The sequence below is a fragment of the Arthrobacter sp. SX1312 genome, from assembly GCF_002929295.1.
Lineage (GTDB): Bacteria > Actinomycetota > Actinomycetes > Actinomycetales > Micrococcaceae > Arthrobacter_D.
The window spans coordinates 342272-398339 of record NZ_PJIM01000003.1; the positions used below are offsets into that span (position 1 = coordinate 342272).

Below are 56068 nucleotides of genomic sequence, written 5' to 3' on the forward strand. Positions count from 1 at the left end.
TGAAGACCATTCACCGGGAGATCTCCGATCTCAGGGACGGCAAGCCCTACAGCACCATCCCCGCGATGGCGAACGTCGACCCCGACAACTTCGGCATCTGCCTGACGACGGTGGACGGCTACATGTACGAGATCGGTGACACCCGCGAGGAGTTCACCATCCAGTCCATCTCGAAGCCCTTCACGTACGGGCTGGCGCTGGCCGACCTCGGCATGGAGGCCGTGGACGCGAAGGTCGACGTCGAGCCGTCCGGGGACACGTTCAACGAGATCTCCCTCGCACCCGGGAGCGGCCGCCCGTCAAACGCGATGATCAACGCGGGCGCACTCACCGCCACGTCCCTCGTCCGGTCGCGGGGCGGCAACACGCGCTTCAAGCGGATCCTCAGCACCTACTCGCAGTTCGCGGGCAGACAGCTGGGCGTCGACGAGGAGATCTTCCGCTCGGAGGTCGAGCACGGCCACCGCAACCGCGCACTCGCCTACCTGCTGCGGTCCTTCGACATCATCGAGTCGGATCCGACGCCGGTGATCGAGGACTACTTCCGGCAGTGCTCGGTGATGGTCAACTGCATGGACCTCTCGGTCATGGCGGCCACGCTCGCGAACTCGGGGCGCAATCCGCTCACGGGCGTGGAGGTGATGGACCTGCTCGCCGTCGAGCGGGTCCTGTCCGTCATGACCACGTGCGGCATGTACGACGACGCCGGGTCCTGGATCAGCACGGTGGGCATGCCCGCCAAGAGCGGCGTGGCCGGCGGCACCATCGCCGTCCTGCCCGGCCAGGTGGGCCTCGCCATCTACTCGCCGCCCCTCGACGAGCACGGCAGCAGCGTCCGCGGCATGGCCACGAGCCAGCGCCTGTCCCGTGACATGGAGCTGCACTTCGTCCGTGCCGCACGGGCCGGGAAGTCCGCCATCCGTGCCACCTACGACATCCTGGCCGCGCCGTCGGGCATCCGGCGGACCGACGAGGCGATGGACGTCCTCCGGGAGCACGGGCACCGGGCCCAGGTGATCGAACTCAACGGCGACCTGCTCTTCGCGGGCACGGAGTCCATGGTGCGCGAACTGAGCGGGCTCGACGACGACGTCGACTTCGTGATCCTCGACCTGCGCCGCGTCGACGAGGTCGCCGACGTCTCGCTGCGCCTGCTCGGCGAGGTGCGGGAGAACCTCACGGCCATGGGGTGCGACCTCGTGCTGATCGACGGCGAGGGCACCCTCGCGGAGACCTTCAAGGACGTGGACCGGCCCGTCCCCACCTTCGACACACGCACCGCCGCCGTCGAGTGGTGCGAGAACGAGCTCATCACGCGGTACGGCGGGGACCTCCTGCTCCCGTCGACGGTGGAGGTGTCCCAGTGCCCGGCCCTGAGCCCGCTCACCGCCGAGGACGTCGAGGCCCTGACCCTGCGGATGGAGGACCGCACTTACGAGAAGGGCCACGTGGTGCGGCGCGTGGGGCAGTCCTTCGGCGGCGTCTACTTCATCCTCTCCGGCAAGATCGTCACCTCGGTGCCCGGCCCCTCCGGCGAGCGCCTCAAGCTGACCACCCTGAGCGCCGGCATGACGTTCGGCGAACTGGCGCTCGGCAGCGACGACCGCCAGGAGACCACCGTCAAGGCACTGGAGGACGTGCACGTGAAGGTACTCACGGCCCAGGCCATCCGGGCCATCGAGAAGGAGGACCCGAACCTCGCCGTCGAGCTCTGGAAGGCGCTGACCCGGGACGCCTACACGCGCGTGGACCTGTACCTGCGCGAGACCGCAGTGCGGATCCGGGACTAGGGGCGCGCGATGACGGTACTGATTGCAGGCTGCGGGGATCTCGGGACCGAGGTGGGGCTGCGCCTGGCCGCCCGGGGCGAGCGCGTGGTCGGCTGGCGCCGATCGGCCGGACGCCTCCCCGCCGCGATCGAGGGCGTGGCCGCCGACCTGACGGGGGACCTGCCGCCCGTCCCGGCGGACACCGACGTGGTGGTCATCGCCACCGCCGCCGGGGACCGCACCGAGGCCGCCTACCGCAGTGCCTACGTCGACGCGACCCGCAACGTCCTGGCCGCACTCCGGCGCGACGGCGTCACGCCCCGGCGGATCATCTTCGTCTCCTCCACGGCGGTGTACGGGGACTTCGACGGCGCTCTCGTCACCGAGGAATCACCGGCGGAGAGCACGGCCCCCACGGCCCGGCTGGTCCGGGAGGCCGAGCAGGTCCTCCTCGGGGGCTCGGCCAACGGGACGGTCCTCCGGCTCTCGGGCATCTACGGCCCCGGCCGCACCCGCCTGATCGACCAGGTGCGGAGCGGGAGCGCGGTGCTGCCCCCCGAGCCGCAGTGGACCAACCGGATCCACCGCGACGACGCCGCGGCCGCGATCGTGCACCTGGTCACCAGGGTCGCGTCCCCCGCGCCGATCTACCTCGGCAGCGACGAGCTGCCGGTGGATCTCAGCGAGGTGCTGAGGTTCCTCGCCGCCGAGCTGGACCTGCCGGAACCGCCGGCGGGTGAGCCGACGTCGGGCCGGGGCGGCGCCCGCCGCGTGGACAGCAGCCTGCTCCGCGCGACCGGCTTCACCTTCGAATACCCGACCTACCGCGAGGGCTACCGGGCGGTGCTCGCCGGCCAGGGCGTCAGGCACCCCTAGGCGAGGCGGCCTCCGCCGCCGAACGCGCCCGCGCCGTGAGGCGCCCCAGCCGCACGAGCGACCACACGAAGATGCTCACCACGAGCAGGTTCCGCAGCGTCAGGAGGACGGCGACGGCGGGGTTCAGGTCGTAGCGCAGGGCGTCGTAGAACACGGGGTAGACGAGCGTGGTCAGTGCGGCCGTCGCGACCATCGCGATCGCCGGGTAGCGCCACTCCGCCGCCCGGTCCAGCACGAGGCCCGCGGCGATCGTCGCCGTGATCCACAGCATGAACTGCGGCGAGCCCACCTTGTTGAACACCACCAGGGTGCTGACGAGGGCCAGCGATCCGGTGGCGAGCAGCGCCCCCGGCTCGGCGCCGCGGTGCAGGGCGATCGCGAGGAACACGGCGACCAGGAGCACCGTGAGGGCGAGCAGCGGGGACATCAGGTCCCCCACCAGTCCGCTCAGGGCCCCCCGGACCTCCATGGTGTTGATGACCTCGTCCTCGAAGAAGTAGGCGCCGGAGGTCCCCGTGATCGCCTGCCACACTCCCGGCGTGCTGAGCGGGGCCTCGAGCTGCATGCCGCGCGCGCCCTGCGCGCTCAGGAAGCCGGTGAGGTTGCGGACGTCGCCGAACACCGCCACCACGACGGCGATGCCCGCGGTGAGCGCGGCGCCCGCCGCGAGGATCCGGAGCCGGCCCTCACGGACGACGACGAGCGCGGCGAGCACCACGGCGGCCGGCCACACCTTCATCCAGGTGGCGGCGCTGAGCAGGAGTGACGCGGCGAACGGGCGCGTGGCGACGATCAGCAGCGCCGTGATGACCAGGGGCGCGGTCAGCCCGTCGATCCTGCCGACGGCCACCGGCCCGAGGAGCGCGGTGGCGGTGAGCCACCAGTAGGCGGCCGTGAACGACGACGGCGTGCCCCGCCGGATCAGCGCGGCGACACCGACGGCGTTGAGGCCCGCGAAGAGCACGAACCAGGCGAACTGGTACAGGTGGGGTCCGAACACCGCGGCCACGAGCATCGGGGCGAGCGCGCCGGCCGGGTAGACCCACGCCGTGTCGATGCCCTGCCACACGCCGTCGCCCAGCGCCTGGTACGCCCACTCCCGGTAGAAACGCACGTCGCTGAGCACTCCCCCGCCGAGGATGAAGGGCAGCAGCCGCGCGAGGAAACCGGCGTGGACGAGGGCGAAGAACAGCCAGACCGAGCGGGCGCTGTTGCGGGTCTCCGGACGGGGCGGGCGGATGCGCACGGATGGCTCCTGATCGGCGGGTGGCGGCAGCGGCCATCGTCTCACCCACCGCGTGGCACGCGCCAATCTACCCGGCGCCCTCGGGACCGCGGGGGCATACCCTTGGGCGATGACACGGCGCGAGGTGTTCCCGATCATCAACTGCAGCGACCTGGCCTCCACGTGCGCGTTCTACGAACGCGTGTTCGCGGCCCGCCGGATCTACCGGTTCCCCGAGGAGGGTGAACCGGTCTACGTCACGCTGCGCATCGGGGACGGGCAGCTCGCCCTGGGGGTCGGCACGTCGCCGGCCCTGTACGGCGCCACGCCCCTGCCGGCCACCGGCCACGCGGTCGACGTCTGCCTCTACGTGGAGGACCTCGCGGCCGTCGTCGACGCCGCGCGCGAGGCGGAGGCGCCGGTGCCGCTGCCTCCGACGCCCATGCCGTGGGGTGAGACGGTGGCCTACGTCCGCGACCCGGAGGGCACCATGCTGCTGGTCATCCAGGCGCCTGCGGAGGCGCGCCCGGAAGGCCGGCGACCCTGACCGGGACTACCCCCTGGAGGGCACGTAGCCGAGCGCCTTGTCGACGACGCCGGGCAGCGGCCGGCCCTCCAGCCACAGCAGGAAGTTCCGCTCGAACTGCGCGGCGAGGTCGTCCAGCCAGGAATCGGCGTTGCTGGCCATGTGCGGCGTGACGAGGACCGTCGGCAGGGACCACAGCGGATGGTCCGGCGGGAGCGGCTCGACGGCGACGGTGTCCAGCACGGCGCCCGCGATCATCCCGCCCGCGAGGGAGCGGACGAGCGCCTCCTCGTCCACGAGCCGGCCCCGGCCCACGTTGATCACCACCGCCGACGCCGGAAGCGCCCCGATGACCTCCGCGCTCACGAGGTTCTCGGTGGCCGGCGTCAAGGGCGCCACGAGGACGAGCCAGTCGACGTCGCCCACCACACCCGCCAGGTCGGCGGAGGCATGGATACGGCCGAAGTCGTCGTCGTGCCCGACGGCGGTGCGGCCCGCCCCCTCGACGCGCACCCCGACCGCCCGGAGGAGCCGTGCCGTGTGGCGGCCGATGCTGCCCGTGCCCACGACGAGCGCACGGGTCCCGGCGATGTTCCGGCCCTCGCGCCACGCCCACTGCCCGGCCCGCTGCTGATCGCGCAGCGGACCGAAGCCCTTCGCGGAGTGGAGCATGGCGCCGAGCACGTACTCGGCCATCGGCTGGTCGAAGACGCCGTGCGCGTTCGTGACGACGACGTCGGAGGCCACGAGCCCGGGGAACAGGAGCTTGTCCACGCCGGCCGCGGCGACGTGCAGCCAGCGCAGCGATCCGGCGGCATGCCAGGCAGCGGGCAGCGCCCCGGAGAAGTAGTCCCACAGGTAGAGCACCTCGGCGCCGTCGAGCGCGCGGTCGAGGTCGGCGGCCTGCGCCACCCTCACCTCGGCGAGCCCGGCGACGCGCTCGAGCCCCCGCACGGGCCGCGACCCCTCGAGCACGGCCACCACCGGTCGGCTGGGCACCGGTCGGCTACGCACCGGGCTGCTCGGGGCTGTGCCCGAGGGGCCCGGCTTCCGTCGTTGTCACCGCGGGGCCCTGCGGCGGTCCGTCCCCGGCCCCGGCACCCCGTTCCGGCTTGTACTCGGTGGACAGGTCACGGAGGTAGCGGAGCACCACGATCGCGACCGCCGTCGTCGGGACCGCGAGGAACGCACCGATGAGCCCGAACAGGGTGCCGCCCACGGTCACGGAGGCGAGGACGACGGCGGGGTGGATCTCGAGCGTGCGGCCCACCAGCAGCGGCTGGATGAAGTTGCTCTCGAGCTGCTGGACCAGCACCACGAGTCCGAGCACCACCAGGGCGCTCACCCAGCCGTACGCGAGGAAGGCGACGAGGGTCGCCACGAGGCCGGACACGATCGCCCCGACCACGGGGATGAAGGCGGAGAAGAACACGAGCACGGCCAGCGGGATGGCGAGCGGGATGTCCAGCAGCACGAGGCCGAGCCCGATGAAGAGGGCATCGACGAGCGCGACGGTGGCCTGGGCGAAGATGTAGGAGGACAGCGTCTTCCAGGTCCCGCTGGCGATCGTCGAGGCGTGGCCGAAGGCGGCGGAGTTCGTCCAGCGGGACGCCCACGGCATGAAGCGGTCGCCGTCCTTCAGGCAGAAGAACGTGAAGACGAGAGCCAGCAGCACGACGACGGTCAGGGACGTCAGCTCGCTCAGCCCTGCCGTGATCCCGGTGACCACGTTCCCGACGTTCGCCTGGAGCTGGGTCAGGGCGGTGTCGACGACGTCGTCGAGGCTGGCCGCGTCGAAGTTCAGCGGTGGCCTGCCGACGAAGTCCACGAGATCGGTGACGTTGTCGCGGGCCAGGCTGGAGAGTTCGGTGACGCCGCTCGCGATCGCGGGGATGGTCGCCGCCCCGATGCCGACGACGACCCCGAGGAAGCCGAGCAGCGTCAGGAGGGCGGCCAGGACCTTCGGCAGGCCCTTGCGCAGGAACCGGTTGACGGGCCAGAGGACCGAGGCGAGGAGCAGCGCGAAGAGGGTGGGCAGCACGATCGACCACAGCGCCCCGGTGACGTACCAGAGGACCACGAGGCCTGCGAGGACGATCAGCGCCCGGGCGGTCCAGACCGCGCTGACCCGCAACCCGTCCGCGAGCGCACGGGGGCGGAAACGACGGGCCACGGTGGACCCGTGCGGTTCGGCTCCCCCGCTGGCTCCGACCCCGGATGGTCCGGTGGCGGAGGGAGTGGGGGTGTCGCTCTGGCCGCTCTGGCTCTCGGGGTACTCGCGTGTCACGTAGCCATCCTGCCCTACCACCCGGCCGTGCTGGAGAATTGCGTCATGAGGCAAGCGACACTCCCCCCGGCCCGGCAGCAGGCGCGCGCACGGTCCACCCGCTCGGCGATCATCCTCGCAGCGGCCGGCGTCTTCGAGGAGTACGGGTACGGCAACACCTCCCTGGCCGCCGTCGCCTCCGCGGCAGGGGTCACCAAGGGGGCCCTGTATTTCCACTTCGCGTCGAAGGACGCGCTCGCGGTGGCGGTGATCGAGGAGCAGCACGCGCTCGCGTCGGCGGACGGAGCGCGCGTCCACGCCCTGAGTCGGTCGGCGCTGGAGACGATGGTGCTGATCTGCCGAGGATTCGCCCTCCAGCTGATCGAGCATTCCGTCATGCGCGCCGGGATCCGCCTGACATTCGAGGCGTCGGCCTTCGGGCACGACGTCCGCCGGCCCTACCTCGACTGGGTGTCGCGTTTCGGCGAGCTGGCCCGGACGGCCCAGCAGGACGGCGACCTGCGCCCGGACCTGGACGCCGATGCCTTCGCGCGGGTGGTCGTCGGTTCCTACACCGGCGTGCAGATGGTGTCCAACGTCCTCACGGGCCGGGCGGACGTGATCGAGCGGCTCGCCGACCTGTGGCGGATGCTGTTGCCGGGCGTCGTCGGGCCGGACCGGCACGAGCGGGTCCAGCAGCTCGTCGCGCTGTTTCGTGACGGTCCGTGACGGACCGATGGAATAAACCGGTCGAACGGTTTGTTTCGGGGCCGATCGCCGCTAGTGTTGCTGCTGGCACTGCAGGGTCTCCGTGGGGGAAGCACCCTGCCCGGTCCCGAGGGATCGTGCCCCGGGCGGCCCGCGGCTGCGCTTCGCAACCGCGGGCTGCCCGAACTAGGCTGGCCGGACCCCCCCCCCCCACGCCAGCAAAGGTGACGTATGCGCTACGTGAAACTCGGTTCGACCGGCCTCGACATCTCCCCGCTCGCCCTCGGCTGCATGAGCTACGGCTCCCCCGACCGCGGCAACCATGCCTGGACCCTGCCGGAAGAGCAGAGCCGCCCCCTGATCCGCGCCGCCGTGGAGGCGGGCATCAACTTCTTCGACACCGCCAACGTATACTCGGACGGCTCCAGCGAGGAGATCGTGGGCCGCGCGCTCGCCGATTTCACACGCCGCGAGGACACCGTGATCGCCACGAAGGTGCACGGCCGCATGCACGAGGGACCCAACGGCGCCGGGCTGTCGCGCAAGGCGATCCTGGCGGAGCTGGACAACAGCCTGCGCCGCCTCGGGACCGACTACGTGGACCTCTACCAGATCCACCGGTTCGACCCGGCGACTCCCCTGGAGGAGACCCTCGAGGTGCTGCACGACGTCGTGAAGGCGGGCAAGGTGCGCTACCTCGGGGCGTCCTCGATGTACGCCTGGCAGTTCTCGAAGGCCCTCTACCTGCAGCGCATCAACGGCTGGAGCCGGTTCGTCACCATGCAGGACCACTACAACCTGATCAACCGCGAGGAGGAGCGCGAGATGTACGGACTGTGCGCGGACCAGGGCATCGGCGTCCTGCCGTGGAGCCCGCTCGCGCGCGGGAAGCTCACCCGCCCGTGGGACGAGACGACGGCGCGCTCGGAATCGGACCAGTTCGGCAGGACGCTCTACGGCACCCTCGACGCCGACCGCCGCGTCTCCGATGCCGTCGGGACGGTGGCGGAGGCCCGCGGCGTTCCCCGCGCCCAGGTGGCCCTCGCCTGGGTGTCCCGCAATCCGGTGGTGTCCGCGCCGATCGTCGGGGTCGGCAAGCCCCGGCACCTCGAGGACGCCCTCGCCTCCCTCGACCTCGACCTGACGGACGCGGAGGTCCTCGCACTGGAGGAGCACTACGTGCCGCACCCCCTCGTCGGGTTCTGATGCCGGTCCTCCCCGGCGGCGGCTGACCCGCATGCCCGCCGACCTCGTCCTCCACAGCGGCCGTGTCTTCGACGGCCTGTCCCTCCACCCCACCGCGACGGCGGTCGCCGTCACGGGCGGGGCCCTCTCCGTCGTCGGGACGGACGCCGAGGCGCTGGCCGCGGCCGGCCCGCGCACCGACGTCGTCGACCTGCGCGGACGCCTCCTCACGCCCGGCTTCACGGACGCCCACGCGCACACCTTCATGGGCGGCATCGAAGCCCTCGCGTGCAACCTCGCGGAGCACCGGGGGGCCGGCGGGGTGCAGCGTGCCGTGGCCGCCCATGCCGACGCGACGGGCGGGCAGGGCTGGATCACCGGGGCCGGCTGGTACAAGGGCGACTACGACGGCGGGTTCCCGGACGCCCGCGTGCTCGACGCCGTCGTGCCGCACCGGCCGGTCTACCTCATCAACCGGGACCACCACAGCGCCTGGGTCAACACGGCGGCCCTCGGGCGGGCCGGCATCGACGGGCGCACCCCCGACCCGCCGGACGGGTGGATCGGCCGCAGGGCCGACGGATCGCCGAGCGGCATCCTGCACGAGGGCGCCATGTCCCTCGTCGCCCGGCTGCTGCCGCCGATCACCCAGGCGACCGTCGAGGCCGGCATCCTGTACGGCCAGCGCCACCTCCACGCCCTCGGCGTGACGGGCTGGCAGGAAGCGATCATCGGCGACTACGCCGGCTACCCCGACGCCGCCCCCGCCTACCGCTCGCTCGCGGCCGCGGGGCGGCTGACGGGCCGGGCGACCGGCGCCCTCTGGGTCCCCCGGGGTCTCACCGTGGAGGACGTCCCGGATCTGGTCAAGGACTTCCGCGAGCGCCGACGCGTGAACGCGGAGGCGGGCTTCCCGACGTCGAGCGCCAAGATCATGGTCGACGGCGTGCCCGAGAACCGGACCGCGGCCCTCCTGGACCCCTACGAGCCCGCCGGCTGCGGCTGTGTCGGTCCTTCCGCGTCCGACGCCGACCGCGGCCCCACCTACCTGCCGCCGGACGTGCTCGACGCCGTCGTCGCCGCGCTGCAGGCCGCGCGGTTCGACCTCCACCTGCACGCCATCGGCGACCGCGCCGTCCGGACGGGCCTCGACGCCGTGGCGCACGCCCGGGCGGTGGTGCCGTCCGACGGCTCCTGGCAGCCGCGGCACACCATGGCCCACGTGCAGCTGGTGCACCCCGACGACGTCCCGCGCTTCGGATCCCTCGGGGTGACCGTCAACGCGCAGGCGCTCTGGGCCTGCAGCGACGAGCAGATGCGGTCCCTCACGGTGCCCCTGATCGGCGAGGACCGGGCGCAGTGGCAGTACCCGTTCGCGTCGATGGTGTCCGGCGGGGCGCCCCTCGCCCTGGGCTCCGACTGGTCCGTCTCCGACGCCGATCCGTGGCAGGCGATCCACGTGGCGGTCAACCGGACGCACCCCGACCACCCGGGCATCCCGCCCCTGGTGCCGGAGGAGGCCCTGACCCTCGAGGCCGCCCTGTCCGCCTACACGGCAGGCTCGGCCCGCGTCACCCGGTCGACGTCGGGCATGGTCCGCGCAGGCCTCCCCGCGGACCTGGCGGTCCTGGCCGTCGATCCGTTCGACGTCGAGGCCGCCGACCTGCACGCGGTGGCCGTGGACCTGACGATCGCGGGAGGGCGTGTGGTCTTCGAACGGTAGCGGGTCACCAGCGGCGGAACCCGCCCTCGGTGCTGAGCACCTGGCCCACCATCCAGCGGCCGTCGTCGCTCAGCAGCCACGCGATGAGCCGCGCCGGGTCGTCCGGCTCGCCGAAGCGCCCGGACGGGCAGTGGGCGAGGACGTCCCGCAGGACCTCCGACGGACGGTCCGCGGTGTCGTCGTCCAGGTACCCGGTGTTCACCGGTCCCGGGTTGACGGTGTTCAGCAGGATGCGCCGGTCCACGAGGTCATCGGCGACCGACGCCGTCAGCCCGGCGAGCGCGGCCTTCGACGCCGCGTAGGCGATCTCCCCGGGCATGGGGCCGGCCACCTGGCCGGAGGTCATCCAGATGACGCGGCCGCCCTCCCGTCCGTCGTGCTGGTCGGCGAAGTGCTTCGTCGCCAGGAGGGTGGACCGCGTGTTGACCTGCCAGTGCGCGTCCAGGTCCTGCCACGAGATCTCCCCGAGCCGCCCGTCACCCCCGCTCCTCGCGTGGTTGCAGACGAGGCCGTCCAGGTGGCCGAGGGAACCCGTCGCCGCCGCGATGAGCCGTTCACCGCCGTCGGGCTCGGCGAGGTCGATCCCCGCGTGCGCGAGGTCCGCGCCGTCCCGCAGCCGACCACGGATGCCCGCGACGACGTCGTCGATGCTGTCGGCACCCCAGGGCTGCTCGTCGTCGTGCGGTGCGAAGTGGTGCAGGAACAGGCTGGCGCCCATCGCGGCGAGGCGGGAGGCGACGGCGTAGCCGATGCCCTTGCGCCGGCTCACCCCGGTGACCACGAACGTGCGCCCCGACAGGGCGGAGGTGGAGTCCATGGCCCCAGCCTAGGTGCGCCCGCTTCGCTAGGCTGGAGGCACCACCGACCGTCCCGCGCGCCGAGGAGATCCATGCGTCCGACCACGAGGACCCGCGTCCTGGCTGCGGGTGCGGGGGCGGTCCTCGGCCTGTCCGGGTGCACGGGCGGGCCCGTGCTCGATGTGCTGGAGCAGGACCAGGCGGAGCAGGACGTCCTGACCATCCAGACGGATCTCGACGGCATCGACCTCGCCACCACGCGGTTCCTCGCCGAACAGGACGGCATCGAGTACTTCGCGGCCCGGCCGACCGCCGGCAGTGCGAGCGAGGACACCGTCTGCCTGCTCGCGGAGGAGGGCATCGGGGTCGGCCTGGAATGCGCACCGCTCGAGCGCGGGACGGCCGGTCCGGTGATGCGCGACAGCAGGGCCACGGTGGTGCTGCTGCCGGACGACATCGACCGCGACGCCCTCACGGACGACGGCTTCGGACTGCTGCACCCCAACCTCGCGATCCGCCCGGCCGACGCAGGATAGTCCGCGCGCCCGGGAGCGGGCCTGCCCGGCAGGAAGTGGTGGACACCCCTGTCCCGGCCGTGCCTAGCATGGGAGCACCATGAACGGACGACGACGGAGGAGCCATGGCGGTTGCAGGGGATGACGGCGGCGAGCTGATCGTCGGAGACGTCACGCACACGGGCGGCCGGGCCCTCGCGGTCGGCCTGGCCTCCTCGGCGGACGGCGAGGGCCGGCCGGTGGTCGGCGTCGGCTGGGTGGAGCAGGGCGAGCGGCTCGAGCTCACCCTGGACGAGGCCGCAGCTCTGCGGGACGAACTCACCCGGATCATCGACGACGCCGCCCGCGCCTGACGCGGCGGGACTAGGCCTGCACCTGGGTGCTCCCCACGGTGATCCTGTGGTCCTGCTCGCACTGGAAGACGGCGACCGTACCGGGCGGGACCGGCCCGCCTGCGGGCCACTGGTCCTCACCGAGTTCGACGAGCGCGGAACCGCAGCTGGGGCATCGTGCATCCATCAGGGTCTCTCCTTTCCATCGGGCTTCACTGGCGGCTTCCTCCAGGGGACCGGGTGCCGTCCCGCGCTGGTGCGGGTGGACGGGTCCTCCCCCGAGCGCATGACGGGCAGCCGTTCGACGGCGTTCGAGGTGCGTTCCAGGACCGAGCCGATCCGGTGCAGCACCGGCGCCATCCTCCCGGGGGCGCCGGGCAGCGCCCGGTCCACGAGGTCGCGGCCGCGGTCCAGGGCCGAGAGCGGCAGGGCCGCGACGACGTTGCCGGGCGGACGCCGCGCCACCACGGGGTGCGCGCGGGTCGGGGCGATCCGGCGGACCAGCTCCCACAGCACGCCGAGGACCTGGAGTTCGCGGCGGGAGATCCGCTCCTGCAGCCGGGGGAACAGGGCGTCCTCCTCGTCACGGACGTCCTCGTCGAGCACCTCGGTGAGCCGTGCGAGGACGCCGGCCCGCCCGGGTGAGCCCGCCGGGAGCCCGTCGAGCGTCTTCACGAGCCCGTTGACCTCCTGGTGTTCCTGCTCCACCTGAAGGGTGAGCGCGTCGCCGTCGGGCAGGACGCGGCGCATCACGGGCCACAGCACCGATTCCTCCGCGAAGGCGTGCGGGAACACGAGGCGGTAGATCTCCAGCAGGATCCGCGCCTGCACCTCGCCGTCGGTGCCCCGCAGCCGCTCCATCAGCGCGGCGAGCTTCACATGGTCCCGCTTCTGCCGGACGAGCACGCTGAGCGGCCCGCCGAGCTGGTCGGTGGCCTGATCTGCGATCGAGGGATGCACGGGTCTCCTGGTACCTGTCGCGGTCGTGGTCCCTCCATCTCTACCCGCAGACCGCGGCACGGGACAGGAGCGATCATCGCTGGAGGGCGTCGGCGCGGGTGCCTATAATCGGGCGTGCTCACAGCCGGCGTGGATCTCGCAGCAGAATCGAAGGGCACTGCCCTGGCGGTGATCGACTGGTCCCGGCCCACGGTCACGGTGGACGTGCACCTCGGGGTCACGGATGCTGGGATCGCCCGGGTGGCTCCCGACGTCGACCGCCTCGGGATCGACTGCGCCTTCGGGTGGCCCGACGACTTCGTCACCTTCATCACGCGCCACGCCGCGGGTCGGCGCGTCGACGGGGGCACCGAGGAGGGCCTGGCCTGGCGGCGTCGCCTGTCCTACCGCGCGACGGACCGCGTGACCCGGGAGATCACGGGCCGATGGCCGCTGAGTGTCGCCACGGACCGGCTCGGCCTCACGGCGATGCACTGCGCCGTGCTGCTGGACGCGATCGGCGATGCCCTCGGCACACCCGTGGACCGCTCGGGTGGTGGGACCGCCGTCGAGGTGTATCCCGCGGCCACGCTACGGGGCTGGGGCTTCGACACGCGCGGGTACAAGAACGACGGCGGCGTGCGTGAGGCCCTGCTGTCCCGGCTCCTCGCGCAGGCGCCGTGGCTGGGCCTCCGGAGCGCCGACCGGCACCTCATGATCTCCTCGGACGACGCGTTCGATGCCGTGATCGCAGCCCTCGCCGCCCGGGCGCACGCCCTCGGCCGGACGCATCCGGTGCCACCCGAGTGCCGGGAGCAGGCGCGCCGGGAGGGCTGGATAGCCCTGCCCGTGGGACGGTTGGAGGAGTTCGCACCGGAGGGTGCGCGGCGGAGCGACCAGGAGTAGGAGGCCGTTGCCATGGACCTGACCGAACGGGCCGGCGCCCTGTACGTCCTGCCGCTCGACCGCTTCACGGCCGCGCGCAACGCCGCCGCGAAGGAGGCCGCGAAGGACGGCGACAGGGACCTCGCCGCTGCGCTCCGCTCACTCCCCAAGCCGTCGTCGGCCGCGTGGCTCGTCAACGTGCTCGTCGACCGTCGTCGCGGCGAGGTGGAGCAGGTACTGGACCTCGCCGCGTCCCTCAGGGAAGCGCAGGCGAGCCCCGATCGTGCACGGCTGCATGCGCTGGGCCAGCAGCGGCAGCGCCTCCTCTCCGCCGTCGCACGTCAGGCGCTGGACGCCGCCGCCGAGGTGGGGCACGACGTCGGTCCCGCCGCACTGCCCGGCGTCGAGCAGACCCTGCGCGCCGCCCTCGCCGACCCCGCGGCGGCAGCAGCCGTCCTGACCGGACGGCTCGTACGCCCCCTCGAGGCGAGCGGTTGGGATCCTGTGGATCTCGACGGCGCCGTCGCGGGCCCCTTCACGCCACCCGCGACGGCGTCCGGTCCGGCGGCAGGAACCGAGGGAACCGGCGGGGACCGCGGCGGCGCAGCCCAGCCCCGGAAGGCCTCCGCACGTCAGCGCAAGGAAGCCGAGGCAGGGCTCGCCGCAGCGCGTGAGGCCCTCGCCGACGCACGGGACCGGCTGGCGGCGGCAGCCAGGGCATCGGAGCGGATCGGCGTGCGGCGGGACGGACTGACAGCCTCGGTCGAGGACCTCGAGGAACGGCTCGGTGCCCTGCGCCGGGAGCTGGCCGACCTCGACGGGGAACGCTCTGCACTGGTGCGCGAGACGGAGGCCGCTGCACGCGCGGTGGAGGAAGCGGAAGCGGCGGAGGAAGCGGCCCGGACGCTCCTGGAGGACTGACGATGCCGGCCGGGCCGGTCGTCGGATCAGAGGCCGTCGACGCGTGGCGCGGCGCCGTCGTGCGGGTACTGCCTGACTTCCCGCTGGGCACGGTTCACGAACCGGTGGAGGATGCGGCGGTCACCGGCGGAGAACCGGTGGGGGCGCTGATCCAGGATGCAGAAGGTCCCGATGCTCCACCCGCCGGGGCCGCGCAGCGGATACGCCGCATAGAACCTCAGGGAGGGCTCCCTGACCACCAGCGGGTGGTGGCGGAAGCGGTCGTCGCCCAGCGTGTCGGGAAGCACGAGGGGGGCGGACGTTCGGATGACCTCGTCGCAGAAGGTCTCCCGCCTGGGCAGGAGCTGGCGCAGGGGCCCGGCTGCCGCCTTGAGGAAGCGGTGGTCCGCGCCGATCAGCGAGACGCTGGCCGAGCCCACAGCGAACGCGTCGCGGGCCTCGACGACGAGGGCATCGAGCGCCGGGGCCGGGCCGGAGGCCAGCAGGCCGCTCGCGGTCAGGGATCGCAGGCGCTCGGCCTCGGCTTCCTCGTCGGTGAGCAACCATGCCGCTGCGGCGCTCATACGCGGGCCGTCGTCGGTCCGGGCGCCGCCCATCGAGTCCAGGACGTAGGGCACGCGGCTGGGCAGGTCCCGGTCCCAGAACATCTCGTTGAGGGTATGCGCGAGGATGTCCCGGTCGAGATCGCTCATGCCCGGGTCCGAGGGGCTCGGCTCGGGCCTGCCCGGTCCGGCCTGCAGGAAGCGCTCCAGCTGCGCCTCGGTCGACCGTCCGCCCATCGCGCAGTAGCGCAGCCATACCTTCTCGAGGGAGAAGCCGCCCGCCGACAACGCGGTGAGCATCAGCTCCAGTTGGACCTGGTGCACGGCTTCTCCTCGAGGTACTGGATCATGCTGTCCCCCAAGAAGATCAGCATGCTTATGGTTCTACGGTAGCGGACGATCGGGCCGAGGGATAGCGCCGCCCCGCGGTCAGCGCAATCCGGCGTCCGGGGCCACCAGCTGCAGGATGTTTCCGAGGAGCGCCGCATTGAAGTCCACGCCGAGCTGGTTCGGGATCGTGACCAGCAGCGTGTCGGCCGCCCGCACAGCGGCATCGGCCGCAAGCTCTGCGGCGATGACGTCGGGTGCCCCGATGTAGCTGCGGCCGAAACGGGACCGGGCGCCGTCGAGGACTCCCACCTGGTCCCGCGATTCCCGCTGGGCACGGACGCCGAAGTAGTACTCATCGGTCTCGCTGACGATCGGGAGGATGCTGCGACTCACCGACACCCTCGGCGTCCGGCTGTGCCCGGCTTCTGCCCAGGCCTTGCGGAAGATGCCGATCTGCTCCGCCTGCAGTTCGTCGAACGGGACGCCCGTGTCCTCGGTGAGAAGGGTCGAGCTCATGAGGTTCATCCCCTGCTCCCCCGCCCATCGCGCCGTCGCCCTGGTGCCCGATCCCCACCAGATGCGCTCGGACAGTCCCGGCGAGAGCGGCTCGATCGCGAGCCTGCCGGTGCTGCCGGACATCCGCGGATCGGGAGCGGCGATCCCCGAGCCCGCGATCGCCTGACGGAAGAGCGACGCCTTGTCGCGCGCCATGTGGGCGTCGTCCGAGCCTTCCGTGGGGGCGTAGCCGAACGTCCGCCAGCCGTCGAGTGCGGTCTCGGGTGAGCCGCGGCTGATGCCGAGCTGCAGGCGTCGATTGCTGACGAGGTCCGTGACCGCAGCCTCCTCCGCCATGTACAGCGGGTTCTCGTAGCGCATGTCGATCACGCCGGTCCCCAGTTCGATGGTCTTCGTCCGGGCGGCCATCGCGGCGAGCAGCGGGAAGGGCGCCGAATACTGCGGGGCGAAGTGGTGCACGCGCACGTAGGCGCCGTCCACACCGAGCTCCTCGGCCGCCACCGCGAGCTCGACGGCCTGGACGAGGGCCTCCTGCGCCGTGGGAACGAGTGAGCCCCGCACATCCTGGTGGTGGCCGAAGGACAGGAACCCGATCTTTGTCATGCCGGGTGCAGCGCTCGGGAGGACCTGCCCATTCCCGCGGGGTGGTCGCAGTGGGCTCCAGGGTCCACTCCCCCGCCAGCCGACCGGGCGGGCAGGACACAGGGGCGGCACTCACTCCCATCCGGCCCCGGCGGAAGATCAGCTCGAGCCGCTCACCTCGAGCTCGGCCTGATCGGCGAGTTTGCGGAGCTGCCGGAGCTCACGGGGGCCCAGATGTCGAGGCTCTGTGTCGAGGATGCACAGGCTGCCCACGAACCAGCCGCCGGGCCCACGCAACGGCACGCCGGCATAGAAACGGATGAACGGCGGGCCCACGACGATGGGGCTGGCCCGAAAGCGCTCGTCCGCCAGCAGGTCGGGCACCACCAGGGTGTCTTCGCCCGCGATGGTCACATTGCAGAACGCGGCCTCTCTCGGGAGGGTACGGGGGAAGGACCCCATCACTGACTTGAGGTACTGCCGGTCCTCGGCGATGAGCGAGATGATCGCGGTCGCGACCGCGAAGTGGCTCCGGGCGTGACGCGTCAGCCGGTCGAAGCGCTCCTCGTCGCCGGAGTCGAGGAGATTCGAACGGTGAAGGGAACGCAGTCTTTGACGTTCGGCTTCGCGGGCCGTGAGCGGCGCCGGGAGGTCCGGCGGAACCGGAGCGGCAAGGGAGGAAAGGATCGGCAAGGAGGAGTCCGCTCGTGTGGGGGTAGGGCGACCATCCGTTCACCTGAGCAACGGATATGTCCATAGTGGCTGAGCAATCTCAAGGCGACGGCCGGGAGGGGTGGTGCAAAGCGAAATCTTTGCCGAACTTTCCCCGAGGACGACGGGGACGCCGAACAGACCCGCATCACACCACGGATAAGCCGTATTCGTTATTGTGTTCTATTTGTGATGCAGTAGAATAGAACACATGTTCCACAGTGTTCATGACGAGGGATTCACGCTCGACCCCTACAGGCCGAGCGTGAGCACTTCGGTGGTGCGCGGGTGGATCATGAGCCTTGCATCCTCGAACAGATCCTCGACGTCGCTGCCCGCTGGCTCATCGCCAGTCGCTCCTGCAGACGGTGGTTCCGCCGTCACCTGCACCTCCTGCGGCAGGCCGCCCGTCGCAGCCACGCCTGATGCCGTCCCCGAGGGCTACGAGGAGTCATTGGTCTCCCACCTGCGAGCGCTTGAGGACCTGAAGAGTGCGCTGGCTGCAGACCAGGCCCGCGCAGCCCTGGCGCTGGATACCGCTCGACGACGGGCCGAGGCAGCTGCCGGGATGCCGGCCGACCAGCGCGGCCGGGGCGTCGGTGCCGAAGTCGCTCTGGCACGGCGTGAATCTCCACACCAGGGCTCACGGTTACTGGGGTTGGCCCGGACACTGCTCAGCGATATGCCGCACACCCTCGCAGCCCTCGAATCCGGTCAGCTCAACGAGTGGCGCGCCACCGTGATCGTCCGCGAGACCATCTGCCTGAGCGCCGAGAACCGTCAGGCCGTGGACAGGGAACTGGCGGCCGATACCGGCGCACTCGAAGGTGTCGGCACCCAGGGGCTGAAGAACCGGACGCGCAAGATCGCCCTGCGTCTCGAGCCCGAGGCCGCTGTGGCGAGGGCCCGAAAAGCCGTCAGCGAGCGCTATGTCAGCTGCCGGCCCGCCCCGGACACCATGGCCTATCTGACCGCCCTGCTTCCCGCCGCCGAGGCCATCAGCGCCTACTCTGCTCTCTCGCGCCATGCCGAGACGCAGGTCAGCGCTGGGGAGAGCCACGGGCGCGGACGTGGGCAGCTGATGGCCGACGCCTTCGTCGAGCGTCTGACCGGCACGCCTGCCGGATCGGTACGAGTCGACGTGCAACTGATCATGACCGACCGCACCCTGCTTCGGGGAGAGAGCGAGCCGGCGTACCTGCCCGGCTACGGGTGCGTCCCGGCGCAGTACGCCCGGGACCTCCTCCGGGGTGGCCCCGGCAGCTGTGGCACCTCACGAGGGACCACCGCCGATACCCGGGACACAGGGGGCGTCTGGGGCCCGTTGGACACTCCGGGCACCGTGGCCGAAGCCGAAGCCGAAGCCGATGACAAGACCAGCGGCAGGAGCCGCCGGAGGTCCAGCATCAACGGTGGCACCAGCAACATCGTCCCTGTCCCTGTCCCTGTCCCTGTCCCTGGCGGTGATGGTGGCGGCGAAGCCGATGATTCCGCCACCCGGGTCTGGTTGGGGCGGCTCTACACCGCCCCGGACACCGGCCGACTGGTGGCGATGGACTCCCGGGCCCGGGTCTTCCCGCCGGGACTGCGTCGCCTGATCGCCGCAAGGGACGCGACCTGCCGTACGCCGTACTGCGACGCGCCGATCCGGCATGCCGATCACATCGTCCCGTGGCGCCTCACCGGCACCACGAGCGCCGATGGTGGGCAGGGATTGTGCGAAAGCTGCAACTACATCAAGGAAGCGCTCGGCTGGTCGTCACAACCGCTGCCCGGACCACGGCACGCGATCGAACGGCGCACCCCCACCGGCCACACGTATGCCTCCACCGCACCGCCCCTCCCCGGAACGTCCCCGCCGCGGAGGACGCCACGGCCTGTGCACTCGGTGATCGACCTCGTCCTCCACCCGGCCGCCGCGTAGCCGTGGACGGGCTACTTCCTACGCCGGAGGGACCTCTGGCCCTGTGCCTCCCCGCCGAACGTGCCTATCGTCCTGCATCGTGAATGAATTGACGTTTCCCCAGCGAGCAGCCCGGTCCGTGGGGGCGAGCCCCCTCTCGGAGAAGGTCGCGAGGGCGCAGGAGATCGTGTACGGCCCGTTGATCGACCGGGTACGGCGCAGCCCTTTCCACACCGACGTCCTCGGCCATTCGATCCATCCGCCACTCACCGACGTGACGCTCGGGTGCTGGCTCAGTGCGTCCGTCCTCGACCTGGGCGGCGGAGTGCAGTCCCGCAGCAGTGCCACGCTGCTGGTCGGAACCGGGGTGGTGGCCGCCGTGCCGACGGCGCTGTCCGGTGCCGCCGACTGGGCAGGCATGGAGGGAGCCGAGCGCCGGATCGCGGCGGTGCACGGACTCGGCGTCGACATCGCCATCTTCCTCTTCCTCGGGTCGCTGATAGCCCGCAGTCGCGGCCGCTTCGCCCTGGGCACACGGCTCGGCCTTGCCGGCAATGCCGTCATGGCGGGCTCCGGATTCCTCGGCGGTCATCTCGCGCTCAACCGTGGGACCGCCCGCCGCACAGGATCGCCGGACGGTAGCACGCCGGAGGGCGGAGGCCCGGCCGGAGCACCCTGACGGCGGGCCTCCCTCAAGGAGACCCGCCGTCGTCGTCATCGGGTCAAGCCGTCAGGGCAGCTTGACCGCCAGGACGTTGCAGCGGGCCGACAGCAGGATGGTCTGCGCCGTCGAGCCCATGATCAGCTTGCCCACCGGCGTTCGGTGCCGCAGTCCGATCACGATCAGCTCGGCACCCAGTTCCTCCGCCGTGTCCACGACCTCCTCGGCCGCCGTGGCTTCGGAGATGCTGTGGCGGACCGAGAACGGCACGCCGGTGGCCCGGAGCAGGGCGTCGAGCTTCGAGACGTCGTCGGCGTCGGCGTAGGCCGGGTTCACGAGGCGGTCGGCGCGCGTGGTGTTGATGACCACGAGCTCGGCCTCCCTGCGCCGGGCCTCCTCGACGGCTTGGGAGACGGCGGCCTCCCCCAGTGCGTTGGGCACGTAGCCCACCACGATCGTGCTCATCGGCCGGTGTCCTCTCGGTTGGGCGGGTCTGCCGGCGTCGCGGTCGTCGCGACCGCGGCGTCGGACCCGGATACGGTTGCGGTTCCCCGCACGACGTCGGACGCGTCGGCATTGGCGGCCACCATCGCCTCGAACTGGCGCTGACGGCGCTTGAGGAGGAGGGACAGCGCGAAGATGATGATCAGGACCACGTAGATCGTCGCTGCGACCGGCGACTGCACGAGCGCCACGGGATCACCCTGCGAGATCGCGAGCGAGCGCCGCAGCTGACTCTCGAAGATGGGCCCGAGGATCAGCCCCACCACCATCGGCGCGATCGGATAGCCGTAGCGGCGCATGAAGAACCCGAGGATGCCCACGATGAGCAGGATGATCACGTCGATCGGCGTGAAGTTCACCGAGAACGCACCCAGCACCGCGAACACCAGGATGCCCGCGTACAGGTAGGGCCGGGGGATCTGGAGGATCTTGACCCAGATGCCCACGAGCGGCAGGTTCAGCACGAGCAGCATCAGGTTGCCGACGTAGAGGCTCGCGATGAGCGCCCACACGAGCGTGCTGTTGGACTCGAAGAGCTGCGGCCCCACGGGGATCTGGTAGCGCTGGAACGCCACGAGCATCATGGCGGCGGTCGCCGTCGTCGGGATGCCCAGTGTCAGCAGCGGCACGAGGACACCGGCGGCCGCCGCGTTGTTCGCCGCTTCCGGACCGGCCACCCCCTCGATGGCGCCCTTGCCGAACTGCTTCTTGTGCTCGCCCTTCGCGAGCTTGCGCTCGGAGGCGTAGGAGAGGAAGGTCGCCACGTCCGCGCCGCCTGCGGGGATGGTGCCCACGGGGAACCCGATCATGGTGCCGCGGAGCCATGGCTTCCAGGAGCGGCGGAGGTCCTCCTTGCGGAGCCAGCTGGTCCAGCCCCCGGTGACCGGGATGACCTTGATGGGTCCGTGACGGAGTCGGGACGCCACGTAGAGGGCCTCGCCGACGGCGAACAGCGCGACGGCGACGAGGACGACGTCGATCCCGTCCGCCAGGAACGGGCTGCCGAACGTGTAGCGCTGCTGGGCGGTGAGCGCGTCGAACCCGACGAGCGCGATGAACAGGCCGAGTCCCAGGGACGCCAGGCCGCGCAGTACCGAGGACCCGAGGAGCGCGCCGACCGTCAGGAACGCCACGATCATGAGGGCCACGTACTCGACGGGGCCGATCTGCACGGCGAACGCGGCCACGTACGGTGCCACGAAGCTCAGCAGCACCGTGGCGATGGTGCCTGCCACGAACGAGCCGACGGCCGCTGTCGCCAGCGCGGCAGCACCCCTGCCGGCCTTGGCCATCTTGTTGCCCTCGAGCGCCGTGACGATCGAGGACGACTCCCCGGGGGTGTTCAGCAGGATCGAGGTCGTGGACCCGCCGTACATGCCGCCGTAGTAGATGCCGGCGAAGACGATGATCGCCGCCGTCGGCTCGAGGCTGTAGGTGATGGGCATGAGCAGCGCGACCGTCATGGCCGGGCCGATGCCCGGCAGGACGCCGACCGCGGTGCCGACGAGCACACCGCCGAGTGCGAAGAGCAGGTACATGGGCTGCATCGCCGTGGCGAAGCCCTCCATCAGCAGCAGGAAGTTATCCACCGAACACACCGAACCCTTCGAGGAAGCCGGGGGGCAGCGAGACGCCGAGGAGCCCGGCGAAGACGAACTGCAGCACCAGGGCCAGGACGACGGCGGTGACCAGGTTGCGCCACCACGGGCGGGCGCCGAGGGACCAGGCGGCGCCGAAGAACAGGATCGCGGCGGCGAGGGGCCACCCGAGCGGGACGATCAGGAAGGCGTGCAGCAGCACGAACCCTGCGAGCTTCCCGACGGTCAGCCAGTCGGTCTTCGCGTCGAGATCCACGTCCTCGCCCTCGTCCGCAGCACCCCGGTGGCCGCGGAGCACCTGGAACACCAGGCCCGCCCCGACCACGAGGAGCAGTCCGGAGACGGCGAACGGGAAGGCCCGAGGCCCGATGTCGCTGGCCGACGGCGGCGTCTGGATGCCGGCCCCCGCCACGAAGCCGAGGACGCCTATGCTCACGATGATGAGCGCGAAGATCAGCTCACCGACCGGCTTTCCGGGAGCGGCGGCGGTACCGCTCCCCGCGTTCTGGACCGAGGTACTCATGGTCTAGAGCAGCCCGATGTCGGTGAGGGTCGTCTTGACGCTCGCGATGTCCTCGTCGAGGAAGGTCTCGAACTCCTCACCGGCGAGGAAGGCATCAGCCCAGTTGTTCTCCTCGAGGGTGGCCTTCCAGGTGTCGGTGGCATGCAGGTCGGTGACGAGCTGCGTGAGGGCTTCCGCCTGGGCGTCGTCGATGCTGCCGGGGGCGACGACGCCGCGCCAGTTGGTCAGCACGAGCTCGATGCCCTCCTCCGTGAGGGTCGGGGTGTCGGGCAGCTGGGGTGCGGCGTCCTCGCCGGACACCGCGAGGGCGCGCAGCTTGCCCGAGTTCACCTGCTCGGCGTACTCGCCCACGCCCGAGATGCCGGCGTTCACCTTGTTGCCGAGCAGGGCGGCGAGTGACTCGCCGCCGCCCGAGTACGGGATGTAGTTCAGGTTCTCGGGCGCGATGCCTGCTTCCTTCAGGACGGAACCGGCGAGGATGTGGTCCGCGCCGCCGGCCGAGCCGCCCGTGATGGAGACGCCCTGCCCCTTGGCCTCGATGTCGTCGAGCAGGTCCTGCACGGTCTGGTAGGGCGAATCGGCGGGCACCACGATCACGAGGGGCTCCTCGGTGAGGCGGGCGATCGGCGTCGTGTCCTCGATGCGGTTGGCGGCGTTGTTGGTCTCGACGGCGCCGACCATCACGTAGCCCATGACCATGAGGGTGTTCGGATCCGTCTCGGTGGCGAGCTTCGCGAGGCCGTTGGTGCCGCCGGCGCCCCCGACGTTGACGACGGACGCGTTGCCCACGAGATCGTTCTCCTTGAGGTCGGTCTCCATGGCCCGGCCCGTCTGGTCCCACCCTCCCCCGGGATCGGCGGGGACCACGATGTTGAGCTTCTCGATGGTTCCTTCCGCCTCCCCGGCGCTGGTGCTCTCCGTCATGGAGCCGCAGGCCGAGAGGGCGAGCGCGGAGGCGAGGGCGAGGGCGGTGAGGCTCGAACGGCGCGCCGTTGTGCGATCGATCGTCATGGTTGTTCTCTTCCTTGAGATGTACTGCGGGATGGACTGCCAGATGTGATGCGGGTCACCACTGCTGATCTCAGGCTAGGAAGCCGTCCGAGCGGCGGTAAAGCATGCGGTCGTAGTGCTCGTAGTGGTCTTTGTGGTCACAGCGGCTCGACGGAACGGACGATTGTGACGCGACGGCGCGTGTCACACTATGAGGATGATCAGGACGATGCCGCTTCGATCACAGTTGTTCCTGCTGCAGCTGGCCATCGTGCTCGTCATCGTCGCCGTCGCCGGGTCCACCGCCGTCGCCATGCAGCGGCTGCAGATCCGCGAGCAGTACCAGGACCGCATGATCGGCGTCGCCCAGTCCGTCGCGCAGCTGCCCTCCGTGATCGAGGCGTTCGGCGAAGCGGATCCCAGCGCGACCATCCAGCCGATCGCCGACCTCATCCGCCAGTCCACGGGGGTGACCTACGTCGTCGTCACCGATGCCGACGGCATCCGGTACTCCCACCCCAATCCGGAGCTGATCGGCGAACGGGTCTCCACCGACCCCTCCGTCCCGCTCTCGGGTGAGATCTTCGTGGGCACGCAGACCGGCACGCTGGGCGAGTCCTGGCGCGTGAAGGTCCCCGTGTACGACGACGGCACCACCACCGGAGACATCATCGGCACGGCGTCGGTGGGCGTCCTCGAATCCGAGCTCGACGCCGATCTCTACGAGGACCTCCCCCGCCTGCTCGCGTGGCTGATCGTCGCCGCACTGGTCGGCTCGGCCGGCGCCATCTGGATCTCGCGGCTCGTCTGGCGGCGCATCTACCGGCTCGAGCCCGAGCAGATCGCGTCCCTCCTCGAGACACGCGACGCCATGATCCACGGCATCAGCGAGGGCATGGTCGCCGTCGACGCCCACCACCGGATCGCGCTCCTCAACGACGAGGCGAAGCGACTGCTCGACCTCGACGACGACGCCACCGGCCGGCCCGCCGCCGACGTCATGGAACCCGCCCTCGCCCGGCTCCTCACGGACCCCGCGGACACCGACGAGACGGTGCTCTCCGGCGAGCGCGTGCTGCTCGCCCGCACCTCGGACGCCCTCGTGGACGGCGTCCGCGTGGGGCGGGTCATGATCCTCCGTGACCGCACCGAGCTCTACCAGCTGCTCACCGACCTCGACGGCGAGCGCGACGCCACGCAGGCCCTCCGCGCGCAGGCGCACGAGTTCGCGAACCGCATGCACACCATCTCCGGCCTGCTGGAGCTCGGCCGCACGGAACAGGCCGTGGACTTCATCCAGCGTTCCGGGCACGGCGGGTCACTGGTCTCCGGTTCGATCGCCCCGGGCATCCGGGACCCGGACGCCGCGAGCCTGCTCATGACCAAGAGCACCATCGCCGCGGAGAAGGGCGTCACGCTGTCCATCGACGAGACCTCCTTGCTGGAGTCCGACGGCACCACCGACGTCGTCACCATCCTCGGCATCCTGATCGATAACGCGCTGGAGGCCGTGGCCGATGCCGCGTCGGGCCGGGTCTCCGTGCACCTCGAGACGAACGACGACGGCGTGCGCATCACGGTCTCCGACGACGGACCCGGCGTCCCGCCCGCGGACGTGGCGGGCATCTTCTCCTCCGGGTACTCGACGAAGGACGGCGGCCGGACCGGCACGCGCGGCTTCGGCCTCGCACTCGTGGACAGGATCGCGCGCCGGCGCTCCGGGCACGTCGTCGTCGACGATGCCGAGCTCGGCGGCGCCGAGTTCACGGTCTGGCTCGCGCCGTCGCTCGCCGACGTGCCTCGACCCACCCTGCAGGTGCCATGAGCGCCGCCGCACCGATCCCCACCCTCGTGGTCGATGACGACCGCGAGGTCGCCGGCATCCACACCGGGTTCCTCCTGGCCCATGGCTCCTTCGACGTCGTCGGGGCCGCGCACACCGGCGCCCGCGCCCTCGACCTCGTGCAGGAGCTGCAGCCCCGGCTCGTGCTGCTGGACATCCACCTCCCGGACATGTCGGGGATCGAGGTGCTCCGGGCGCTGCGGAACCGGCCGGGCGAGCCCCTCGACGTCATGGCGATCACGGCCGCCCGCGAACTCGACACCGTGCGGGCCGCGGTGGCCGGCGGGGTGCTGCACTACCTCGTGAAGCCCTTCGGCGCCGCGGTGCTGAACCAGCGGCTGGACCACTACGTGGCGTATCGGCGGGAGCTCGACGCCCACGCCGGGGACAGCTCGCCGGCCCTGGACCAGCACCGGATCGACCAGCTCCTCGGCACGACGGCGGGCTCGGGCGGCAGGCCGTCGGGGCGGGGGGAGACGACCGGGACCACCGCGCTCGCGCCCCCGAAGGGACTCTCCGCGCCGACGCTCGACGCCGTCGTCCTGGATCTCGCCGGGCAGGGGCGCGGGACGTCGGCGTCCGAGGTCGCGGCCCGGCTCGGCATGGCCCGCGTGAGTGCCCGGCGCTATCTCGAATTCCTCGTCTCCCGCGGGCAGGCGCGGATCGTCCCGCAGTACGGTTCCGCGGGCCGGCCGGAGAAGTTCTACGTGTGGACGGACGGCGCTCCCCGCGGCCGGGGCGCGGCGGCCGAGGAATAACACCGGCTCCGGGAGGTTGATCAGGGCATGACCGACAACGCGACAGACCAGGCAGGCGCCCCGCGCACCACGATCGGCTTCATCGGCAGTGGCAACATCGGCTCGCAGCTCGCCCGCCTCGCCGTCGCCGGCGGCTACCGGGTGATCATGAGCAACTCCCGCGGCCCCGGGACGCTGCAGGACCTCGTCGAGGAGCTCGGTGACGCGGCGCGCGCCGGCACCGCCGAGGACGCGGCGACGGGCGGCGACGTCGTCGTCGTGACCGTCCCGCTCAGGAGCCTCGACGCCGTCCCCGCGGAGCCCCTCGCCGGCAAGCTGGTGATCGACACGTGCAACTACTATCCGCAGCGTGACGGCCGGATCGACGACCTCGAGGACGAGAGCACGACGACGAGCGAGCTCGTCCAGCGCCACCTGCCCGGATCCTCCGTCGTGAAGGTGTTCAACACCATCCACTACGCGCAGCTCACCACGGACGGCACACCGACCGGCACTCCCGACCGCCGTGCACTGCCCATCGCCGGGGACGACCCCGACGCCAAGCAGGCGGTGGAGGAACTCCTCGACGGGTTCGGCTTCGACGCCGTGGATGCGGGCCCCCTCGCGGAGGGCTGGCGCTTCCAGCGCGACACCCCCGCCTATGGCGCCGTGCTCGACGCCGCAGGCATGACGGAGGCACTGGGCCAGGCCAGGCGCTACGCCGACATGTGAGGGACCTGCGCCCGGCCCGGCCGGTCCTCGGGTATTTTTGTCCCAGTGCTTCATGGTCCCCCGCGACCCGGTGAGCGTCTCAGTGCGGCCGGCCCGGCGCACATAAGTCACCGACAGTGCGTCCGCGCACGGAAGCAGAAGTGGAACGTGCTGCCGCATGGGGACAGTGACAACCGATCGGTCCGTGGATCCTTCACGGGGGAACGACTCCTTCGGGGGCCGCACCCTCCTGATCCGTGCCATCGTGCTCGTGACGGCGGTCCTCGGCGTGAACTACATCGCCTGGCGATGGCTCTTCTCGATCAACTGGGACGCCTGGTGGATCGCGATCCCGCTCGTCCTGGCGGAGACCTACTCCCTCATCGACTCCCTGCTGTTCGGCTTCACCGTGTGGAGGCTCAGGAGGCGCGAGCCCCCGGAGGCTCCCGAGGGCCTCACCGTGGACGTCTTCATCACCACGTACAACGAGCCGCTGGACCTCGTCCTGACGACGGCGCGGGCCGCGAAGGCCATCCGCTATCCCCACCAGACCTGGATCCTCGACGACGGCAACCGCGCCGACGTCCGGGCGGCCGCGGAGGCTGAGGGCATCGGGTGGATCACGCGCTCGGCGGACTGGAAGGACATGCCGCGCCACGCCAAGGCCGGCAACCTGAACAACGCGCTCATGTCCACCGACGGCGAGTTCCTCGTCATCCTCGACGCGGACCAGATCCCCGACCCCCTCATCCTGGACAGGACCCTCGGGTACTTCACCAACGAGAAGATGGCCCTGGTCCAGACGCCGCAGGTCTTCGTCAACGTCCCGGACTCGGACCCCCTGGGGAGCCAGGCGCCCCTCTTCTACGGGCCCATCCAGCAGGGCAAGGACGGCTGGAACGCCGCCTTCTTCTGCGGGTCGAACGCGATCATCCGGCGCGAGGCGCTCATGCAGCTCGGGGTCACGCGCTACGTCACGGAGATCGAGCTCGCCCTGCACAAGGCGCTCAAGACCTCCGACAAGGTCATCGCGAAGGCCAAGAAGAACCTCGGCCCGGACAACGAGCGGGTGGCCGAGGCGCTGGACCTCGTGGCGAAGGATCTCCGCCGGGTCCGCCGTCGCCTGCAGAAGGGCCACGGCATCTCCGAGGTGACCTATGAGTTCCAGCAGCGTGTCGTGGCGGTGACCCGCACCCTGGTCGCCGCGGACATCGCCGCGTTCCACGACGACCTGGCCTCCCTGGCCGACCTCGGCATCGACGGCCTGGAGGGCGGGCTGCAGGGTGCATCGGCGAGCACCCCCGCGCTCGCCGTCGTCGACGACACCGCCCTCGACCAGCTGGCCCAGCGCGCCTGGTCGCCGCTGGCGGCGATCGACGCCGTCCGCGTCCTTATCGAGTCGGTCAACGCCGAGCGCACCGGCGAGGCGCAGGCCGTCATGCCGATGGCCACCATCTCCGTCACCGAGGACATGGCCACGTGCATGCGCCTGCACTCCCTGGGCTGGGAGTCCGCCTACCATCACGAGAAGCTCGCCGACGGCCTGGCGCCCGAGGACCTGAACTCGATGCTGACCCAGCGCCTGCGCTGGGCGCAGGGGACCATCCAGGTGATGTTCCGCGAGAACCCGTTCGCGCAGAAGGGCCTGACGTTCGCCCAGAAGCTCATGTACGGGGCCACGATGTGGAGCTACCTCTCCGGGTTCGCCGCGATCATCTACATCGCGGCGCCCATCATCTACCTCCTCTTCGGCATCCTCCCGGTGGACTCCATCAGCACCGAGTTCTTCGTGCGGCTGATCCCGTTCCTGGTGGTCAACCAGCTCCTGTTCGCGGTCGTCGGCAAGGGGGTCAGGACGTGGCGCGGGCAGCAGTACTCGCTCGCCCTGTTCCCGGTCTGGATCCGCTCCATCACCTCGGCGTTCGGCAACGTCTACCTGGGCCGCGACCTGGACTTCGCCGTGACGCCGAAGACCCTGCAGCAGGACGCCGTGCTGCGCTGGGACCTCGTGAAGCCGCAGCTCTGGGCGATGGGCCTGCTGGCCGGGGCGGCCGTCGTCGGCATCATCCGCATGATCCTCGGGCACGGGGACGTCCTCGGGACGTCCGTCAACATCGTGTGGGTGATCTTCGACCTCGTCATCTTCAGCGTCATCATCGAGGCCGTCCGCTACCGCGGGTACGAGCACTACCAGGCGGACATCGCGAAGGCGAAGGCCCGGCAGGACGCGAAGGGGATCCCCGGCTAGCTCCTGCCCCGCCAGAGCCGGCGCCAGAAGGAGGTCCTCGGCGGGGGCGGCGGGGCCTCCGCGTCGGCGGCACGGCGGGCCGCCGCCCGGCGGTCACGCCAGCGCTGCACCTCGGCGTCGACGTCGCGCAGCTTCGTGACGACGGGCGGGCCGCCGAGGAGCTGGCGCCGGGCGTCGACCACCCGGTAGTTGAAGTCCTCGAGGACCTCGCGGACCTGGCGCTCCGTGTACTGGCGGTCGAGCCGGGCGTCGAGTTCGGCGTCCTCGGTGCGCAGCAGGATGGCGCGCGGGCCCAGGCCCGTGATGTTCTCGCGCTGGATCAGGCCCTTGACCCACCAGTCCGGGTCGTGGGCCTCCCCCAGCCCGGGGATCGGCTTGCCCGCGAGGGCCAGGTTGTCGAAGTCGCCGCGCGCCACGGCGCGGTCCACGATGAGGCGCGCCCGCCGGGCCTCGTCCTCGCCCCGGCGCAGCGGCGCCATCTCCCCGTCCGCCTTCCCGCCGTCGTCGTTCTGGCGTTCCAGTTCGGCCATGGCGGCGCCCTCGTCGCCCTGGGCAGCACGGTACTGGGCTGCCTTGCGCAGCCTCTCCTCGTGTTCCTGTGACCTGCCGATGCCGCTGCCCTCCCGTATGCCGTCCCTCCAGTATTCCGAGGCGCCGGATCCTGCCGCAACCGATTTCCCTGCGGACGAACGGCCTGCCGCGGCGGGGTACGACGACGGCGGGCCACCCCCGGGAGGGCGACCCGCCGTCGGCGCGGAGGACGTGCTAGACGAGCCAGGCCGTCGCGTCGCCCGGCAGCCTGCCGTCCTCGAGCGGCGAGCTGCTCAGCAGCACCGTGCCCGCGGGCAGGTCCACCGGCGTCGACCCGAAGTTGGTCACGGAGTGCCAGCCGTTCGGGCGCGTGAAGTGGAGCACGTCCGCGGAGGGCTCGTCGACCCACTCGAAGTCCTCCTCGCCCTGCAGCTCGCGGCGCAGCGCGAGCGCACGGCGGTAGAAGCTGAGGTGGGAGGCGGGGTCCGCCTCCTGCACCTCGACGGCGTACTCGCCGAACCACGCCGGCTGCGGCAGGTGCGCACCCTCGAACCCGAAGCCGAAGGACGCGCCGTCCCGCGTCCAGGGCAGCGGCACGCGGCAGCCGTCACGACCCACGTCGACGCCCTTGTTCCGGAAGAACGTGGGATCCTGCCGGTGCTCGTCCGGGATGTCGGCGACCTCGTGCAGGCCGAGCTCCTCGCCCTGGTACAGGTAGGCGGAGCCGGGCAGGGCGAGCATGAGCTGGGAGACGGCGCGGGCACGGCGCTCGCCGAGCGCCGTGTCCAGCGCGGGCTCCTGGCCCCCGCTCATGAGCCAGGCCGAGCCGTCCTGGCCGTCCTCGCTGCCGGCGCCGGCGGGCGGCAGGCCGTAGCGCGTGGCATGCCGGACGACGTCGTGGTTGGAGAAGACCCAGGTCGACGACGCCCCGGAGGAGGTCGCCTCGACGAGGTTCTTGGTGATGATGTCGCGGAACTGGCCGGGATTCCAGTCGGCCTTGAGGAGGTCGAAGTTGAACGCCTGGCCGAGCCCCTCGGGGCTCGCGTAGCGGGCGCGGCGGTCGGCGTGGACCCACGCCTCGGCGACGGCGGTGCGCGGCGGCGTGTACTCGTTGAACACCCGGCGCCATTCGGCGAAGACCTCGTGGACCTCGTCGCGGTCCCAGAAGGGGTGCTTGCCCTGGTTGTTCCCGCCCTCGGGACCGAGCTCGGCCTTGGAGGGCAGCGGCTCGGTCATGTCCTTGGTGAGGGCATGGGCCACGTCCACCCGGAAGCCGTCGACGCCGCGGTCGGACCAGAAGCGGAGGGTCGTCAGGAAGTCGTCGCGGACCTCCCGGTTGTCCCAGTTCAGGTCCGGCTGCTCCCTGGCGAAGATGTGCATGTACCACTGGCCGTCCTCGGTCCGCTCCCAGGCGGGACCGCCGAACACGGACTCCCAGTCCGACGGCGGCTCCGAGCCGTCGGGGCCCTTGCCGTCGTGGAAGATGTAGCGGGCGCGGGCGGCGGACCCCCTGGGTGACGCCAGTGCCTCCTGGAACCACGCGTGGCGGTTGGAGGTGTGGTTGGGGACGATGTCCGCGACGAGCTTGATGCCCGCCGCGTGCAGGGCGGCGACCATCTCGTCGAAGTCCTCGAGCGTGCCGAGCTTGGGGTCGACGTCGCGATAGTCGTCGACGTCGTACCCGCCGTCGGCGAGCGCGGACGGGTAGAAGGGGCTCAGCCACACGGCGTCCACGCCGAGCGACTTCAGGTACGGGATGCGGGACGTGATGCCCCTGAGGTCACCGATGCCGTCGCCGTTGGAATCGGCGAAGCTCCGGGGATAGATCTGGTAGACGGCGGCCTGGCGCCACCAGTCCGGATCCTGCATGCGCTCCGCGAGCGCCGCGGCGGACGGTTCGGTGGCGGCGTCGACCGCGGAATCGACGTCGGGATTGACGGTGGAAGTCATAGGGTGTGCCTCTCTGGTCCTGAAGTGTGGGCACGGACGTGCCGGCACCGCGATGCGTCGGTCGGTACTCCACTCCCGATTAGTTTTGCGATAGAAAATAAGGGATGTCAAAGGAACGGCGGATGCGGGGAGGTGTTGTGGTGGACGCGGTCTCGTCCCTCGCCCCCTCCAGCCCCGCGCGGGCTCTGGCGCGCGAGGTCCTGATCCGCGGCCCCATCTCCCGCGGGGACCTCGCGACGCGCCTCGGTCTGTCGGTCGCCAGCCTCACCCGCCTGAGCAGGCCGCTGCTCGACGCCGGCGTGCTCCGCGAATCCGAGGAAGCCGGCGCAGCCTCCATCGGACGCCCCGTCCGGCCCCTCGAGGTCAGCCCGGACGCGCACCGGTTCGCAGGCGTCAAGCTCACCGGCGACACCGCCTCGGCGGTCGCCACGAACTTCAGGGCCGACGTCGTCGGGGCCGGCGAACGCACGCTGCCGGGCCATGCCGTGGAGGACGTGGTCGGCGCCATCGTGGACGCCGTCGCCGACCTCGGCGCGATGGACAGGTTCAGCGGCATCGGCATCAGCATCGGCGGCAGGGTCAACGCCGACTCCTCCGTGTTGCGTGCTCCGTTCCTCGGCTGGCGCGACGTCCCCCTCGCCGACCTCGTCCAGCAGCGGACCGGCCTGCCCGTCGTCGTGGAGAACGACGTCGTCGCCCTCACCATCGCGGAGCAGTGGTTCGGCGCCGGACGCGGCGAGAAGGACTTCGCCGTCCTGACCGTCGGCGCCGGGGTGGGCTACGGGCTCGTGATCAACGACGTCGTCATCGCCCCACCCGACGCCGGACTGGGCCTCGTGGGGCACTTTCCGCTCGAACCCGACGGGCCGCGCTGCACGGACGGCCACCGCGGCTGCTCGTCGGCCGTCCTCACCATCCCGGCCATCCGTTCCCGGTTCGCCGCCTCCACCGGTGACCAGCGCTCCTACGAGGAGGTCCTCGCCCTCGCGGCCCAGGGGCATCCCGTGGCGGGCGCCGTGGTGGAGTCCGCCGGCGCCGCCCTCGGCCTGCTGGTGTCCGCCGTCGCGAACCTCACGATGGTGGACCTCGTCATCCTCTCCGGCGAAGGCATGGCCCTCGCCGACGTCGCGGCGCCGTCGCTGCACGCCGCGATCGACGCCCACCGGGACCCGGAGGCGTCCCCGGTCCGGCTGAGCCGGCAGCCGACCGACTTCGCCCAGTGGGCGCGCGGGGCCGCCGCCGTCGCCATCCAGCGCACCATCCTCGGCACGCTGCGCTGACGCAGGACGCGCCCGGTCCGGAATTATTCAGCACGCTGATGAATTGCACCGGATATGACTACTATCGCGATCATCGGAGCAGGACGCGGCCTCGGAGCCGCAGTGGCACGCCGTTTCGGAGCGGAGGGCTTCTCGGTGGCCCTCATCTCCCGGAGCCAGGGCAAGCTCGACGCCCTCGCGGAGGATCTCGGCAAGGAGGGTATCCAGGCCCGTGGCTTCGCCGCGGACGTCCGGAACCCCGAATCGATCGCCGCGGCCCTCGAAGCGGCCACCGAGACGCTCGGGCCCATCGAGGTCCTGCAGTACAGCCCCCTCCCGCAGAAGGACTTCATGCGGCCCGTCCTCGAGACCACCCCGGCGGACCTTAGGGGTCCGGTGGAGTTCTCCATCTACGGCCCTGTGGCCGCCGTGCACCAGGTCCTGCCCGGGATGCGCTTCCTCGGCGGGAACCGGGGCACCATCCTCTTCATCAACGGCGGCTCGGCCGTGAAGCCCGGGCGCTCCGTGACCGGCACGTCCGTGGCCTTCGCCGGCCAGGCCGCCTACGCGCAGCTGCTGCACGAGGTGCTCGGCGAGGAAGGCATCCACGTCTCGCAGCTGATCATCGGCGGCCGCATCATCGAGGGCGACCCGGAGAAGGACCCGAACGTCCTCGCGGACGTCATCTGGGGTCTCCACGCCCGGCGGGACACCTTCCGCCACCAGATCAGCGCCGACTGACCCTCGACCGCCCGACGACACCGACAGCCACCGGAGGACCATCATGAAGATCGCACTGCTCGGCGTAGGACGCATGGGCCACGAACTCGGCGTGCACCTGCTGCGGGCCGGCCACGAGGTCACGGCTTGGAACCGCACGGCGAGTGCCGTCGACCGCCTGCACGACGCCGGCGCCGCCCGCGCCGGATCGGCCCGGGAGGCGGCGCAGGACGCCGACGTCGTCATGACGGTGCTCTTCGGACCGGACACGGTCCGCGAGGTGGTGCTCTCCGGGCTCGAGATCCCGGCCGAAGCCGTCTGGCTGGACGTCACCACCGTCTCCCCGGAGGACGCCCGCGAGTTCGCCGACTACGCCGCCGCGGCCGGTGTCCGCTACGTCCACGGGCCCGTGATCGGCAGCCTCGCCCCGGCGCGGGCGGGCACGCTCGGGGTCCTGCTCGGCGGCGCGGCCGGGGATGTCGACGTCGTCGAGCCCCTCGCCGCGCTGTGGGGTGACGCCGGGCGCCTGCGCCGTGTGGCGACGCCGTCGGACGCCGCGACCGGCAAGCTGCTCGCGAACCTCGCCCTGGGCGTCACGCTCCAGGGACTCGTGGAAGCCCTGCGCCTCGGCAGGACCAACGGGCTCGACGCCGCCGCGGTCCTTGACCTGCTGCAGGGCACGGGTCTGGGTGTCATCGCCGGGATGAAGGGGCCCGTCATCACCGGGGGCACGTTCGGCGACACCCAGTTCTCCGCCGACCTCCTCGCCAAGGACGCCCGGCTCATGCTGCGCTCCAGCACCGATCCCCTGCCCGCGGTGACGGCACTCCTGCAGTCCCTCACCGATGCCCAGCGCGCCGGGGCGGGCGACGACGACATCGCGGTGATCGCGAAGCCCGAGCTGGGCTGACCGCACCATCCGGCCGGAAAGTGCTGTCTGGAGGGCCGCCGATCTGGGTACCGTGATCGTATGGCTACCCCTGACACGTCCGGTCCCGATTCCAACCACCAGCGCCCCGACGGCGTCTCCGACCTCACCGTCGAGGCTCTCGGCAAGCTCTCCGAAGCCCTCGAGGTCGTGGAACACGCCCGCGGCCACCTCTACGGCTTCCACCGGCTCACCGGCAAGGCGGACCTCAACCTGTCCGAGGCCGAGGAGCTGTTCCGCAAGGCCGGGCACACGGGTCTCGCGGACACGCTCGCCTCGGAGATCATCGGCCGCAACGTGATCGAGGGCCGGTGGACCTTCCAGATCATGGAGGACTACGACGACAACTACTACTCCGCGTTCAAGTCCTTCGAGAAGGAGGCGCGTGACGCCCTCGTCGGGGGCAAGCGCCACCTCTTCGAAGCGGAGATGAAGGAGGAGCGCCGCACCCGGGGCAAGGAGCACCACGAGGCGCTGCCGCCCGAGGCCTGAGCACCCACCCGGTGGTGTGCGGGTGGCGCCCGTGATCTCAGTAGACTTCGAACATGCTGCGCTCCGACGATCGATCCCCGACGATCCCCTCCCCGGACCGCGCCGAGCGCCAGCACCCCGGAGACCACCCGCTGGACGTCCTCGTCGACCGGGTCGATGCTGCACGGGGCTCTCTCCCGCGCACCCTGGCCCTCGCCGGAGAACTGGGCGCCGCGGTGCCCCTGCCGGGATCGGGCAGGACGGCCCTGACCTGGCAGCTCCTCACCACGCTCGCCGCCGCGGACCTCACGGTGGCGCGCGTCGTCGAACCCCACCTCGACGCCCTGGCGATCCTCGACCAGGCCGGGATGGGCACTCCCGCCGGACCTGCCGGCCTGCCCGACGGCGCCGGGACGTGGGGCGTGTTCGCCGCGGAGGGGCCCGGCGTCGCACTGACCGCGTCGGAGGGGCCGGACGGCACCTGGACCCTCACGGGCGTCAAGCCCTGGTGCTCCCTCGCCGACCACCTCGACTCCGCGATCGTCACCGCCCACGTGCGCGAGGGGAAGCGCCGGGCCTTCGCCGTGGATCTTCGCGCCGACGGCGTCACGCCGGAGCCCGCCGACGCCTGGGTCAGCCACGGCCTCGCCGCGGTGACCAGCTGCTCGGTGCGCTTCGACGCCGCCGTGGCCATCCCGGTCGGGGACGCCGACTGGTACCTCGACCGCGACGGCTTCGCGTGGGGCGGGATCGGCGTCGCGGCCTGCTGGTTCGGGGGCGCCCTCGGCATCGCCCGCACCCTCCTCGCCGCGTCCCGGCACCGCACCCCCGACCAGATCGCCCTCATGCACCTCGGGCGGGTGGACGCAGCCCTCCACGGGACGCGGACGGCACTCGCCGCCGCGGCCGACGCCGTCGACGACGGACGCGCGGGCGGGCAGGACGGCGCACTGCTCGCGGCCCGCGTGCGCTCCCTGGCCTTCGACTGCGCGGAACTGGTGCTCGAGGCGGCGGCCCACGGGCTCGGCCCGGCGCCCCTGGCCTTCGACGAGCACCACGCCGCCCGCGTCGCCGACCTCCACCTCTACCTGCGGCAGCACCATGCACAGCGTGACGACGCCTCCCTCGGCCGGCGCGTCCTCGAGGGATCGCAGCAGGGCGGTACGGCATGGTGAGCTTCACGCACGACGGCGAGGGGACGCCGGAGAGCCACTGGCGCACCTGGGAGCAGGACCGCGAACCGGGCGGCGATCTCCAGGTCGAGGAGCTCTTCGACGGGCGGCTGCCCTCCCGGTTCATCCTCCTGGCCGCACACCCCGACGACGAGACGCTCGGAGCCGGCGGCCTGCTCTCCCGGCTCGCGCGCGACGGCGTGCGGTGCGACGTCGTCGTCCTCAGTGACGGCGAGGCGTCCCACCCGTCCTCCCCCACCCACTCACCGCAGCAGCTCGCGGAGCTGCGGCGCAGCGAGGTGACCAACGCCCTGCAGGTCCTGGCCCCGGCCGCCCGGCTGACCTTCGAGGGCCTGCCCGACGGCGGGATCACGCCGGAGGACGTCGCGGCGGTCCTGACCCGCGAGCTCGGCGACGGCGAGGCCTCCCGCACCCTGGTGGCCGCCCCGTGGCGCCACGACGGACACGCCGACCACGACGCCGCGGGCGCCGCCGCGGCACGGTTCTGCAGCGACCGCGCCATCGCGCTACTCGAGTACCCCATCTGGCTCTGGCACTGGGGAACGGCGGAGGAGCACGCGAAGGAGCTCGCCGACCTGTCGCTGCACCACCTCGGCGCCGACGAGCGCACCCGCAAGGGCTCCGCCCTCGCCACCCACGTCACCCAGACCCTGCCCCTGTCCGACGCTCCGGGCGATGAGGTCCTGCTGACGGCCGGCGTCCTCGAGCACTTCAGCCGCAGCTTCGAGTCCTTCTTCGTCAGCGGCGTGCCGTCCGCCTTCGAACGCCTGCACCGCGACCGGGCGGATCCCTGGGAGGTCGCCGAGCGGTTCTACGAGCAGCGCAAGCGCGCCCTGACCATCGCCAGCCTGCCGCGTCGCCGGTTCTGCCGGACCCTGGAGATCGGCTCGTCCGTCGGAGCACTCACGAAGGACCTCGCGGCGGTGTCGGACAACCTGCTGGCGCTCGACACCAGCGAGACGGCGGTGCGCCGGACCAACGAGGCGGTCATCATGCATGCCGCCGCCGGCGCGAGGCTCGCCACCGTCCCGCGGGACTGGCCGCGCGAGGACGGGCCCTTCGACCTGATCGTGCTCTCGGAGACCGGCTACTTCCTGTCCTCGGACCAGCTCGATGACGTCATCCGGCTCATCGGTGAATCGCTCGACGCCGACGGCGTGCTGGTCCTGTGCCACTGGCGCCACCCCATCGAGGGCTGGGAACTGGACGGGGACACCGTCCACCAGCGCGTCCGTGACCTGTCGGGCCTTCGCACGCTCTCCCTGCACACCGAGGAGGACTTCCTCCTCGAGGTCTTCGTCCCGGCGCCTGCCGCCTCCGTCGCCCGGCGCGAGGGCCTGGTGTGATCCCGAGCCAGGTGGCCGTCGTCGTCCCCGCCCGCAACGAGGAGGAACGGCTCGCCGCGTGCCTCGCCTCGCTCGACGCCGCGCGGCTGCACCTCCTCCGCACCGTCCCGCGGATCCTCGTGTCCGTGACCGTGGTCCTCGACCGCTGCACGGACCGGTCGGCCGTCGAAGCCCGCACGGTACCGGGCATCTCCGTCATCTCGGGCAGCTTCGGCTCCGTGGGCGCGGCCCGCGACGCGGGCGTCGGGTTCGCGCTGGCGAAGTCCCGCAGCCTGCCCGTCCGCACCTGGATCGCTAACACCGACGCCGACACCGCGGTGCCGCAGGACTGGCTCCTCCAGCACCACCGTCTCGGCAGCGACCACGATCTCGTCCTCGGAACGGTCCGACCCACCCTGACCCCCGACAACGGCGAACGGCTGCGGCTGTGGTCCGCCGCCTACGTGCCCGACGACGGTCATCACCACGTCCACGGCGCGAATCTGGGGATCAGGGGAAGCACCTACCTGGAACTCGGCGGCTTCGGTCCGTTGGAGCAGGACGAGGACGTCCGTCTCGTGGAGCGGGCCAAGGCGGCCGGTGCGCGGTGGACCGCCTCCGGAGCGCTGACCGTCACGACGTCGTCGCGCACCGTCGGCCGGGTCCCGGCGGGCTTCTCCACCTACCTCGGTCGGCTCGGCTGAGGGAACCCGTCGGCGCTTTTCCTGATTGTCCACGGCATCTGTTAGACAAGGGGAGTCACGGACAGGGCCTTTGCATGGGGCGGGCCGCCGTGGCCGCGTTCTTGGGGGATGAACAACATGCGATTCGGAGACATGCTGCGCCAGGCGCGCACCGCTGCGGGACTGACGCAGGCGGAACTGGGAGACGGGGTCTACTCCACCCAGTTCGTCTCCCTGCTGGAGCGCGGGCTGCGCCAACCCACGCCGGACATGGTGCAGCATCTCGCCGCGCGGCTCGGTATGGACGCCCGGACCCTGGGCTGGTGGGTGGAACAGCCGGCCGCCGATGACCAGCCGGGCCTCACCAGCGCCATGTTCGCCGCGAACTACGCGCGGGACATGCACGACAACGCCCTGGCAGCATCCGAGGCGGAACACGCCGCGAGCATCGCCCACGAGCAGCGGAACGCCCCAGCCTGGTGGGACATGTCCATGCTCCAGGCCCAATCGCTGATCGGCCTGCGCCGGCTCGACGAGGCGGAGAACGTCCTGCTGTCCATGGACAGGTCGTCGCTGATGGTCGCCACACCCGAACTGCGCTCGGTCGTCCAGGGGCGGCTGTCCACCATCGCGCGGAACGCGGGACGGCTCGCCGAAGCCCTCGAGCTCGCGCGCCGTTCGATGGGGCTTGCCGCCGGACTCCCGGACCATGCACCGGCCCGCCTGCAGGCGGCCTTCATCCTCATCGCCGCCCTCTCCGTCAAAGGGGAACTGGACGAGGCATGGGAGGTGGCGACGAGCCTGGACATCAGCGACGGAATGCTGACCGTGCCGTCACTCCTCGTCGCCCGAGGGGCCTGGGCGATCGGCAACGTCGCCTTCCGCCGTGGGGACCCGGAGGTCGGCGAGAAGTACTACGCGCTCGCGGGCGAGCTGCTGCTGCCGCAGGCGGACCTGCAGACCTGGACCGAGTTCCACTGCGCCAGCGCCGGCTACAAACTGGTCCTGGGGTTCGTGGACGACTCGGTCCGGGCCTCGCTCGCCAACGCCGAGCTCGGGCTCCGGATCATCGGTACCGAGATCCAACGGCTGGAACTCCAGCTCGCGCAGGTCAGGCTCGCTCTCCTGACGGCGGACCTCGATACGGCGGAAGAGCTGCTGAAGCGCCTGATCGACCAGCGCGATCTGCTCGACTTCGAGTCCGAGACGGGGCTCGAGGAGAGCCTCGGCCTGTACTACGCGGCGCGCCGGTCCCCCAGGCAGGCCGCCCACCACCTGACCGCTGCGGCGCACCTGCACTCCGAGGCCGGTGCGGAAGAGAAAGCACGCGAACTCCTGGACCAGATCCGGCCCCTCTCCGACTGACCGGCACCGCTCTTTAGGGTCGTGGGACGGTCGACACCCGTCCGGTGCGGTCCTACCATGGCAGGTGCGCGAATGCCCTTGGGCACCAGGGCCGCGCCCGTCGGAAAGCGGCCCAGCCGCCGCTTCTCGGTGCTGGGGCCGGTAACAGCGTCTCGTGATGAAACGCACCCCATAGGACATCCATCATGCAGGGTAAGAACACGCCCATCGTGGCGGCGGCACTCGCCGTCGCCCTCCTGTCCACTGCCGGCGCCGCCACGGCGTCCCCCACAGTGACCATCTCCGCGCACCGCGGCGGGACGGTGACGGCCGGCGACACGACCGAACTGGCCACCGGACTCGTCAGCCCGCTCCGCGTGGGCATGGGTCGCGACAACACCGCCTACGTCTCGCAGAACTTCGCGGGCAGACTCACCAGCGTGGACCGCAGCAGGACCGTCGCCACGGTGCTCGATCGTCCCGGCATCGAGATCGGCAGCGTGTCCATCACCAAGGGCGACGTGTACTACACCGAGAGCGCCGGCGGCCCGGGCAGTCCCGACCCGGTCGTCGCCAAGGTCAGCGTCCTCGAGGACGGCGAGCCGCGCGTGCTCGCGGACCTCGCCGCGCTCGAGACCGAGAACAACTACGACGCCGACAACGAGTACGGGTTCCAGGACCTCCCCGAGGAGTGCGCGGCCCAGCTCCCCCAGGACCTGCTCCCCTTCCTGCTCCCGCACGGAGGCGACGCCTACTCGCACCCCTACGCGACGGCGGCGTCCCACTCGGGACGTCACGTGTACGTCGCCGATGCCGGGGCCAACGTCATCTGGACCGTGGACACGCGGCGCGAGACGGTCGACGCGACCGTCCTCGAACCGGTGGCCACGCCGGTCACGCAGGAGCTCCTCACCTCACTCAAGGGACAGGGCATCGCGCTTCCCGATTGTGTCCTCGGCCTGACGTTCAACTCCGAACCCGTCCCCACCGACATCGAGTCCGGTCCCGACGGCCTGCTGTACCTGACGTCGCTGCCCGGGGTCCCGGAGGATCCGACGCTCGGGTCGGTGCGCAGCTTCGATCCCAGGTCGGGTGACGTCGAGCTCGTCGTCTCCGGTCTGACCTCGCCCACCGGGCTGGCCTTCGACCGCCGCGGCAACCTGTTCGTGGCCGAGCTGTTCGCCGACAGGATCTCGGTCATCGCGGCGGGGACCGAGGAGGCAGTGCCCTTCCGCGAGGTCACCCGGCCCGCCGACGTCGAGGTGGACGGCAAGTACCTCTACGCGACCACCAACGCAGTAGCGGGCAACCCCGGACCCGAAGCTCTCCCGACCCAGCCGCAGGGCACCCTCGAGCGGACCCGCCTGAACTACGGCAGGAGGTAGCCCCTGCACCGAGTCCCTCCACCGACGACGCGTCCCACCGGGGCGCGTCGTCGCGCGCCCGGGGTCATCCCTCCCGGTCGGTGCTCACCTCGCCTGCACGAACGAAGGCACCATCGGCCGCCGGGGCAGGAACGGACGCGGCGGCTCTCGGCGCCGGATCGGCCCCGCGCAGGAAGTACGCTCCGAGCGACCCCGCGAGCGTCGCGAAGACGGCCACCGAGTACACCGCGAGCAGGACCTGCAGGATGCGCGCGAAGGAGGTCGTCGGGGTGAGGCCAGTCCCCGTGATCGTCGCCATCGCGGCCTCGAACAGGGCGTCCGCGTACGAGTCGTGCGTGCCGGTCGCGTAGAGCAGCTGGCTCGATGCCAGGACCACGACGGCGGTCACGGCCGCGAGCCAGCCGATACGGCTGGACAGCAGGCGACCCGCCGACCGTGAACCCCGGATGCCCGCGGAGACGATCCCTCCGAAGCGGGCGAAACGCGCGAGACGCACGAAGCGCAGCGCCTGCAGGGCACGGAAGAACCGCAGGAACGGCACGAGGAGGAACACGACCTGCCACCAGTTCTTCGTCCAGAACGCCCTGCTGAACCCGGCGATGTAGGCGCGCAGGAGGAATTCGGCGACGAAGACGGACCAGAAGATCCACCCCACCACGGTGAACGCCGTGATCACACCGGCGCCCGTCGCCAGCAGCTGCCCCAGGACGACGAACAGGAAGATCACGCCGAGGACGCCCATCGGCCTGTCGAGTCTCGCGGCCGCTGCCTCCGCCCGCTCCAGCCCCGCGCGTTCACTGCGCGCCGTCGCCGTGCTCATCGCGCCCGTCCCGGGTAGCCGCTGACCCCCTCCAGGGCCGAACCGCTACCCCGCGTGCTGCCGGAAATCACGCTGAGCTTCCCGTTCGTCTCGAGCACCACGGCGGCAACGGAGGACAGGTCGCCCGAACCCGTGCCGCGCACCGCCTGGAACACTTCCGATTCCGTGAGCCGGTTCCGGCGCAACTCGTCCCTCTGCAGTTCCCCGTCCACGACCAGCGCGACGGGCTTCGCCGTCACCACGCCGCGGGCCTTCGGCCACCGCGCCGAGACCCAGGCCACCACCCATTGGAGGCCCACGAGCAACGCCAGGGCAGCCAGGCCCTCGGCGTACGCGACGTCGGAGCTGAGCAGGATCGTCGCAAGCGTCGATCCGAGGGCCACGGTGATGATGAAGTCGAACGCGTTGAGCTGGCCCAGGGTCCGCTTGCCCGAGAGTCGGAGAACCCCCACGAGGGTGGCGTAGGAGACGGTACCCACGATGAGGACCCGGAGAACATCCGCCCAGGAGTCGAACCACATATGCGCCGCCTACGCCATCGACGAGAGCAGTGCGTCACACGCCTGCTCGCACCGTCGGCAGGCCTCTGCACACACCCGACAGTGCTCGTGCATCTCCGCGTGCTGGGCGCATTCGTCCCCGCACGCCCTGCAGGCGGCCCGGCAGGCTTCGAGAACGGCCCGGCTCAGGTTCGCGTCATAGCCGGTGTGACGGGAGAGGACGCGACCAGTGCTGTCGCAGACGTCGGCACAGTCGAGGTTCGTCCGGATGCACCTGCGCAGCTCGGCCACCATGTCCTCGGCGAGGCAGGCATCAGCACATGCCGTGCAGGTCTGGGCACATTCAATGCATGCCTCGATACATTCGACCAGCAGGTCGCGGTCGAACCCATCGCGTCCCTGGGGGTAGGTGTCGAGCATGGCGCCGACGTTCGTCATGAAATTCTCCCTGGATTGTTCGACAGGATCCGTGCCCGGCCGGACACCCTTTCGACAGTACGCTTAGTAGTTTGCGAGATTCCAGCGGTCATCCGAATCGATACGCTCCGGTGATCTTCGGTGTCCGGGCCGGAAGCGGCGGATGCTGTACACGATGAAGAGGGCCGCGAGCACACCGGACAGGGCGAGACCCGGACCCACGCTCCACCCGCCCGGGATCCACCACGTCGCGCTCAGGGGCCACCATCCCGGAGCCGGGGGCTGCATGCCCCACAGGACCCCGAGCAGGACGAGCCCGAGGGCCCCCGAGAAACTGAGGACGATGTTCCGCTTGGTCCTCACGCCCTGCGCGGCCGCCGCGAAGGCCTTCTCCTTGACCGGCCGGAGCCACCGCCGCGCCCAGTCGTACTGCTGGGCCAGGACGGCCAGGCCCGCGACGAGCGCCAGCAGGCCCGGCCCCGGAAGGACGAGCGCGGCGATGCCGATCAGCACCAGCAGCCACCCGACCACGAGGCCGAGGATGCGATGGGCACCCTGGGGCCTGGTGCGCCCGGCGGAACTGGAGCCGTTCGACCTCCTCCGGTGGCCTTGTCGATGCCTAGGTCGATGCATCCGAATTATTCAGTAGGCTTCTCATTCCTCTATGATGGATACCGATCGACGCCGGGGGCAAGGACCACGGCCGCGTATGCCGGGCTTGCCACACCGCCCGGAGCATGGCCGGCAGGAGTCCCGACCGGCTGGCCCCCATACTTCCCGCGCAGCGCGGACCTCAGAAGGAGACTCATCATGATCGGATTCATCATCGCCGGCCTCATCATCGGCGCACTCGCTCGACTCATCAAGCCCGGCAAGCAGAACCTCGGCCTGATCGCCACGCTCCTGCTCGGCATCGTCGGATCCCTCATCGGCGGCACCATCGCGAGCTTCCTCGGCACCGGACAGATCATGGAACTGAACGTGATCGGCTTCATCGTCTCGGTCATCGCAGCAGTACTCCTGATCGGCGTCGCCGAGAGCCTCTCGGGTCGCCGTCGCGTCACCCGCTGATCCATCCCGGCATGAGCGAAGGGGCGGCCCCGGCCGCCCCTTCTTCGTGTCCGGCACGTGCCGCCACTTTCGCTCGTTCACCCAGTACCCGTGCCCACGGAACGTCCAGCTTGCGGGTGTAGCGTTAATGCCAGATGGGGCACAGATTCGTTCGGAAGGCTCAATCATGAACAAGAACTGGCGCTGGCTCCCCGCCGGCATCGTCCCGGTCGTCATCGTCACCGCCGCGGTCAGCGGGTCCGCCGTCGCCGAAGCCCAACCGCAGCTCCCTGCGAAGACCGCGCAGGAACTGCTCGAATTCGTGGCGACCAGCGCTGAGGACGCCTACTCCGGCACCGTCGAGCAGTCCTCGGACCTCGGCCTGCCCGACATCAGTATGGCCACCCCTCCGGGCGGCACCTCCAGTTCGGATCCCACCTCCACCGCGCTCGAACTCCTCACCGCCGACCACACCGCGCAGGTCTACGTCGACGGACCGGACCGGGCACGCGTCCAGGTGCTCGACCAGCTGGCCCAGCGCGACGTCGTCGTCAACCAGGACGACGTCTGGTTCTACGACTCCAGCGCCAACGAGGCCATGCACGCCGTCCTCCCCGACCGCGAATCGGCGAAGGCAGAGCTCGAGGCGAAACTGCAGGAGAAGGCCGCCGAGTACCCCGAACTGCAGGACGTCCCCCGCACCCCCGCGGAGCTCGCCGAGGTGTTCCTCGCGACGATCGACCCGTCCACCGAGGTGACCGTGGACGGCACGAGACGTGTGGCCGGTCGCAGCGCCTACGAACTGCGGCTCACCCCCGAGGACGCCACGACCCTGATCGGCTCCATCGCCGTCTCCGTCGACTCCGAGACCGGTGTCCCGCTCAGCGTCACCGTCCAGGCCAAGGGCCAGGAGGACGCCGCGTTCCAGGCCGGCTTCAGCGCCGTCGACTTCAGCACCCCCGACGCCGGCATCTTCGAGTTCACCCCGCCCGCCGACGCCACCGTCACCGAGGCACCCACGGTGGACGACGCCAGGGCCCGCATGGAGGCGAAGGACGAGCCCATCGCGACAGACGAGCCCGTGGTCATCGGCGAAGGCTGGAGCACCATCGTGGAACTGCCCGCCGGCACCGCAGCGAAGCTCGGGGTCGCCCCGGGCAGCGGCGAGGCAGCCGGGATGGGCGACATCATGGACATCAAGCCCGGTATGGACCCCGAGGAGGTCGCCGGAGCGCAGGCGATGCTGGACCAAGCCCTCACCGAGGTCGACGGCGGCAGCGCCCTGCAGACCTCCCTGGTCTCGGTGCTCGTCACCGACGACGGCCGCATCCTCGCGGGCGCCGTCGGCGTGGACCAGCTCGTCGCCGCAGCCCAGCGGTGATCGCCGAGAATCCAGCGGACCCCGCACTCCCGGTGCGGGTCCGCGGGTGAGCGCCGACGGGTTCGCGATCGAGACGCGAGGACTGACCAAGGAGTTCGGCCGCCAGAAAGCGGTGAACAGCGTGGACCTCGCCGTGCCCCGCGGCACCGTGTTCGGCTTCCTCGGCCCCAACGGGTCCGGGAAGACCACCACCATCCGTGTGCTCCTCGGCCTCGCCGCGGCATCCAGCGGCGAGATCCGGCTGCTCGACGGCGACATGCCGAAGGACGCGCGTGCCGTCCTGCCCCGCGTCGGAGCCCTCGTCGAAGGTCCCGCCATCTACCCGTTCCTCTCCGGACGCGCCAACCTGCAGCGGTTCGACGCCGCCGACCGCCACACCTCCCCCGCCACCCGCAACCGACGCGTGGACGCCGCCCTCGAGCGCGTGGGCCTCAGCCATGCGGCGAACAAGCGGGCGCACGCCTACTCGCTCGGCATGAAGCAGCGCCTCGGGATCGCCAACGCGCTGCTAGCCCCCCGGGACCTGCTGATCCTCGACGAACCCACCAACGGCCTCGACCCGCAGGGCACCCGCGAGGTCCGCAGCCTCATCCGGTCCCTGTCGGAGGACGGCACCACCATCTTCGTCTCCAGCCACCTGCTCGCCGAGGTGGAGCAGATGTGCACGATGATCGCCGTCATGAGCGCGGGGAGGCTCGTGGCCCAGGGCTCCCTCGACGAACTGCGGGACGGGGGCACGGTCCGGGTCCGCGTCACCACGCCGGACGTGTCCGATGCCCGCCGGGTCCTCACCGGCCTCGGCCTCCGCCCCGAACCCCACGGGCGCGACGACGTCGTCGCCGCCGAACTGGCGGTCCCCGGGCTCCTGCCCGAGGCCGTCAATGCCGCACTGGTCCATGCCGATGTGCGGGTCCGCGGCTTCGAGGCCAGCGGCGCCTCGCTCGAGGACCGCTTCGTCGCACTCACGGGAGAGGGATTCGACGTTGCCGGCTGAACGGTCCCTGGGCCTCTCGCTCGTCCTGTCGGAGATCACCGTCCTGTTCCGGCGACTCCGCACGTGGGCGATGATCGGCGCACTGGCGCTGATCCCCATCCTCATCGCCGTCGTCGTCCGGGTCTCCTCCGACGGCTCGGCCAGCGGACGCGGCCCGGCGTTCCTCGACAGCATCACCCAGAACGGTCTGTTCGTCTCGCTCACGGCGCTGACCGTGGCCATCCCGCTGTTCCTGCCGCTGACCATCGGCGTCGTCGCCGGAGACACGATCGCGGGTGAGGCCAACCTCGGTACCCTCCGGTACCTGCTCGTCGCCCCCGCGGGCCGCATCCGGCTGCTGCTCGTAAAGTACACCGGGGCGGCGCTCTTCTGCCTCGTGGCCACCCTGACGGTCGTGGTCACCGGCGCGATCATCGGGGCGCTGCTGTTCCCCGTGGGCCCGGTGACGCTCCTGTCGGGGGACACCGTGGGCATCGTCGGCTACTTCGGCCGGCTGCTGCTGCTCGCGCTGTACGTGACGGTATCGCTCATGGGGCTCAGCGCCATCGGGCTGTTCATCTCCACGCTGACCACCATCCCGGTCGGCGCGATGGCCGCGACGGCCGCCCTGGCCGCCGTCGCGCAGATCCTCGGCGCGCTCCCCCAGCTCGAATGGCTGCACCCGTGGCTGTTCACCAACTACTGGCTGGGCTTCGCCGACTTCCTGCGGCAACCACTCGTGTGGAACAGCTTCCTCGACAACGCCCTGCTGCAGTTCGGCTACATCGCCGTGTTCGGGAGCCTCGCCTACGGGCGGTTCAGCACCAAGGACATCCTGAGTTGACGACGGATCCACCGAATGGCCGCGCCGACTTAGATTAGGCTACCCTTGCCTAGGAGGGCTGTGCTCTCCCCACGACTTCCCCCGCCTGAGATGAGACCCTGATGCACCCGCGCCCCCTGACGAAAACGCTCGTCGGCCTGACCGCCCTGACATCCATCCTCACGGGCTGCAGCGCCATCGGCGGCGACTCCGCGGACCTCCAGATCTACTCGGCGCGGCACTACGACCTCGAGGGCGCGTTCGGGCAGTTCACCGAGGAGACGGGCATCACCGTCGAGTTCATCACCGGTGACGATGCCGAGCTCCTCGAGCGCCTCAAGGCCGAGGGCGACGACACCCCCGCGGACGTGTTCATGACCGTCGACGCCGGCAACCTCTGGAACGGCGCGCGCCAGGGCGAACTCGCCGCGACCGACTCCCCGGTGCTCGACGAGGCAGTCCCCGAGGACCTGCGCGATGCCGAGGGCCGCTGGTACGGGCTCGCCCTGCGCGCACGGACCGTCACGTACAACCCCGACGCCGTGGACCCCGCCGAGTTCGATGCGACCGAGACCTACGCGGGCCTCGCCGACCCGAAGTGGAAGGGCCGCCTGTGCATGCGGGACGCCACCTCCGCCTACACGCAGTCCCTCGTGGCCAGCCTGATCGACCTCCACGGCCGGGAGCGGGCCCTCGAGATCGTCGAGGGCTGGGTGGCCAACGACGTCGCGATCATGAGCAACGACATCCTGCTGCTCGAGGCCATCGACGCCGGCACGTGCGACGTCGGCATCAACAACCACTACTACCTGGCCCGGACCCTCGAGGAGAACCCCGACCTCAAGGTGGACCTGTTCTGGGCGAGCCAGGAGGGTGCCGGGACGCACGTGAACATCTCCGGCGCGGGCGTGGTCGAAGGCTCCGACAGCGCCGAGGACGCCCAGCAGCTCATCGAGTGGCTCGCCACGGACGGACAGAACGCCTTCGTCGACGCCAACCACGAGTTCCCCGTCAACCCGACCGTCGAGCCCGAGCCTGTCATCGCCGCCTTCGGCGAGTTCACGCGCATGCCGCTCAACGCCGAGGCCTACGGGACGCTCAACGCCGACGCCGTCGACCTGCTTGCCGAGGCCGGATACAAGTGACGGACACGGCGGCGCTCGCCGAGCCGCGGCCGCCCCGCCGTCGCTACCGGACCTACGGGGTCGGCCGACCGGCCTGGTCGGCGCTGGTCGTCACCGTCGCCGTCGTCGTCGCCACCCCCGTCCTGGCCGTCGTCATCGACGGACTCGGGAGCCTCGGCAGCACCGCCCCGCCGCGGGACCTCGTCCCGATGATCCTCACCACCATCGCCCTGATGCTGGGCGTCGGCGCGGGGGCGCTGCTGGTGGGCGGAGGCCTGGCGTGGCTCGTGACCGCCTACCGGTTCCCGCTGCGTGACCTGCTGGTGTGGCTGCTCGTCCTGCCGCTGGCCGTACCGGCCTACGTGCTCGGGTTCATCTTCCTCTCCGTGTTCGACGTCGCCGGCCCCGTGCAGTCGCTCCTGCGGACCGTCTTCGGGACGGGCGTGTGGGTGCCCGAGGTCCGCTCGCTGCCCGCCGCGATCCTCGTGATGACGCTGTCCCTGTACCCGTACGTCTACGTGATGGCGCGCTCGGCGCTGATCGAGCAGTCCTCGGGGACGTACGACGCCGCCCGCACCCTCGGATCCACGCGCGGGCAGGCCCTGCGACGCGTGGTGCTGCCACTCGCCCGGCCGTCCCTGGCCGCAGGGCTGGCCCTGGTGATGATGGAGACGCTCACCGACTTCGCCACGGTGCAGTACTTCAACGTGCAGACCGTCTCGGTGGGCGTCTACCTCGTCTGGAAGGGCACCTTCAACTTCCACGCCGCCACGCAGCTCGCCGTCCTCGTCCTCCTGTTCGCCGTGGCCGTGCTGGCCGCCGAGCGGGCCCTGCGGGGGCGGGCGCGCTACCACCAGCAGGGCGGACGCCGGCAGGGCTTCCAGCCGGAACGGCTGCGGGGCGCACGCGCCTGGACCGCGACGGCGGTCTGCGTGGCCGCCCTGTCCGCCGGGTTCCTCGTCCCCGTGGGGCAACTGCTGATCTGGGCGTCCGGGCAGATCGTCTCCGATGCGTCCTTCCTCGCCGACCCGCGCTTCGCCGAGTACCTGGCCAACAGCCTCCTGGTGGCGGCGATCACCGCCGTAGCATGCGTCGCCATCTCCCTGGGCGTCGGCCACGCGATCCGGATGGGCGGGGGCCGTGTCATCTCCTTCGCCGCGCAGCTGACCACGTTCGGGTACGCGGTGCCCGGTGCCGTCATCGGCATCGGTGTCCTGCTGTCCTTCGCCGCCCTCGACACCGCACTGGAGCGTGCCGGCGTGCCCGGAGGCACCGGGCTGATCGTCACCGGCTCCGTGGTCGGCATCCTCTACGCCTACGTGATCCGGTTCCTCGCCCCGGCCTACCAGTCCGTCAGCGCGAGCCTCGAGAAGATCGCCCCGACCGTCACGTCCTCCGCGCTGAGCCTCGGCGCCGGGCCGCGCCGCATCCTCGGGCGGCTGCATCTGCCCCTCGCCCGACCCGGCGTCGCCGTCGCCCTGATGCTCGTGGTGATCGACGCCATCAAGGAACTGCCCATCGTGCTGCTCCTGCGCCCCTTCGGCTTCACCACGGCGTCCGTCTGGGTCTACGAGCTCGCCCGCGAGAACTTCTGGGAGAAGGCTTCCCTCCCGGCCCTCGTCATCGTGGCAGCGGCCATCATCCCCGTGTTCGTGCTCGTCCGCCAGACCCGTGGGCGCGAAACACACGGGATCGCTTCTCCAGGAAGGGAAGGACAGTGACGGCACAGATGCAGAGCGCGCCACCGGCCGAGACCGCCACGGCCGGCGCCCCGCCCGCCCTCACCCTCGAAGGGGTGACCAAGCGCTACGGGTCCGCCCGCGGCGTGGAGGCACTCGACCTCGCCATCCCCGCGGGTGAACTCGTGACGCTGATCGGCCCCTCGGGGTGCGGCAAGTCGACGACGCTGCGGCTCGTGGCGGGCCTGGAGCGGCCCGACGCCGGGCGGATCACCGTGGCCGGCGACGTCGTCGCGGACAGGACCCGCTTCGTGAACCCGGAGAACCGCCGCGTGGGGCTCGTGTTCCAGGACCACGCACTCTTCCCGCACCTGACCGTCGCCCGGAACGTGGAGTTCGGGCTCGACCGGCTCGCACGCAGCGAGCGCCGGAAGCGCGTCGGCGACCTCCTCGACCTCGTCCAGCTGCCCCACCTCGCGGACCGGTACCCGCACGAGCTCTCCGGCGGCGAGCAGCAGCGCGTGGCCCTCGCGCGGGCGCTGGCGCCGCGCCCCGCCGTCGTCCTCCTCGACGAGCCGTTCTCCAGCCTCGACGAGTCGCTGCGCGGGCAGGTGCGCCGTGACACCGTGGCGGCGCTGCGGGAGACCGGCACCACGGGCGTGCTCGTCACGCACGACCAGACGGAGGCGCTGTCCGTGGGCACCCGCGTGGTGGTCATGCACAACGGCGTGATCGAACAGGCTGACGTCCCCGAGAAGGTCTTCGAGCAGCCCGCCACGCGCTTCGTCGCCTCGTTCATGGGCGACGCCGACTTCCTCCCCGCCCACGTGCACCGCGCCCTGCTGACCTGCGAGATCGGCGTCGTGTCGACGGTTCCGGGGTGGGCGGACAGCGATGTGGACGTCGACGTCGTCCTCCGGCCCCACGAGGTGGCCCTCCGCCCGGACGCGGAGGCCACCGCCCACGTCTCGGCCGTGGAGTACCACGGCGCGTTCGTGCTGCACCACGTGACGCTCGCCTCGGGGCGGACCCTGCGGTCCTGGCAGCCCCACGACGTGCGCCACCCCGTCGGCACGGCCGTCACCGTGACCGTGGCCCCCGGCACCCATCCCACGCTCCTCGTCGGCGATCGGGCGGTCACCACGCCGCCCCGCAACGCACCGCGGCCCCCGGTGGCCCCATGAGCGTCGACCCGGATCTCTCCGCGGCCACGTTCACCGACCTCGCCCGCCACGGGAACCGGCCCGCGGTCCTCACCGCCCACGGCGTGCTCTCCTACCGCCAGCTGGCGGCGCGGGTCGACGACGTCGTGATGCGCCTCGGCACGGAGCGTCGGCTCGTCCTGCTCGCGGCACGCAACGACCTCGAGACCCTCGTGGCCTACCTCGCGGCGGTCACGGCCGGCCACCCGCTGCTGCTCGTGCCGGCGGACAAGCCCGCCGCCGTGGAGTCCCTCGTGGCCGCCTACGAGCCCGACGTGGTGCTCCGGACGTCCGGCGGGTCCCTCGAGGTCGACGAGCGCCGGCCCGGCACCCGGCACGAACTCCACCCCGAGCTCGCGCTGCTGGTCAGCACCTCGGGCTCCACCGGCTCCCCGAAACTCGTCCGGCTGTCCCGGACGAACCTCGAGGAGAACGCGCGGTCCATCGCCGGGTACCTCGGCATCGGCCCGGACGACCGCGCCGCCACCACCCTGCCCTTCTCCTACTGCTACGGTCTGTCCGTCATCAACAGCCACCTGGCCCGCGGGGCAGGTCTCGTGCTCACGGACCTGTCCGTCGTCGACCCCTGCTTCTGGGACCTCGTCCGCCAGCGCCGCGCCACCTCGTTCGCCGCCGTCCCCTACAGCTTCGACCTGCTGGACCGCGTGGGCTTCGCGGACATGGATCTGCCGAACCTGCGCTACATCACCCAGGCCGGCGGGCGGCTCGCCCCGGAGAAAGTGCGGGCCTGGGCGGAGACCGGCCAGCGCCGCGGCTGGGACCTGTTCGTGATGTACGGGGCCACGGAGGCCACCGCGCGGATGGCCTACCTCCCGCCGGATCTCGCGGCGGAGCACCCGGGGACCATCGGCGTGCCGATCCCCGGGGGCTCCTTCCGGATCGACCCCGTCGACGGCCTGCCGCACGGGGAACTGGTGTACTCCGGCCCGAACGTCATGCTCGGCTACGCCGAGAGCCCCGGGGACTTCGCCCTCGGCCGCGAGGTGCACGAGCTGCGGACCGGCGACCTCGCCCGCCGGCACGCCAACGGGCTGTACGAGGTGGTGGGCCGTCGCAGCCGCTTCGTGAAGATCGCCGGGTTGCGGGTGGACCTCGGGCAGGTGGAGCGGATCCTCGCCGATCTGGGCGCGGTCTCCGCCGTCGCCGGGTCCGACGACGGCGGCCTGGTGATCGCCGTCGAGGGAGAGCACGACGGCGGCATGCTGGCCAAGGTCCTCGCCGTCGATCTCGGGCTGCCCCGCACCGCCATCGCGCTACACACAGTGGAACGCCTGCCCCGGCTGGGGACCGGCAAGATCGACTACCCCGCCGTCCTCCGCCTCACGGCCCCGGCTGCCGTCCCGGCTGCTGTCCCGGCTTCGGAGGAGCGCCCGGTACGGGAAGGGCCCGCCGACGTCCCGCGCATCTTCGCGGAGTGTCTGGACCGCCCCGATGTGCGCGACGCGGACACGTTCGTCACGCTCGACGGCGATTCGCTCTCCTACGTGGCCCTGTCGGTCCGGCTCGAGGCGGCGCTCGGTCCGCTGCCCGCCGACTGGCACCTCCTGCCCGTCGGTGAGCTGGCCGGCCGCAGCAAGCCCCGCCGCCGTCGCCTCGTGTCCTTCCTGGAGTCGTCGATCGTGCTGCGGGCCGTCGCGACCGTCTGCATCGTCGCGGCCCACGTCGAGCTGTTCACCTTTCACACGGCGCACCTGCTCTTCGTCATCGCCGGCTTCAACTTCGCGCGGTTCCAGCTCACCGGCACGCGGTCCGCACGGCTCCGGCGCCATGCCCGGAGCCTCGCGAGGATCGTCGTCCCGTCCGTGGCGTTCATCGCGGTGGCCTACGTCCTCACGGACGACTACAGCCTGGCCAACATCTTCCTGCTCAACGGGATGGTGGGGCCGCAGGAGGTCACCAGCGAGTGGCACTTCTGGTTCGTCGAGATGCTCGTCTACGTGCTCGTCGCCGTGACGGCTCTGCTCGCCCTCCCCTGGCTCGATCGCCTCGAGCGCCGCCTGCCGTTCGCCTTCGCCCTGGGCCTGCTCGCGGTCACCCTGCTCAGCCGGTACGACATCGTGGATCCCGGCCTGCCCAAGCCCCTGCCCGTGTTCTGGCTCTTCATGCTCGGGTGGGCGGTCGCGCGGGCGGACGACACGCGCCGTCGCCTGCTGGTGTCCGTTCTCGCCGCGCTGACCGTGCCGGGCTCCTTCGACGACCCGCTGCGCGAGGTGACCATCGTGGTGGGGCTGCTGCTCATCACGTGGGTGCCGGCGCTGCCCGTGCCGTCGGCCCTCCGCCGCGTGACGGGCTGGCTCGCCGCGGCGTCCCTGTACATCTACCTGACGCACTGGCTCGTCTACCCGATGCTGATGCCCTTCGGGCAGGTCGTCGCCGTGGTCGGGTGCCTTCCCGTCGGGGTGGGCTACTGGGCGCTCTGCCGGTGGCTGCCGACCGCCGTGGTCCGGTGGCGCGCGCGTTCCATGCAGCGGTCGCCGGTGACGCCGGAGGTCTCCGGCACCTGAGCCGCGTCAGGCCGGATGCCCGCTGACCCGCGTCCTACGGGTCGACGTCGATCCCGCTGCGGGCCAGAGTACGTCCAGGGAGTGCAGCGCGTGCTGGCGGGCGATCGCCACGACAGCGGCCGCACAGATCTCCGCGTCGCTCCCGGCGTCGTGATGCCGGAACGTGCCGAGGCCGAGGGCCCTCGCGATGTGCGGGAGCTTGTTCACCTCGAGGCCCAGGAGCCGGCGGGCGAGGACGACCGAACAGTGGAACGGGTTCTCCGGCGGCTCCAGCCCCGACTCGGCGCATGCACCGCGCAGCACGGAGCGGTCAAAGGGCGCGTTGTGGGCGACGAACGGGTCGTCTCCCGTGAAATCCATGATGCGCCGGAGGCTCTCCGGCCATCCCGGGGCCGAGCGGACGTCGGCTGGACGGATGCCGTGAACGGCGACGTTGATCGAGGAGAACTCGCTGACGGAGCGCGGGGGCTTGATCAGCCAGGACGCGGATTCGACGACGACGCCGTTCATCACCCTCGCCAGACCGACCGCACACACCGAGCCACGCTTGCTGTTCGCGGTCTCGAAATCGATCGCGGTGAAGTTGAGACCGTGCACTGTTGCTCCCTGTAGCTGTGGCCACCGGTTCAGGGGCCCCGGACAGCCTAGCCTCGCGGAGTGCCCTGTCCCACCTCGGAGCTGGTCCGAGGTGCGGAAATGCTGACGGAATCCTGCCTCGACCCGGCGCCTCGACGCTGACCGACGTCGGGTTGCGGCCGATAGGTTCAGGGTGATCGGGGCGGGGCTCAGCCCGCCCCGATCCGCCATGCGTGAGTGAAGCGGTAGTCGAACGGGGACCCAGATGAGCACGAGGACGACGCGATGAGTGCTGCCGCCGAGCCGCTGGAGAGCGATGTCAGCTTCGCCGAACCGGAAGGCCTCGGCCTCCTGCGACGGCGTACCCCCGGCCAGTCCGTGATGGAGCAGCTGCTCGAGGTCCGTGGCAGCCGTGACACGAGGGGGCTCATCGCCCGGGCCTTCGGCGTCCGCCTGCTCGACGCCGCCAGCCGCCCCTGGTACTGGGGTGCACTCGGCGAGCGCGCGGTGGGACGCACTCTCGCCGCGCTGGGACCGGAGTGGACGGTCCTGCACGCTGTACCGGTCGGCGAGAAGTCGGCCGACATCGACCACGTGGTGATCGGCCCCACGGGTGTCTTCACCCTCACCACGAAGCGGCATCCGGGTCAGAGGATCTGGACGGCGAAGGGCACCTTCCTGGTTGCCGGGACGCGCCACCCCTACATCCGGAACTCCGAGCATGAGGCTGTTCGGGCCGGGAAGCTGCTCTCGGCGGCGGTCCGCCACGCGGTGACCGCGGAGGCTGCGATCGTCGTCGTCGGCGCGCAGCAGGTGACCGTGAAGGAAAAGCACAGGTCCGTCGCGGTGCTCACCGAGGGCCAGCTCCTGCGCTGGATCACGGGGCGTCCAGTTGTCCACACGCCCCAGCAGGTCGCCCTGCTGGCGGCGGCCGCGGCGCAGCCCTCGACCTGGCGGCGTGCGCCGTCCGAGCTCCGTGACCCCGTGGAGGTGGCGCGGTCCTTCGCGGCGCTGCACCGGCTGGTGGAACAGGCACGACGACGACGGATGGGCTGGCTGCTCGCGCTGCCGGCGACGTTCCTCGCGTCGGCCGCGGGCGTCCTGCCGTTCTGACCCTGGCCTCCGGTCCTTCTGCCGGTCGAGGACTCCCTCCTTGTCGCCCGCCGGATTCCCGCGGCATGCTGGGGTGATGTCCTCCCACTTCACCTGGCGCGGCATCGATGATCCGGATCGACTGGACCGCGCGGCGCTCAACCTCGCCCACGACCGCCTGAGCGGGCACGGCGTCTCACTGACTCCGTCCTATGCCAGCTCCTGGCAGCTCGAAGTCGGGGCGGGGTGGGTCACCCGTTCACTGCACGTGAGCGTCCAGGGCCGCGGGTGGGGCCGCTCGCTTGCCCTCGTTCACGACGGCGACGGCGGCTGGATGGCTGATGCATCCAGCTGGGGTGACACTGCGCTTGAACCTCCCGGGCTCCAGGAGCCGGAAAGCCTGCGGGGCGCCATCGACGGCGATCTCGGATTGTGCCCGGTCACGAACACGATGCCGATCAGGCGCCTAGGCGTCCTCGAGCACGCCGTCCCCGCCACCACCTTGGTCATGGCGTGGGTCGAGATGCCGTCGCTCCGGGTCTTCCGGAGCGATCAGGTCTACGCGACCGGCCAGGCGGAGGCGGGGAGATCGGTCCGCTACGCCAGCTCCGGCGGAGATTTCCAGGCGGACCTCACGGTCGACGACGACGGCATCGTCGTCGACTACCCGCACCTCGCCCGACGCGTGAGGGTTGGAGACTGAGCCCGTCCGGCGCAGGCTGATGCCGCGCCACCCCACTCACGCCCGGCGACGCTCGGTGCTATTTTTGACGCAGTGACATTCTTCTTCTCTCTGTGATCCGGAGTTCGTGCAGCGGCTCCCGCTCGCTTCCCCTGGAAGCGGTGATTGCGCGTGCCCTCGAAGGGAACTCCCTGGCGAGTTCCCCCGGCACCCGGTCCCTCACCGAACCCACCCAGAGAAGATCCCATGCCCCTCACACCACGCGACTCCGCACCCTCCACCCCGACACTGACCAGGGCGACCCTGCGCCCGGAATGCAGCAGCTGCTTCGCACTCTGCTGCACGGCTCTCGGTTTCTCCCGCTCAGCG

General features: G+C 71.2%; 57 protein-coding genes (2 of these 57 cut by a window edge). 36 read left to right on the forward strand and 21 right to left on the reverse strand.

The genetic code is table 11. From position 1 onward, the window contains the following. Together glsA and CXQ92_RS14765 are read left to right on the forward strand one after the other, a co-directional pair. Positions 1-1790: the 3' portion of a glutaminase A gene (gene glsA / locus CXQ92_RS14760; protein WP_104168508.1), read on the forward strand. 25 nt of this gene lie to the left of the window's left edge; only the last 1790 of its 1815 coding nucleotides appear in the window; its start codon lies off the left edge, out of view; the stop codon is at positions 1788-1790. A gap of 9 nt (positions 1791-1799) precedes the next feature. After that, positions 1800-2645, forward strand: coding sequence for an SDR family oxidoreductase (locus tag CXQ92_RS14765; RefSeq protein ID WP_104168509.1), 846 nt, complete (start codon positions 1800-1802; stop codon positions 2643-2645). Here CXQ92_RS14765 and CXQ92_RS14770 read toward each other — a convergent pair. Further along, positions 2632-3891, reverse strand: a complete 1260-nt coding sequence (locus CXQ92_RS14770) for a glycosyltransferase 87 family protein (RefSeq protein WP_181033682.1) — start codon at positions 3889-3891, stop codon at positions 2632-2634. The two genes, CXQ92_RS14765 and CXQ92_RS14770, sit on opposite strands and share 14 nt — an antisense overlap. A gap of 109 nt (positions 3892-4000) precedes the next feature. Here CXQ92_RS14770 and CXQ92_RS14775 point away from each other — a divergent pair, with 109 nt between their 5' ends. Then, positions 4001-4417, forward strand: a complete 417-nt coding sequence (locus CXQ92_RS14775) for a glyoxalase/bleomycin resistance/extradiol dioxygenase family protein (protein ID WP_104168824.1) — start codon at positions 4001-4003, stop codon at positions 4415-4417. Between the two features lie 6 nt (positions 4418-4423). Here the strand turns inward: CXQ92_RS14775 and CXQ92_RS14780 are convergent, their stop codons facing one another. Then, positions 4424-5395 (reverse strand): D-2-hydroxyacid dehydrogenase, encoded by a 972-nt coding sequence (locus tag CXQ92_RS14780; protein ID WP_104168511.1) that lies wholly within the window; start codon positions 5393-5395, stop codon positions 4424-4426. 7 nt (positions 5396-5402) lie between these two features. Continuing rightward, positions 5403-6683, reverse strand: a complete 1281-nt coding sequence (locus tag CXQ92_RS14785; RefSeq protein ID WP_181033683.1) for an AI-2E family transporter — start codon at positions 6681-6683, stop codon at positions 5403-5405. Positions 6684-6728: 45 nt separating this feature from the next. Between CXQ92_RS14785 and CXQ92_RS17890 the strand changes: the two genes are divergently transcribed. The 3 genes from CXQ92_RS17890 (at position 6729) to CXQ92_RS14795 (ending at position 10278) form a co-directional block, all read left to right on the forward strand. Then, entirely contained in the window at positions 6729-7391 is a 663-nt protein-coding gene (locus CXQ92_RS17890) for a ScbR family autoregulator-binding transcription factor (protein WP_146067481.1), read from the forward strand. A 210-nt stretch (positions 7392-7601) separates the two neighbouring features. Next, a complete protein-coding gene (locus CXQ92_RS14790) occupies positions 7602-8576 on the forward strand; it encodes an aldo/keto reductase (protein ID WP_104168513.1) in 975 nt (324 codons plus the stop codon). 31 nt (positions 8577-8607) lie between these two features. After that, complete coding sequence (locus CXQ92_RS14795) at positions 8608-10278, forward strand: amidohydrolase (protein ID WP_104168514.1); 1671 nt, start codon at positions 8608-8610, stop codon at positions 10276-10278. A gap of 4 nt (positions 10279-10282) precedes the next feature. Here CXQ92_RS14795 and CXQ92_RS14800 read toward each other — a convergent pair whose 3' ends face one another. Beyond that, a complete protein-coding gene (locus tag CXQ92_RS14800; RefSeq protein WP_104168515.1) occupies positions 10283-11095 on the reverse strand; it encodes an SDR family oxidoreductase in 813 nt (270 codons plus the stop codon). Positions 11096-11167: 72 nt separating this feature from the next. On the opposite strand from CXQ92_RS14800, the gene CXQ92_RS14805 reads away from it, so the two are divergent. Beyond that, positions 11168-11611 carry a hypothetical protein gene (locus CXQ92_RS14805; protein ID WP_104168516.1) on the forward strand — a complete coding sequence of 148 codons (444 nt, stop codon included), beginning with the start codon at positions 11168-11170 and terminating at the stop codon, positions 11609-11611. A gap of 104 nt (positions 11612-11715) precedes the next feature. Beyond that, complete coding sequence (locus tag CXQ92_RS14810) at positions 11716-11943, forward strand: hypothetical protein (protein ID WP_104168517.1); 228 nt, start codon at positions 11716-11718, stop codon at positions 11941-11943. Positions 11944-11953: 10 nt separating this feature from the next. Here CXQ92_RS14810 and CXQ92_RS18250 read toward each other — a convergent pair whose 3' ends face one another. Further along, positions 11954-12109, reverse strand: coding sequence for a hypothetical protein (locus tag CXQ92_RS18250; RefSeq protein WP_181033684.1), 156 nt, complete (start codon positions 12107-12109; stop codon positions 11954-11956). After that, on the reverse strand, positions 12109-12882 hold the full coding sequence (locus CXQ92_RS14815) for a hemerythrin domain-containing protein (protein WP_104168518.1): 774 nt from the start codon (positions 12880-12882) through the stop codon (positions 12109-12111). The genes CXQ92_RS18250 and CXQ92_RS14815 overlap by 1 nt, the downstream gene beginning before the upstream one ends. 114 nt (positions 12883-12996) lie before the next feature. On the opposite strand from CXQ92_RS14815, the gene CXQ92_RS14820 reads away from it, so the two are divergent. Continuing rightward, the gene (locus CXQ92_RS14820) at positions 12997-13767 is read left to right on the forward strand and encodes a DUF429 domain-containing protein (RefSeq protein WP_104168519.1); all 771 of its coding nucleotides are present in this window, start codon (positions 12997-12999) and stop codon (positions 13765-13767) included. A 12-nt stretch (positions 13768-13779) separates the two neighbouring features. Continuing rightward, positions 13780-14667: a hypothetical protein gene (locus tag CXQ92_RS14825; protein ID WP_104168520.1), complete on the forward strand. Its 888-nt coding sequence runs from the start codon at positions 13780-13782 to the stop codon at positions 14665-14667. A 26-nt stretch (positions 14668-14693) separates the two neighbouring features. Here the strand turns inward: CXQ92_RS14825 and CXQ92_RS14830 are convergent, their stop codons facing one another. The 4 genes from CXQ92_RS14830 to CXQ92_RS18720 form a co-directional block, all read right to left on the reverse strand. Further along, positions 14694-15533, reverse strand: coding sequence for a GAF domain-containing protein (locus CXQ92_RS14830; protein ID WP_104168521.1), 840 nt, complete (start codon positions 15531-15533; stop codon positions 14694-14696). 105 nt (positions 15534-15638) lie between these two features. Next, the gene (locus CXQ92_RS14835) at positions 15639-16658 is read right to left on the reverse strand and encodes an LLM class flavin-dependent oxidoreductase (RefSeq protein ID WP_104168522.1); all 1020 of its coding nucleotides are present in this window, start codon (positions 16656-16658) and stop codon (positions 15639-15641) included. Between the two features lie 138 nt (positions 16659-16796). Then, a complete protein-coding gene (locus CXQ92_RS14840; protein ID WP_104168523.1) occupies positions 16797-17330 on the reverse strand; it encodes a GAF domain-containing protein in 534 nt (177 codons plus the stop codon). Between the two features lie 270 nt (positions 17331-17600). Beyond that, entirely contained in the window at positions 17601-17768 is a 168-nt protein-coding gene (locus tag CXQ92_RS18720) for a hypothetical protein (protein ID WP_258070021.1), read from the reverse strand. Positions 17769-17802: 34 nt separating this feature from the next. Here CXQ92_RS18720 and CXQ92_RS18725 point away from each other — a divergent pair, with 34 nt between their 5' ends. Both CXQ92_RS18725 and CXQ92_RS14850 read left to right on the forward strand, forming a co-directional pair. Further along, a complete protein-coding gene (locus CXQ92_RS18725; RefSeq protein WP_258070015.1) occupies positions 17803-19272 on the forward strand; it encodes an HNH endonuclease signature motif containing protein in 1470 nt (489 codons plus the stop codon). Between the two features lie 79 nt (positions 19273-19351). After that, positions 19352-19930 (forward strand): DUF2231 domain-containing protein, encoded by a 579-nt coding sequence (locus CXQ92_RS14850; RefSeq protein ID WP_146067482.1) that lies wholly within the window; start codon positions 19352-19354, stop codon positions 19928-19930. A gap of 51 nt (positions 19931-19981) precedes the next feature. Here the strand turns inward: CXQ92_RS14850 and CXQ92_RS14855 are convergent, their stop codons facing one another. From CXQ92_RS14855 to CXQ92_RS14870, 4 genes are read right to left on the reverse strand one after another with little or no spacing between them, the layout of a single operon-like run. After that, complete coding sequence (locus tag CXQ92_RS14855; RefSeq protein WP_104168525.1) at positions 19982-20377, reverse strand: universal stress protein; 396 nt, start codon at positions 20375-20377, stop codon at positions 19982-19984. Beyond that, on the reverse strand, positions 20374-22005 hold the full coding sequence (locus CXQ92_RS14860; protein ID WP_104168526.1) for a tripartite tricarboxylate transporter permease: 1632 nt from the start codon (positions 22003-22005) through the stop codon (positions 20374-20376). Before CXQ92_RS14860 ends, CXQ92_RS14855 begins: the two co-directional genes overlap by 4 nt. Further along, complete coding sequence (locus tag CXQ92_RS14865; RefSeq protein ID WP_104168527.1) at positions 21998-22537, reverse strand: tripartite tricarboxylate transporter TctB family protein; 540 nt, start codon at positions 22535-22537, stop codon at positions 21998-22000. Before CXQ92_RS14865 ends, CXQ92_RS14860 begins: the two co-directional genes overlap by 8 nt. 3 nt (positions 22538-22540) lie before the next feature. Next, positions 22541-23548: a tripartite tricarboxylate transporter substrate binding protein gene (locus CXQ92_RS14870; protein ID WP_104168528.1), complete on the reverse strand. Its 1008-nt coding sequence runs from the start codon at positions 23546-23548 to the stop codon at positions 22541-22543. 208 nt (positions 23549-23756) lie between these two features. Between CXQ92_RS14870 and CXQ92_RS14875 the strand changes: the two genes are divergently transcribed. From CXQ92_RS14875 to CXQ92_RS14890, 4 genes are all read left to right on the forward strand, one after another. Further along, positions 23757-25352, forward strand: a complete 1596-nt coding sequence (locus CXQ92_RS14875) for a sensor histidine kinase (protein WP_258069972.1) — start codon at positions 23757-23759, stop codon at positions 25350-25352. Further along, complete coding sequence (locus tag CXQ92_RS14880) at positions 25349-26128, forward strand: response regulator (protein WP_104168529.1); 780 nt, start codon at positions 25349-25351, stop codon at positions 26126-26128. The genes CXQ92_RS14875 and CXQ92_RS14880 overlap by 4 nt, the downstream gene beginning before the upstream one ends. A 27-nt stretch (positions 26129-26155) precedes the next feature. After that, a complete protein-coding gene (locus CXQ92_RS14885) occupies positions 26156-26839 on the forward strand; it encodes an NADPH-dependent F420 reductase (protein ID WP_104168530.1) in 684 nt (227 codons plus the stop codon). Positions 26840-27023: 184 nt separating this feature from the next. Continuing rightward, positions 27024-29066: a glycosyltransferase gene (locus CXQ92_RS14890; RefSeq protein ID WP_258069973.1), complete on the forward strand. Its 2043-nt coding sequence runs from the start codon at positions 27024-27026 to the stop codon at positions 29064-29066. Here the strand turns inward: CXQ92_RS14890 and CXQ92_RS14895 are convergent. After that, on the reverse strand, positions 29063-29545 hold the full coding sequence (locus CXQ92_RS14895; protein WP_258070016.1) for a DUF1992 domain-containing protein: 483 nt from the start codon (positions 29543-29545) through the stop codon (positions 29063-29065). The genes CXQ92_RS14890 and CXQ92_RS14895 overlap by 4 nt on opposite strands. Before the next feature lie 286 nt (positions 29546-29831). Continuing rightward, positions 29832-31466 carry a glycoside hydrolase family 13 protein gene (locus CXQ92_RS14900; protein ID WP_258070017.1) on the reverse strand — a complete coding sequence of 545 codons (1635 nt, stop codon included), beginning with the start codon at positions 31464-31466 and terminating at the stop codon, positions 29832-29834. Between the two features lie 203 nt (positions 31467-31669). On the opposite strand from CXQ92_RS14900, the gene CXQ92_RS14905 reads away from it, so the two are divergent. The 9 genes from CXQ92_RS14905 to CXQ92_RS14945 all read left to right on the forward strand — a co-directional run bounded on the left by CXQ92_RS14905 (position 31670) and on the right by CXQ92_RS14945 (position 40855). Then, on the forward strand, positions 31670-32827 hold the full coding sequence (locus tag CXQ92_RS14905; RefSeq protein ID WP_104168534.1) for an ROK family transcriptional regulator: 1158 nt from the start codon (positions 31670-31672) through the stop codon (positions 32825-32827). Between the two features lie 54 nt (positions 32828-32881). Beyond that, positions 32882-33547: an SDR family NAD(P)-dependent oxidoreductase gene (locus CXQ92_RS14910; protein ID WP_104168535.1), complete on the forward strand. Its 666-nt coding sequence runs from the start codon at positions 32882-32884 to the stop codon at positions 33545-33547. A gap of 43 nt (positions 33548-33590) precedes the next feature. Further along, positions 33591-34436: an NAD(P)-dependent oxidoreductase gene (locus CXQ92_RS14915; RefSeq protein ID WP_104168536.1), complete on the forward strand. Its 846-nt coding sequence runs from the start codon at positions 33591-33593 to the stop codon at positions 34434-34436. Positions 34437-34496: 60 nt separating this feature from the next. After that, positions 34497-34946, forward strand: a complete 450-nt coding sequence (locus CXQ92_RS14920; RefSeq protein WP_104168537.1) for a hypothetical protein — start codon at positions 34497-34499, stop codon at positions 34944-34946. Between the two features lie 53 nt (positions 34947-34999). Beyond that, complete coding sequence (locus CXQ92_RS14925; RefSeq protein WP_104168538.1) at positions 35000-36100, forward strand: acyl-CoA dehydrogenase family protein; 1101 nt, start codon at positions 35000-35002, stop codon at positions 36098-36100. After that, positions 36094-37464: a PIG-L family deacetylase gene (locus tag CXQ92_RS14930; RefSeq protein ID WP_104168539.1), complete on the forward strand. Its 1371-nt coding sequence runs from the start codon at positions 36094-36096 to the stop codon at positions 37462-37464. The genes CXQ92_RS14925 and CXQ92_RS14930 overlap by 7 nt, the downstream gene beginning before the upstream one ends. Then, positions 37461-38147, forward strand: a complete 687-nt coding sequence (locus CXQ92_RS14935) for a glycosyltransferase family 2 protein (RefSeq protein ID WP_258069974.1) — start codon at positions 37461-37463, stop codon at positions 38145-38147. Before CXQ92_RS14930 ends, CXQ92_RS14935 begins: the two co-directional genes overlap by 4 nt. Before the next feature lie 117 nt (positions 38148-38264). After that, positions 38265-39491, forward strand: a complete 1227-nt coding sequence (locus CXQ92_RS14940; protein WP_181033685.1) for a helix-turn-helix domain-containing protein — start codon at positions 38265-38267, stop codon at positions 39489-39491. Positions 39492-39676: 185 nt separating this feature from the next. Continuing rightward, entirely contained in the window at positions 39677-40855 is a 1179-nt protein-coding gene (locus CXQ92_RS14945) for a ScyD/ScyE family protein (protein ID WP_104168541.1), read from the forward strand. 64 nt (positions 40856-40919) lie between these two features. On the opposite strand, the gene CXQ92_RS14950 is transcribed toward CXQ92_RS14945, so the two are convergent. The 4 genes from CXQ92_RS14950 to CXQ92_RS14965 all read right to left on the reverse strand — a co-directional run bounded on the left by CXQ92_RS14950 (position 40920) and on the right by CXQ92_RS14965 (position 43225). Continuing rightward, positions 40920-41675 carry a hypothetical protein gene (locus CXQ92_RS14950; RefSeq protein WP_258069975.1) on the reverse strand — a complete coding sequence of 252 codons (756 nt, stop codon included), beginning with the start codon at positions 41673-41675 and terminating at the stop codon, positions 40920-40922. Beyond that, positions 41672-42196 (reverse strand): YetF domain-containing protein, encoded by a 525-nt coding sequence (locus CXQ92_RS14955; RefSeq protein WP_104168542.1) that lies wholly within the window; start codon positions 42194-42196, stop codon positions 41672-41674. The genes CXQ92_RS14950 and CXQ92_RS14955 overlap by 4 nt, the downstream gene beginning before the upstream one ends. 9 nt (positions 42197-42205) lie before the next feature. Next, positions 42206-42613 carry a four-helix bundle copper-binding protein gene (locus CXQ92_RS14960; RefSeq protein ID WP_104168543.1) on the reverse strand — a complete coding sequence of 136 codons (408 nt, stop codon included), beginning with the start codon at positions 42611-42613 and terminating at the stop codon, positions 42206-42208. A 63-nt stretch (positions 42614-42676) separates the two neighbouring features. Next, positions 42677-43225, reverse strand: a complete 549-nt coding sequence (locus CXQ92_RS14965) for a PGPGW domain-containing protein (RefSeq protein ID WP_104168544.1) — start codon at positions 43223-43225, stop codon at positions 42677-42679. A gap of 177 nt (positions 43226-43402) precedes the next feature. Between CXQ92_RS14965 and CXQ92_RS14970 the strand changes: the two genes are divergently transcribed. The 8 genes from CXQ92_RS14970 to CXQ92_RS15005 all read left to right on the forward strand — a co-directional run bounded on the left by CXQ92_RS14970 (position 43403) and on the right by CXQ92_RS15005 (position 53349). Continuing rightward, positions 43403-43663 (forward strand): GlsB/YeaQ/YmgE family stress response membrane protein, encoded by a 261-nt coding sequence (locus CXQ92_RS14970; protein WP_104168545.1) that lies wholly within the window; start codon positions 43403-43405, stop codon positions 43661-43663. 166 nt (positions 43664-43829) lie between these two features. Beyond that, positions 43830-45023, forward strand: a complete 1194-nt coding sequence (locus CXQ92_RS14975) for a sigma-E factor regulatory protein RseB domain-containing protein (protein ID WP_104168546.1) — start codon at positions 43830-43832, stop codon at positions 45021-45023. A 46-nt stretch (positions 45024-45069) separates the two neighbouring features. Then, a complete protein-coding gene (locus CXQ92_RS14980; protein WP_104168547.1) occupies positions 45070-46017 on the forward strand; it encodes an ABC transporter ATP-binding protein in 948 nt (315 codons plus the stop codon). Further along, complete coding sequence (locus CXQ92_RS14985) at positions 46007-46840, forward strand: ABC transporter permease (RefSeq protein WP_258069976.1); 834 nt, start codon at positions 46007-46009, stop codon at positions 46838-46840. The genes CXQ92_RS14980 and CXQ92_RS14985 overlap by 11 nt, the downstream gene beginning before the upstream one ends. A gap of 101 nt (positions 46841-46941) precedes the next feature. Next, positions 46942-47964, forward strand: coding sequence for an extracellular solute-binding protein (locus CXQ92_RS14990; RefSeq protein WP_104168549.1), 1023 nt, complete (start codon positions 46942-46944; stop codon positions 47962-47964). Beyond that, a complete protein-coding gene (locus tag CXQ92_RS14995; RefSeq protein ID WP_104168550.1) occupies positions 47961-49664 on the forward strand; it encodes an iron ABC transporter permease in 1704 nt (567 codons plus the stop codon). Before CXQ92_RS14990 ends, CXQ92_RS14995 begins: the two co-directional genes overlap by 4 nt. After that, the gene (locus CXQ92_RS15000) at positions 49661-50806 is read left to right on the forward strand and encodes an ABC transporter ATP-binding protein (protein ID WP_258069977.1); all 1146 of its coding nucleotides are present in this window, start codon (positions 49661-49663) and stop codon (positions 50804-50806) included. The genes CXQ92_RS14995 and CXQ92_RS15000 overlap by 4 nt, the downstream gene beginning before the upstream one ends. Continuing rightward, positions 50803-53349 carry an AMP-binding protein gene (locus CXQ92_RS15005; protein ID WP_104168551.1) on the forward strand — a complete coding sequence of 849 codons (2547 nt, stop codon included), beginning with the start codon at positions 50803-50805 and terminating at the stop codon, positions 53347-53349. The genes CXQ92_RS15000 and CXQ92_RS15005 overlap by 4 nt, the downstream gene beginning before the upstream one ends. Before the next feature lie 6 nt (positions 53350-53355). On the opposite strand, the gene CXQ92_RS15010 is transcribed toward CXQ92_RS15005, so the two are convergent. Then, entirely contained in the window at positions 53356-53946 is a 591-nt protein-coding gene (locus tag CXQ92_RS15010) for a 3'-5' exonuclease (protein ID WP_181033686.1), read from the reverse strand. Positions 53947-54210: 264 nt separating this feature from the next. Here CXQ92_RS15010 and CXQ92_RS15015 point away from each other — a divergent pair, with 264 nt between their 5' ends. From CXQ92_RS15015 to CXQ92_RS15025, 3 genes are all read left to right on the forward strand, one after another. Beyond that, positions 54211-55038, forward strand: a complete 828-nt coding sequence (locus CXQ92_RS15015; RefSeq protein WP_104168553.1) for a nuclease-related domain-containing protein — start codon at positions 54211-54213, stop codon at positions 55036-55038. Positions 55039-55114: 76 nt separating this feature from the next. After that, on the forward strand, positions 55115-55720 hold the full coding sequence (locus CXQ92_RS15020; RefSeq protein WP_104168554.1) for a putative glycolipid-binding domain-containing protein: 606 nt from the start codon (positions 55115-55117) through the stop codon (positions 55718-55720). Between the two features lie 225 nt (positions 55721-55945). Then, on the forward strand, positions 55946-56068 hold the 5' end (the start) of the coding sequence (locus CXQ92_RS15025; RefSeq protein ID WP_104168555.1) for a pentapeptide repeat-containing protein. It continues 744 nt past the right edge of the window; 123 of the gene's 867 nt are visible here — the first part of the coding sequence; the start codon lies at positions 55946-55948; its stop codon lies off the right edge, out of view.

Bases quoted from the DNA above. Each gene is read 5' to 3' on its own strand.
- CXQ92_RS14765 (WP_104168509.1), top strand. From the start codon at position 1,800: ATGACGGTACTGATTGCAGGCTGCGGGGATCTCGGGACCGAGGTGGGG.
- CXQ92_RS14775 (WP_104168824.1), top strand. From the start codon at position 4,001: ATGACACGGCGCGAGGTGTTCCCGATCATCAACTGCAGCGACCTGGCC.
- CXQ92_RS17890 (WP_146067481.1), top strand. From the start codon at position 6,729: ATGAGGCAAGCGACACTCCCCCCGGCCCGGCAGCAGGCGCGCGCACGG.
- CXQ92_RS14790 (WP_104168513.1), top strand. From the start codon at position 7,602: ATGCGCTACGTGAAACTCGGTTCGACCGGCCTCGACATCTCCCCGCTC.
- CXQ92_RS14795 (WP_104168514.1), top strand. From the start codon at position 8,608: ATGCCCGCCGACCTCGTCCTCCACAGCGGCCGTGTCTTCGACGGCCTG.
- CXQ92_RS14800 (WP_104168515.1), bottom strand. From the start codon at position 11,095: ATGGACTCCACCTCCGCCCTGTCGGGGCGCACGTTCGTGGTCACCGGG.
- CXQ92_RS14805 (WP_104168516.1), top strand. From the start codon at position 11,168: ATGCGTCCGACCACGAGGACCCGCGTCCTGGCTGCGGGTGCGGGGGCG.
- CXQ92_RS14810 (WP_104168517.1), top strand. From the start codon at position 11,716: ATGGCGGTTGCAGGGGATGACGGCGGCGAGCTGATCGTCGGAGACGTC.
- CXQ92_RS18250 (WP_181033684.1), bottom strand. From the start codon at position 12,109: ATGGATGCACGATGCCCCAGCTGCGGTTCCGCGCTCGTCGAACTCGGT.
- CXQ92_RS14825 (WP_104168520.1), top strand. From the start codon at position 13,780: ATGGACCTGACCGAACGGGCCGGCGCCCTGTACGTCCTGCCGCTCGAC.
- CXQ92_RS14835 (WP_104168522.1), bottom strand. From the start codon at position 16,658: ATGACAAAGATCGGGTTCCTGTCCTTCGGCCACCACCAGGATGTGCGG.
- CXQ92_RS14855 (WP_104168525.1), bottom strand. From the start codon at position 20,377: ATGAGCACGATCGTGGTGGGCTACGTGCCCAACGCACTGGGGGAGGCC.
- CXQ92_RS14865 (WP_104168527.1), bottom strand. From the start codon at position 22,537: ATGAGTACCTCGGTCCAGAACGCGGGGAGCGGTACCGCCGCCGCTCCC.
- CXQ92_RS14870 (WP_104168528.1), bottom strand. From the start codon at position 23,548: ATGACGATCGATCGCACAACGGCGCGCCGTTCGAGCCTCACCGCCCTC.
- CXQ92_RS14875 (WP_258069972.1), top strand. From the start codon at position 23,757: ATGCCGCTTCGATCACAGTTGTTCCTGCTGCAGCTGGCCATCGTGCTC.
- CXQ92_RS14880 (WP_104168529.1), top strand. From the start codon at position 25,349: ATGAGCGCCGCCGCACCGATCCCCACCCTCGTGGTCGATGACGACCGC.
- CXQ92_RS14885 (WP_104168530.1), top strand. From the start codon at position 26,156: ATGACCGACAACGCGACAGACCAGGCAGGCGCCCCGCGCACCACGATC.
- CXQ92_RS14895 (WP_258070016.1), bottom strand. From the start codon at position 29,545: ATGGCGCCGCTGCGCCGGGGCGAGGACGAGGCCCGGCGGGCGCGCCTC.
- CXQ92_RS14900 (WP_258070017.1), bottom strand. From the start codon at position 31,466: ATGCAGGATCCGGACTGGTGGCGCCAGGCCGCCGTCTACCAGATCTAT.
- CXQ92_RS14905 (WP_104168534.1), top strand. From the start codon at position 31,670: ATGCGGGGAGGTGTTGTGGTGGACGCGGTCTCGTCCCTCGCCCCCTCC.
- CXQ92_RS14910 (WP_104168535.1), top strand. From the start codon at position 32,882: ATGACTACTATCGCGATCATCGGAGCAGGACGCGGCCTCGGAGCCGCA.
- CXQ92_RS14915 (WP_104168536.1), top strand. From the start codon at position 33,591: ATGAAGATCGCACTGCTCGGCGTAGGACGCATGGGCCACGAACTCGGC.
- CXQ92_RS14920 (WP_104168537.1), top strand. From the start codon at position 34,497: ATGGCTACCCCTGACACGTCCGGTCCCGATTCCAACCACCAGCGCCCC.
- CXQ92_RS14925 (WP_104168538.1), top strand. From the start codon at position 35,000: ATGCTGCGCTCCGACGATCGATCCCCGACGATCCCCTCCCCGGACCGC.
- CXQ92_RS14930 (WP_104168539.1), top strand. From the start codon at position 36,094: ATGGTGAGCTTCACGCACGACGGCGAGGGGACGCCGGAGAGCCACTGG.
- CXQ92_RS14940 (WP_181033685.1), top strand. From the start codon at position 38,265: ATGCGATTCGGAGACATGCTGCGCCAGGCGCGCACCGCTGCGGGACTG.
- CXQ92_RS14945 (WP_104168541.1), top strand. From the start codon at position 39,677: ATGCAGGGTAAGAACACGCCCATCGTGGCGGCGGCACTCGCCGTCGCC.
- CXQ92_RS14950 (WP_258069975.1), bottom strand. From the start codon at position 41,675: ATGAGCACGGCGACGGCGCGCAGTGAACGCGCGGGGCTGGAGCGGGCG.
- CXQ92_RS14955 (WP_104168542.1), bottom strand. From the start codon at position 42,196: ATGTGGTTCGACTCCTGGGCGGATGTTCTCCGGGTCCTCATCGTGGGT.
- CXQ92_RS14960 (WP_104168543.1), bottom strand. From the start codon at position 42,613: ATGACGAACGTCGGCGCCATGCTCGACACCTACCCCCAGGGACGCGAT.
- CXQ92_RS14965 (WP_104168544.1), bottom strand. From the start codon at position 43,225: ATGCATCGACCTAGGCATCGACAAGGCCACCGGAGGAGGTCGAACGGC.
- CXQ92_RS14970 (WP_104168545.1), top strand. From the start codon at position 43,403: ATGATCGGATTCATCATCGCCGGCCTCATCATCGGCGCACTCGCTCGA.
- CXQ92_RS14975 (WP_104168546.1), top strand. From the start codon at position 43,830: ATGAACAAGAACTGGCGCTGGCTCCCCGCCGGCATCGTCCCGGTCGTC.
- CXQ92_RS14990 (WP_104168549.1), top strand. From the start codon at position 46,942: ATGCACCCGCGCCCCCTGACGAAAACGCTCGTCGGCCTGACCGCCCTG.
- CXQ92_RS15005 (WP_104168551.1), top strand. From the start codon at position 50,803: ATGAGCGTCGACCCGGATCTCTCCGCGGCCACGTTCACCGACCTCGCC.
- CXQ92_RS15015 (WP_104168553.1), top strand. From the start codon at position 54,211: ATGAGTGCTGCCGCCGAGCCGCTGGAGAGCGATGTCAGCTTCGCCGAA.
- CXQ92_RS15020 (WP_104168554.1), top strand. From the start codon at position 55,115: ATGTCCTCCCACTTCACCTGGCGCGGCATCGATGATCCGGATCGACTG.